50 protein-coding genes and 1 pseudogene (1 of these 51 only partly in view) are annotated in these 57,671 nt (G+C 46.1%); 15 read left to right on the top strand and 36 right to left on the bottom strand.

What is annotated here, in order from left to right:
- Nucleotides 1–21: 21 nt before the first annotated feature.
- On the bottom strand, nucleotides 22–993 hold the full coding sequence (locus WCV65_RS02500) for an aldo/keto reductase (protein ID WP_338782124.1): 972 nt from the start codon (nucleotides 991–993) through the stop codon (nucleotides 22–24).
- 95 nt (nucleotides 994–1,088) lie between these two features.
- Between WCV65_RS02500 and WCV65_RS02495 the strand changes: the two genes are divergently transcribed.
- Nucleotides 1,089–1,559 (top strand): MarR family transcriptional regulator, encoded by a 471-nt coding sequence (locus WCV65_RS02495; protein ID WP_338779781.1) that lies wholly within the window; start codon nucleotides 1,089–1,091, stop codon nucleotides 1,557–1,559.
- Between the two features lie 232 nt (nucleotides 1,560–1,791).
- On the opposite strand, the gene WCV65_RS02490 is transcribed toward WCV65_RS02495, so the two are convergent.
- The 4 genes and pseudogenes from WCV65_RS02490 to rlmD form a co-directional block, all read right to left on the bottom strand.
- A complete protein-coding gene (locus WCV65_RS02490) occupies nucleotides 1,792–4,692 on the bottom strand; it encodes a DUF3427 domain-containing protein (RefSeq protein WP_338779780.1) in 2,901 nt (966 codons plus the stop codon).
- Nucleotides 4,693–4,800: 108 nt separating this feature from the next.
- A complete protein-coding gene (locus WCV65_RS02485) occupies nucleotides 4,801–5,202 on the bottom strand; it encodes a (deoxy)nucleoside triphosphate pyrophosphohydrolase (RefSeq protein WP_338779779.1) in 402 nt (133 codons plus the stop codon).
- 192 nt (nucleotides 5,203–5,394) lie between these two features.
- Nucleotides 5,395–6,068, bottom strand: a pseudogene (locus WCV65_RS02480) (Type 1 glutamine amidotransferase-like domain-containing protein).
- A 173-nt stretch (nucleotides 6,069–6,241) separates the two neighbouring features.
- The gene (gene rlmD / locus WCV65_RS02475; RefSeq protein ID WP_338779778.1) at nucleotides 6,242–7,633 is read right to left on the bottom strand and encodes a 23S rRNA (uracil(1939)-C(5))-methyltransferase RlmD; all 1,392 of its coding nucleotides are present in this window, start codon (nucleotides 7,631–7,633) and stop codon (nucleotides 6,242–6,244) included.
- A gap of 206 nt (nucleotides 7,634–7,839) precedes the next feature.
- On the opposite strand from rlmD, the gene WCV65_RS02470 reads away from it, so the two are divergent.
- On the top strand, nucleotides 7,840–9,240 hold the full coding sequence (locus WCV65_RS02470; RefSeq protein WP_338779776.1) for an amino acid permease: 1,401 nt from the start codon (nucleotides 7,840–7,842) through the stop codon (nucleotides 9,238–9,240).
- Between the two features lie 137 nt (nucleotides 9,241–9,377).
- On the top strand, nucleotides 9,378–9,836 hold the full coding sequence (locus WCV65_RS02465; RefSeq protein ID WP_338779773.1) for a hypothetical protein: 459 nt from the start codon (nucleotides 9,378–9,380) through the stop codon (nucleotides 9,834–9,836).
- Nucleotides 9,837–9,866: 30 nt separating this feature from the next.
- Here WCV65_RS02465 and WCV65_RS02460 read toward each other — a convergent pair whose 3' ends face one another.
- From WCV65_RS02460 to WCV65_RS02450, 3 genes are all read right to left on the bottom strand, one after another.
- On the bottom strand, nucleotides 9,867–10,850 hold the full coding sequence (locus WCV65_RS02460; RefSeq protein ID WP_082883854.1) for a diacylglycerol kinase: 984 nt from the start codon (nucleotides 10,848–10,850) through the stop codon (nucleotides 9,867–9,869).
- A gap of 324 nt (nucleotides 10,851–11,174) precedes the next feature.
- Nucleotides 11,175–11,402: a hypothetical protein gene (locus WCV65_RS02455; RefSeq protein WP_338779770.1), complete on the bottom strand. Its 228-nt coding sequence runs from the start codon at nucleotides 11,400–11,402 to the stop codon at nucleotides 11,175–11,177.
- Between the two features lie 380 nt (nucleotides 11,403–11,782).
- Nucleotides 11,783–12,118, bottom strand: coding sequence for a DUF3221 domain-containing protein (locus tag WCV65_RS02450; protein WP_338779768.1), 336 nt, complete (start codon nucleotides 12,116–12,118; stop codon nucleotides 11,783–11,785).
- 144 nt (nucleotides 12,119–12,262) lie between these two features.
- On the opposite strand from WCV65_RS02450, the gene WCV65_RS02445 reads away from it, so the two are divergent.
- On the top strand, nucleotides 12,263–12,394 hold the full coding sequence (locus tag WCV65_RS02445; protein WP_338779766.1) for a hypothetical protein: 132 nt from the start codon (nucleotides 12,263–12,265) through the stop codon (nucleotides 12,392–12,394).
- Between the two features lie 893 nt (nucleotides 12,395–13,287).
- On the opposite strand, the gene WCV65_RS02440 is transcribed toward WCV65_RS02445, so the two are convergent.
- Nucleotides 13,288–13,494 carry a hypothetical protein gene (locus tag WCV65_RS02440; RefSeq protein ID WP_338779764.1) on the bottom strand — a complete coding sequence of 69 codons (207 nt, stop codon included), beginning with the start codon at nucleotides 13,492–13,494 and terminating at the stop codon, nucleotides 13,288–13,290.
- 231 nt (nucleotides 13,495–13,725) lie between these two features.
- A complete protein-coding gene (locus WCV65_RS02435; protein WP_338779762.1) occupies nucleotides 13,726–14,916 on the bottom strand; it encodes a YhgE/Pip family protein in 1,191 nt (396 codons plus the stop codon).
- Between the two features lie 169 nt (nucleotides 14,917–15,085).
- Here WCV65_RS02435 and WCV65_RS02430 point away from each other — a divergent pair, with 169 nt between their 5' ends.
- The gene (locus tag WCV65_RS02430) at nucleotides 15,086–15,703 is read left to right on the top strand and encodes a TetR/AcrR family transcriptional regulator (RefSeq protein WP_338779760.1); all 618 of its coding nucleotides are present in this window, start codon (nucleotides 15,086–15,088) and stop codon (nucleotides 15,701–15,703) included.
- Nucleotides 15,704–15,715: 12 nt separating this feature from the next.
- Here WCV65_RS02430 and WCV65_RS02425 read toward each other — a convergent pair whose 3' ends face one another.
- The 4 genes from WCV65_RS02425 to WCV65_RS02410 form a co-directional block, all read right to left on the bottom strand.
- Complete coding sequence (locus WCV65_RS02425; RefSeq protein WP_338779758.1) at nucleotides 15,716–16,183, bottom strand: DUF2306 domain-containing protein; 468 nt, start codon at nucleotides 16,181–16,183, stop codon at nucleotides 15,716–15,718.
- 131 nt (nucleotides 16,184–16,314) lie between these two features.
- The gene (locus tag WCV65_RS02420) at nucleotides 16,315–17,043 is read right to left on the bottom strand and encodes a gamma-glutamyl-gamma-aminobutyrate hydrolase family protein (RefSeq protein WP_338779756.1); all 729 of its coding nucleotides are present in this window, start codon (nucleotides 17,041–17,043) and stop codon (nucleotides 16,315–16,317) included.
- 60 nt (nucleotides 17,044–17,103) lie between these two features.
- Nucleotides 17,104–18,003: an SDR family oxidoreductase gene (locus tag WCV65_RS02415; RefSeq protein ID WP_338779754.1), complete on the bottom strand. Its 900-nt coding sequence runs from the start codon at nucleotides 18,001–18,003 to the stop codon at nucleotides 17,104–17,106.
- Nucleotides 18,004–18,098: 95 nt separating this feature from the next.
- Entirely contained in the window at nucleotides 18,099–19,007 is a 909-nt protein-coding gene (locus WCV65_RS02410) for a magnesium transporter CorA family protein (protein ID WP_338779752.1), read from the bottom strand.
- Between the two features lie 117 nt (nucleotides 19,008–19,124).
- Between WCV65_RS02410 and WCV65_RS02405 the strand changes: the two genes are divergently transcribed.
- The 3 genes from WCV65_RS02405 (at nucleotide 19,125) to WCV65_RS02395 (ending at nucleotide 21,464) form a co-directional block, all read left to right on the top strand.
- The gene (locus WCV65_RS02405; protein WP_035407653.1) at nucleotides 19,125–19,370 is read left to right on the top strand and encodes a hypothetical protein; all 246 of its coding nucleotides are present in this window, start codon (nucleotides 19,125–19,127) and stop codon (nucleotides 19,368–19,370) included.
- An 83-nt stretch (nucleotides 19,371–19,453) separates the two neighbouring features.
- The gene (locus WCV65_RS02400; RefSeq protein ID WP_338779748.1) at nucleotides 19,454–20,083 is read left to right on the top strand and encodes a LysE family transporter; all 630 of its coding nucleotides are present in this window, start codon (nucleotides 19,454–19,456) and stop codon (nucleotides 20,081–20,083) included.
- 46 nt (nucleotides 20,084–20,129) lie between these two features.
- Nucleotides 20,130–21,464, top strand: a complete 1,335-nt coding sequence (locus WCV65_RS02395) for an amino acid permease (RefSeq protein ID WP_338779746.1) — start codon at nucleotides 20,130–20,132, stop codon at nucleotides 21,462–21,464.
- Here WCV65_RS02395 and WCV65_RS02390 read toward each other — a convergent pair.
- Complete coding sequence (locus WCV65_RS02390; RefSeq protein WP_338779744.1) at nucleotides 21,461–21,838, bottom strand: hypothetical protein; 378 nt, start codon at nucleotides 21,836–21,838, stop codon at nucleotides 21,461–21,463. The genes WCV65_RS02395 and WCV65_RS02390 overlap by 4 nt on opposite strands.
- Nucleotides 21,839–22,018: 180 nt before the next feature.
- Here WCV65_RS02390 and WCV65_RS02385 point away from each other — a divergent pair, with 180 nt between their 5' ends.
- Nucleotides 22,019–23,746, top strand: coding sequence for an ABC transporter ATP-binding protein (locus tag WCV65_RS02385; RefSeq protein ID WP_338779742.1), 1,728 nt, complete (start codon nucleotides 22,019–22,021; stop codon nucleotides 23,744–23,746).
- Between the two features lie 87 nt (nucleotides 23,747–23,833).
- Here WCV65_RS02385 and WCV65_RS02380 read toward each other — a convergent pair whose 3' ends face one another.
- Together WCV65_RS02380 and WCV65_RS02375 are read right to left on the bottom strand one after the other, a co-directional pair.
- Complete coding sequence (locus tag WCV65_RS02380; RefSeq protein ID WP_338779740.1) at nucleotides 23,834–24,937, bottom strand: DUF4179 domain-containing protein; 1,104 nt, start codon at nucleotides 24,935–24,937, stop codon at nucleotides 23,834–23,836.
- On the bottom strand, nucleotides 24,934–25,500 hold the full coding sequence (locus WCV65_RS02375) for a sigma-70 family RNA polymerase sigma factor (protein WP_338779738.1): 567 nt from the start codon (nucleotides 25,498–25,500) through the stop codon (nucleotides 24,934–24,936). Before WCV65_RS02375 ends, WCV65_RS02380 begins: the two co-directional genes overlap by 4 nt.
- Nucleotides 25,501–25,800: 300 nt before the next feature.
- On the opposite strand from WCV65_RS02375, the gene WCV65_RS02370 reads away from it, so the two are divergent.
- Entirely contained in the window at nucleotides 25,801–26,310 is a 510-nt protein-coding gene (locus WCV65_RS02370; protein WP_338779736.1) for a YcxB family protein, read from the top strand.
- A 34-nt stretch (nucleotides 26,311–26,344) separates the two neighbouring features.
- Here the strand turns inward: WCV65_RS02370 and WCV65_RS02365 are convergent, their stop codons facing one another.
- The 5 genes from WCV65_RS02365 to WCV65_RS02345 all read right to left on the bottom strand — a co-directional run bounded on the left by WCV65_RS02365 (nucleotide 26,345) and on the right by WCV65_RS02345 (nucleotide 35,182).
- Nucleotides 26,345–26,731 (bottom strand): hypothetical protein, encoded by a 387-nt coding sequence (locus tag WCV65_RS02365; protein WP_338779735.1) that lies wholly within the window; start codon nucleotides 26,729–26,731, stop codon nucleotides 26,345–26,347.
- Nucleotides 26,732–26,882: 151 nt separating this feature from the next.
- Nucleotides 26,883–28,313: an Asp-tRNA(Asn)/Glu-tRNA(Gln) amidotransferase subunit GatB gene (gene gatB / locus WCV65_RS02360; RefSeq protein ID WP_035407677.1), complete on the bottom strand. Its 1,431-nt coding sequence runs from the start codon at nucleotides 28,311–28,313 to the stop codon at nucleotides 26,883–26,885.
- Nucleotides 28,314–28,327: 14 nt separating this feature from the next.
- Nucleotides 28,328–29,785, bottom strand: a complete 1,458-nt coding sequence (gatA, locus tag WCV65_RS02355) for an Asp-tRNA(Asn)/Glu-tRNA(Gln) amidotransferase subunit GatA (RefSeq protein ID WP_035407680.1) — start codon at nucleotides 29,783–29,785, stop codon at nucleotides 28,328–28,330.
- Nucleotides 29,786–29,800: 15 nt separating this feature from the next.
- Nucleotides 29,801–30,091, bottom strand: coding sequence for an Asp-tRNA(Asn)/Glu-tRNA(Gln) amidotransferase subunit GatC (gene gatC / locus WCV65_RS02350; protein WP_035407683.1), 291 nt, complete (start codon nucleotides 30,089–30,091; stop codon nucleotides 29,801–29,803).
- Between the two features lie 612 nt (nucleotides 30,092–30,703).
- Entirely contained in the window at nucleotides 30,704–35,182 is a 4,479-nt protein-coding gene (locus WCV65_RS02345; RefSeq protein ID WP_338779730.1) for a phosphodiester glycosidase family protein, read from the bottom strand.
- A gap of 724 nt (nucleotides 35,183–35,906) precedes the next feature.
- On the opposite strand from WCV65_RS02345, the gene putP reads away from it, so the two are divergent.
- Nucleotides 35,907–37,388, top strand: a complete 1,482-nt coding sequence (gene putP / locus WCV65_RS02340) for a sodium/proline symporter PutP (protein ID WP_338779728.1) — start codon at nucleotides 35,907–35,909, stop codon at nucleotides 37,386–37,388.
- A 107-nt stretch (nucleotides 37,389–37,495) separates the two neighbouring features.
- On the opposite strand, the gene pruA is transcribed toward putP, so the two are convergent.
- The 7 genes from pruA to WCV65_RS02305 all read right to left on the bottom strand — a co-directional run bounded on the left by pruA (nucleotide 37,496) and on the right by WCV65_RS02305 (nucleotide 48,215).
- Nucleotides 37,496–39,043, bottom strand: coding sequence for an L-glutamate gamma-semialdehyde dehydrogenase (gene pruA / locus WCV65_RS02335; protein ID WP_338779726.1), 1,548 nt, complete (start codon nucleotides 39,041–39,043; stop codon nucleotides 37,496–37,498).
- Between the two features lie 682 nt (nucleotides 39,044–39,725).
- A complete protein-coding gene (locus WCV65_RS02330) occupies nucleotides 39,726–40,898 on the bottom strand; it encodes a CamS family sex pheromone protein (protein ID WP_338779724.1) in 1,173 nt (390 codons plus the stop codon).
- A 19-nt stretch (nucleotides 40,899–40,917) separates the two neighbouring features.
- Nucleotides 40,918–42,927 (bottom strand): NAD-dependent DNA ligase LigA, encoded by a 2,010-nt coding sequence (gene ligA / locus WCV65_RS02325; protein ID WP_338779722.1) that lies wholly within the window; start codon nucleotides 42,925–42,927, stop codon nucleotides 40,918–40,920.
- Nucleotides 42,928–42,961: 34 nt separating this feature from the next.
- Nucleotides 42,962–45,181: a DNA helicase PcrA gene (pcrA, locus tag WCV65_RS02320; protein ID WP_338779720.1), complete on the bottom strand. Its 2,220-nt coding sequence runs from the start codon at nucleotides 45,179–45,181 to the stop codon at nucleotides 42,962–42,964.
- A gap of 67 nt (nucleotides 45,182–45,248) precedes the next feature.
- Nucleotides 45,249–45,935: a heptaprenylglyceryl phosphate synthase gene (locus tag WCV65_RS02315; RefSeq protein ID WP_338779718.1), complete on the bottom strand. Its 687-nt coding sequence runs from the start codon at nucleotides 45,933–45,935 to the stop codon at nucleotides 45,249–45,251.
- Between the two features lie 123 nt (nucleotides 45,936–46,058).
- Nucleotides 46,059–46,364, bottom strand: coding sequence for a YerC/YecD family TrpR-related protein (locus WCV65_RS02310; RefSeq protein WP_035407713.1), 306 nt, complete (start codon nucleotides 46,362–46,364; stop codon nucleotides 46,059–46,061).
- Between the two features lie 108 nt (nucleotides 46,365–46,472).
- A complete protein-coding gene (locus WCV65_RS02305) occupies nucleotides 46,473–48,215 on the bottom strand; it encodes an adenine deaminase C-terminal domain-containing protein (protein ID WP_338779715.1) in 1,743 nt (580 codons plus the stop codon).
- A gap of 155 nt (nucleotides 48,216–48,370) precedes the next feature.
- Between WCV65_RS02305 and WCV65_RS02300 the strand changes: the two genes are divergently transcribed.
- The 4 genes from WCV65_RS02300 to WCV65_RS02285 all read left to right on the top strand — a co-directional run bounded on the left by WCV65_RS02300 (nucleotide 48,371) and on the right by WCV65_RS02285 (nucleotide 50,717).
- Entirely contained in the window at nucleotides 48,371–48,622 is a 252-nt protein-coding gene (locus WCV65_RS02300; protein ID WP_338779714.1) for a DUF2892 domain-containing protein, read from the top strand.
- Nucleotides 48,623–48,914: 292 nt separating this feature from the next.
- Complete coding sequence (locus WCV65_RS02295) at nucleotides 48,915–49,025, top strand: EYxxD motif small membrane protein (RefSeq protein WP_331712027.1); 111 nt, start codon at nucleotides 48,915–48,917, stop codon at nucleotides 49,023–49,025.
- A 101-nt stretch (nucleotides 49,026–49,126) separates the two neighbouring features.
- Nucleotides 49,127–49,930 (top strand): methyl-accepting chemotaxis protein, encoded by an 804-nt coding sequence (locus WCV65_RS02290; RefSeq protein ID WP_338779712.1) that lies wholly within the window; start codon nucleotides 49,127–49,129, stop codon nucleotides 49,928–49,930.
- 367 nt (nucleotides 49,931–50,297) lie between these two features.
- Nucleotides 50,298–50,717 (top strand): hypothetical protein, encoded by a 420-nt coding sequence (locus WCV65_RS02285; RefSeq protein WP_338779710.1) that lies wholly within the window; start codon nucleotides 50,298–50,300, stop codon nucleotides 50,715–50,717.
- Between the two features lie 38 nt (nucleotides 50,718–50,755).
- On the opposite strand, the gene WCV65_RS02280 is transcribed toward WCV65_RS02285, so the two are convergent.
- The 7 genes from WCV65_RS02280 to purL all read right to left on the bottom strand — a co-directional run.
- Nucleotides 50,756–51,259, bottom strand: a complete 504-nt coding sequence (locus WCV65_RS02280; protein ID WP_035407728.1) for a YfiT family bacillithiol transferase — start codon at nucleotides 51,257–51,259, stop codon at nucleotides 50,756–50,758.
- Between the two features lie 232 nt (nucleotides 51,260–51,491).
- The gene (gene purD, locus WCV65_RS02275) at nucleotides 51,492–52,763 is read right to left on the bottom strand and encodes a phosphoribosylamine--glycine ligase (RefSeq protein WP_338779708.1); all 1,272 of its coding nucleotides are present in this window, start codon (nucleotides 52,761–52,763) and stop codon (nucleotides 51,492–51,494) included.
- Nucleotides 52,764–52,781: 18 nt separating this feature from the next.
- Nucleotides 52,782–54,320, bottom strand: coding sequence for a bifunctional phosphoribosylaminoimidazolecarboxamide formyltransferase/IMP cyclohydrolase (gene purH, locus WCV65_RS02270; protein ID WP_338779706.1), 1,539 nt, complete (start codon nucleotides 54,318–54,320; stop codon nucleotides 52,782–52,784).
- The gene (gene purN, locus WCV65_RS02265) at nucleotides 54,317–54,904 is read right to left on the bottom strand and encodes a phosphoribosylglycinamide formyltransferase (RefSeq protein WP_338779704.1); all 588 of its coding nucleotides are present in this window, start codon (nucleotides 54,902–54,904) and stop codon (nucleotides 54,317–54,319) included. The genes purH and purN overlap by 4 nt, the downstream gene beginning before the upstream one ends.
- Nucleotides 54,904–55,941, bottom strand: a complete 1,038-nt coding sequence (gene purM, locus WCV65_RS02260; RefSeq protein WP_035407740.1) for a phosphoribosylformylglycinamidine cyclo-ligase — start codon at nucleotides 55,939–55,941, stop codon at nucleotides 54,904–54,906. Before purM ends, purN begins: the two co-directional genes overlap by 1 nt.
- A gap of 12 nt (nucleotides 55,942–55,953) precedes the next feature.
- The gene (gene purF, locus WCV65_RS02255; protein ID WP_035407744.1) at nucleotides 55,954–57,384 is read right to left on the bottom strand and encodes an amidophosphoribosyltransferase; all 1,431 of its coding nucleotides are present in this window, start codon (nucleotides 57,382–57,384) and stop codon (nucleotides 55,954–55,956) included.
- A protein-coding gene (gene purL / locus WCV65_RS02250) for a phosphoribosylformylglycinamidine synthase subunit PurL (RefSeq protein ID WP_338779701.1) crosses the window boundary here: on the bottom strand, nucleotides 57,360–57,671 show its end. Its footprint extends 1,917 nt past the window's final position; the window shows 312 of its 2,229 coding nt (coding positions 1,918–2,229); its start codon lies off the right edge, out of view; it ends in the stop codon at nucleotides 57,360–57,362. Before purL ends, purF begins: the two co-directional genes overlap by 25 nt.

The following is a 57,671-nucleotide window of genomic DNA, read 5'->3' as shown; positions in this document are numbered from 1 at the left end:
TCAAATTATACATCTGTATAATCACACTAGCCCATGCGGTACATACAACTCTTCCAAACTCTCTATCTCTTCCTCTGTCAATCGGATCGACAATGCCGAAACCGCATCTTCAAGATGGTTCACCTTCGTCGCTCCGATGATCGGAGATGTGACTTCCTCCTTCTGCAGAATCCAGGCAAGTGCAATTTGTGCACGCGGAACGCCACGTCCAGCTGCCACTTCCTCTACTCTCTCCGCTACTTTCCGGTCAGCTTCCTCTGTTCTTGAAAACAGCGCCTTTGCAATCTGGTCATTTTCAGATCGGCGGGTCTGCTCACTCCATTCCCGTGTTAAACGGCCGGCAGCCAGCGGCAGGTATGGGGTGACGCCCACTCCCTCCTCCTTGCAAAGCGGCAGCATTTCCCTTTCTTCCTCCCGGTAAAGCAGGTTGAGCCTGTTTTCCATGGAGATGAACCGGGTCCAGCCATGGAGCTCAGCCGTGTACTGAGCTTTCAGGAACTGCCAGGCAAGCATAGAGGAAGCTCCAATGTAACGCACTTTTCCTGCCTTGACTACATCGTGAAGAGCCTCCATCGTTTCTTCAATCGGGGTATGCGGATCCCAGCGATGAATCTGGTACAAATCGATGTAGTCCGTCCCAAGCCTCTGCAGACTGTTATCAATCTCAGTCATGATCGTTTTACGGGAAAGCCCCATTCCATTCGGTCCTTTCCGCATTGGAACAAATACCTTCGTGGCAACGACCACCTCATCCCGCCGGGCAAAATCTTTTAAAGCGCGCCCTACGATTTCTTCACTCGATCCATCGGAATACATATTCGCCGTGCTGAAAAAATTGATGCCCATATCCAGTGCTTTTTTAATAATGGGCCTGCTCTCCTCTTCATTTAGCGACCATGGAGTATTGCCGCGTTCCGGCTCACCGAAGCTCATACATCCAAGACACAGCCGCGAAACATCCAACCCAGATCTCCCAAGCTTTACATAGTTCATCTCATCATCCACCCCTTCGTCATCAGGTTGATACGTCAACCTAAACCCATTGTAGTACCTTGAGGTTGATACGTCAACCGTGATATGATAGCTGCATGAAGAAAAAACTAATCAGTCAAGAAGAAATGAAGATATGGCATATGTGGAAAGGCTCCTATCAGAGCATCTTCGGCCGCGTCGTCAAAGACCTGACAGACCAAACCGGACTATCTGAGGGAGATTTCGGAATCCTCGATCGGCTCGATCAATTTGGAAACGGCGAGCTCCGCCAGCAGGAACTCGCTGACTCCATGAATTGGGACAAAAGCAGACTATCCCACCACCTGACACGAATGGAAAAGCGCGGACTTGTTCAAAGGAAACCATCAGACTCAGATCGAGGAGTTCAAGTTATTATTACGGAAGCTGGAAAAACCGCTTTGAATGAAGCCCGGCCGGTTGTTTCGGAGGCTATAAGGGAGCATTTTTTAAGTTTATTGACGGAGGAGGATGTGGAGTCGATTGGGAGGATTGGGGAGAGGGTGAAAAGAGGGACTATTAGCTTCTCTGATAACCCCTCTTCTTAGTTTAATAAATTGGAAAAGGGAAAATGCAGGTTTTCCCTTTTAATTTGGTAAGTTCCATTTAGATAATAGGATGCTCCTGGAACGGTATACACTTGGATTTTTCTCCAATGGGGTTATCTATTTTCTCAAAACATTAACTCCTGGTTTCTCCCGTAATTTGAAATTTATATATAAGAAATACCTGTAGATGAATACTCCAATCTACAGGTACTAATTTTTTATTTTATGCTTATTAATTTATTTCCTCTTCCCCATTCACAAGATACTGATAAATCTTATAATCAACCGGCTGCTCCATCACCATATGAATGTGAACAACCGGGAGATCTTTTCCATCTACAACCCTCTTGCTTTGCTTAATGTTCTCTTGGTCTGGGTGAGCCTTTCCTAAATAATAATAATCACTGCCTTCCCCATCTTCCTTTTTCACAAAAATATGGAGATCAATGTTGTTTTCATCAGCATGGATAATTTCCTTTACTTCCTTTGAGTCTATCTTTCTGTTCTTTCTAGTTTCCCAATTCAATAGTTCTTGACTAAGGAACTCATCCTTATAATTAATACTCTCTTCTATATTCACCTTTTTATGATAGGTAATAAATATTGGACAAGTTTGGTGCTTTGTTTTATATCCATTTACAACAGCGCTTTCATCTTTAAACCAATTTAGAAGCTTACAAACATCCTTACGTGAATACTTCTGATTAATTGTTAGCAGCTGATTGCATTGAAAGGCTTTTGCTTTAACCTTGGCACTCTTAATAATATCCTCGACCATTCTACTAAAATAAGAATTGGTTAACAGTTCCTTCACTGACTGACTAAAAGCAAAATCTTCTCCATCTAGTACAACAATTGCTTGATCCCCATATTTTTTACGACTAACCTGTGTAAAAAAGGAGAGATCAAATACTCGCCGAACTGAGGTAAGCGTCTCAGGACTCAAACGACAATTGAGATCATTCAATTTATGTGTAAACTGCTGAACACTTACTTTTTCTTGCTTCATTAAAAGATCTAGTAATACAATTTCATGCAGTCTTTGTCCATTTAATACCTCTAATGAAAGCATGGTGAGGACCTTGCTTTCATATTCTGAAATAACCGGAACATCCTCTTTTATTTTCTTTAAAAACTGATAGTAATTGAAATGCTCCTCCACAATCACGACTGGGTCAATGGAGTTATGCTGGATAAAGTCATAAAGCTCGGGAACTCTTCCGATGCGATTTTTCAGCTCCGTATAAGCCTCTTTTAACAATTTCAATGATGTTAATTTACTGTTCGTGATCGCCTTAAAAATTTGCTTCTTAGCAATTTCTTCAAAATTAATCGTAGACACGCCTTTAATATAGCTTGTATCCTTCACATGGCGGCGGATGTTGTCCTTGTTTTGTGACTTGTCCCCTGATAAGGCGACAGGGATCAAGTAGTTGTTTTTGTAGTTGCCGATAAAATCAATAATGGTTACGTATTCTTTGGAGGCATGTTTACGAAGACCTCTTCCTAGCTGCTGAATAAAAATGATACTGGACTGTGTTTGCCTAAGCATCACCACTTGATTGATGCAAGGAATATCAATGCCCTCATTGAAAATATCAACCGTTAAAATGTAATCGAGTTTTCCATTTTCAAGCTGGTTTACCGCTAGTGTTCTCTCATCCTGAGAGTTTTCGCCCGTCAAGGAAATGGTACGTAACCCTCTTTGGTTTAATTCAAATGAAAGCTTCGTTGCCTCATCTTTTCTACTACAGAAGATTAATCCTTTAACTCTATCACCAGAGTGTCCATAGTAGTAGAGCTTCTCTACAATGTGATCTACCCTCTCCGTATCAACCAATTTGGAAAAGGAAACCTCTTCATCTAGCAACTCTCCGTCGTAGACCATGTCGGTGACACCAAAATAATGAAATGGACAAAGCATATCTTCTTCTAATGCTTCCTGCAAGCGGATTTCGTAGGCTATATTGTAGTCAAACAGCTGATAAATATTAAAATCATCTGTCCGTTCTGGTGTAGCTGTCATTCCCATTAAAAACTTCGGTTGGAAATAATTCATGACTCGACGGTAAGAGGATGCACCAGCTTTATGTACTTCATCAATTAAAATATAATCAAATTCTTCTGGGTCAAATTGATTTAGATTTGCCTCTTTTGAAATCGTTTGAATCGTTGCAAAAAGATATTTCGCTTGTGTTTGCTTGTTATTTCCTGAGTAAATGCCAAAGTCAGATTCGATTCCACCTAGAATCTTTAGAAAATCAGTTTTGGCCTTCGAAAGAATTTGTTCACGGTGTACGATGAAAAGCATCCTTTTCGGAGCATAGCGACGAACATCAAACGCTGATAGGTACGTTTTTCCTGTTCCAGTGGCAGAGATAATAATGCCTTTATCTTTTCCAGCCTCTCTCACAGCAGCAATTTGTAGTAAGGCTGCCTCCTGCATCTTATTGGGGACAATTTTCAGAGCTTCCTCTATAGCATTCGTTTCGTAAGGAGCCGGCATTTCAATTAATTGATTGATTTCATTCGGTCTTGCTATGGGGGTGTATGACTTTTCGTATGCTTCTATCCAATCAGAAGTAAGAAGATGGGCATTTTCCCACACCTCTTCAAACTGATTCTTAAAATGATGTACAATCTCCCCATTTTCATGAGAAGTAAGCTTCACGTTCCACTCATAATTTACCTTTAAGGCATGTGCTGTTAGATTTGAGCTGCCTACGATAAGAGAATAATGTGTATGGTGTTTAAAAATATATCCTTTCGAATGGAAACCTTTTATATTAGTTGTTCGTACTTCTACATTTTCTAGCTTCATCAGCTCTTTGAATACCTTAGGCTGGTTAAAGTTTAAAAAGGTAGACGTTAAAATCCGTCCGCGAATTCCTTTGTGCTTCAAATCTAGCAAATGGGATTTCAACGTGGCTAAACCACTCTCTGTAATAAACGCAACGGAGAAAATAAAGTCGATGCTTTTCTCCAATTCCTCCAGGACAGCGTTTAAAACATTTTCATTTTTATGGGTGTTATTCACCAATAACTCAGGTCGAAAATTACCAGCGCGAGTATGCTTCTGATCAATGAACCCTTTATATAAAGAAGCCGTTAAGTTCTCAACTAAATTTGACATAGTATCCCCTTATTTACCAAGTATTCTTTCATTTTATGATACTATAATAGATCCTGCTAATAAATGGGAAACATAAAAAGCTACCCACAATTTGCGAGTAGCTCTTTATTAGTTAAGAATAAATTCTCTTGAGATTTTTTCAATAGCAGGCACATCTGCAGGAGCCCAATCTAAAGTGTCCAACTCCTCAGGTACTAGCCACTTCATTGCTGCATGCTCAGTTAAAACCGGCGTACCTTCCTTCAGCTGGCAATAAAAAGTGGTGAGGTGGACAATTCCGAAATCATATTCATAAACCGTTGTCTCGATCTTTCCCCCTATTTCCACCTTGCAAAGCATTTCTTCTTCAATCTCCCGGCGCAGCGCTTCTTGAGGCGTTTCCCCCTCTTCAATCTTTCCGCCCGGGAATTCCCATTTTTGAGAAAGCGCCTTGCCATCTCCCCGCTGGGCACAGAGAATTTTGCCGTTTTCAACGATTACTGCGCCTACTACATGAATGTTCTTTTTCATAGCAGCCTCCTAAAACCATCTTATATTCTGGTTTCATTATAACTTACCTAGGAGTGAGTTGAAATGCACATGGTAATGGTGAGATAAGACACATTGACGAATCTGTTGACTTAAAGTAGGCTCTTCAAATTTGACTGTATCAGTTTAAGGATTGAACTACCTAAAATGCGTTTCTCACCACTAGAATTTCGCCTAAGATGGAGTTTGAAACAGTTTCCAATGTCCCTCAGAGACAACTTCAATCGCTCCGTCATTTACTTTGATGGCGGTTTGATCGTCAATCGCATAAGCCGGCCCCTCCATCTCGTCTGCCCATCTCTCTGCAGCGGACATCGTATTATGCGGCAGTATCTCGTGATTTAAATGTGGAAAGATGGAAAAATCGACAAAACCTAGTGTTTTATCTCCGCCGTCCGGTGGAATCCAGCCAACAAAGAATTCCCCGATGTTAGGTGACATCACCATGCTTCCTGCGCTCATTCCCACATAGACTGAACGCAGCGAGGGCAAGAGGTCTGCCAATCCGGATTGCCGCATCCAGTAACTCAGGTAGAGCGCGTCGCCTCCCCCACCAGCAGGACGTCCGTCTCCCTTACCAGCGGCACCCAGCGGTCTTCATCGATGCTTGGCAGCGCTGTGAGCTCCAGTATGCCGACGGATTTCCAGCCCAGGTTGACCATAGGATTTGCTTCTTTCCCGGTGATGAACTGCCAAGTTTTGATGCCGGGGCCAACCCAGGGGTGTCCGTACATCGCGGTGGGGATGCACAGAGCGCTGCAGTCGGCGAGTGGCTTGCCCAGCATGCCAACCAGCGCGTCGTGTATGCTTTTATTCATGATGCCTGCAGATGTGAGCAGAAGTTTCATAACTTAACTCCTCCTTGTCGTTACAATACTCTAATTGACTATTTTATTCTGCAAGAGCTACCGTTTTCCTCTATTCACATATACAAATACGCAAAAGCAAAAATCCCCCAAACTATAAGTCTGAGGGAACACGAAACACACTTTACCACTATTAACTTAAACCCTTGAAAGTCTTAGATACTAGCCTGCTTTCTTTCTATCCTGACAACCGCCTCACAATGCATCGTATGAGGAAACATATCCACGGGCTGAACCTCAACCGTTTGATATCCTCCCTGCTCCAACACATGCAAGTCTCTCGCCAAAGTCCCCGGGTTACAGCTCACATACACAACCCGCTTTGGCTTCATTTCCAAGATGGTCTTGAGCAGCGCTTCATCGCAGCCTTTGCGTGGCGGATCTACGACGATGGTGTCTGCTTTAATCCCCTGCTTGTACCAGTTCGGGATGACGACTTCGGCTTCTCCGACTCCAAACTCTGCGTTGGTCAGTCCGTTGAGCTCGGCGTTGCGTTTGGCGTCTTCGATGGCTTCGGGTACGATTTCGACTCCGTATACTTTTTTCGCTTTCTGGGCGAGGAACAGCGAGATCGTTCCGATGCCGCAGTAGGCGTCGATAACAGTCTCTTCTCCGGTCAGCTGCGCATATTCCAGTGCTTTGTCATACAGGACCTTTGTTTGCTCAGGGTTGACCTGGTAGAACGATCTTGCCGAGATGGCGAATCGGATGTCGCCGATGCTGTCGTAGATGTATTCTTCGCCCCAGAGGACGTTTGTTTCGTCGCCGAAGATGACGTTGGTGCGTTTGCTGTTGATGTTTTGGACAATGGATTTTACTTGTCCGAATCGGCTTGTGATTTCTTCGATGATTTCATTTTTGTGCGGGAAGTCGTTCGTTCTGGTGACGAAGACGACCATCATTTCACCGGTCATCTGGCCGTAGCGGACCATGATGTGGCGGAGCCAGCCTTTGTGTTTTTCTTCATTATAGGCACGGATGCCGTGACGGCTGCAGATTTCCTTGACGGCCTGGACGACGTCGTCGTTTTCGGCCTGCTGGATCAGGCATTTCTGCATATCAATGATCTCATGGGAGCGCTGCTGATAAAAGCCTGCGACTAAGCCGCCTTCCCGTTCGCCGACTGGTACCTGGGCTTTGTTGCGGTAGTTCCATGGGTTGTCCATGCCGAGTGTCGGGTGGACGGTGACTTCATCCAGGTTGAGCTTGCCGATCCGGCTGAGAACGTTTTCGACCTGCTTGCGCTTGAAATCGAGCTGGCCCTCATAGCTCAGGTGCTGAAGCTGGCAGCCTCCGCATTCCTTGTAGATCGGGCATGGAGCTTCTCTTCGCTCCGAGCTTTGTTCCTTTATTTCCATCAGACGCCCAAAGGCAAAGCCCTTTTTCACCTTGATGATTTTAATGCTGGCGCGTTCGCCTGGCAGGGCGTTTTGCACGAAAATCGGGAAGCCCTCGACCTTGGCGACTCCCGCTCCTTCATGTGTCAGGTCCTCGAACGTAACGTCATACAATTCATTTTTCATAACAGGTACATCTATATTTGGCATTCTTATCGTCCTTTTCAAATATGCTGCTTTCATTTTACCATATACGCTATGCAAACATTCACGGCTTCGCACCTTCTAAATTTTGTCTGTTTTCTCCTCCGAATTATCTGAATTGTACTAATACACTTTTATCAGAGATTCATGCAAATCGGGTGTATAATCATTCTATCAAGTGAATAAATACTCACACAAGGCAGGTTACTATCATGACTACGATCAAATCGAAAAAGCTGGGCTTGATGGGGTTGTCCCTTATCAGCATTAATGCGATTCTTGGATTGAAGAACATTCCGTTTGCCTCTACGATCGGGCCATCGGCGATTGTCTTCTGGATCGCGGCAGCTTTCCTATATTTCATCCCTATCAGTTTAATCGTGGCCGAGCTTTCGACCACCTATCCGGACCAGGGCGGAATCAGCGCCTGGGTGAAGCGGGCGTTTGGCGAAAAGGCGAGCTTCCTCGCCGGCTGGTTTTTCTGGGTGGCGAATTTTACGTACTACCCATCGCTGCTCATTGGAATTACCGTTAATCTGGCGTATGCCATCAATCAGCAGCAGATTATGGACAGCACATGGACGACGAACATCATCTCCATTGTGATTTTCTGGCTTATTACTCTCTTAACGCTAAAAGGAACACGGATGAGTGAAAAGCTCGCATCATTTGGTGCGCCGCTTGGCGTTGTCGTTCCCGCTCTTCTCATTTTTGGATTCGGAATTGCGAGCCTTGTGAGCGGACAGCCTTCCGCCACTCCGTTTTCGGCTGAATCGGTGATGCCGAATTCTGTTTCCTTTAATACAATCATGTTTTTATCAACGCTGATGTTTGCTTTTTCCGGGATGGAAATGCTCGGAACGATTGCGGAAGACGTAAAGAATCCGCAAAAAACGTTCCCGAAAGCGATTTTCATCACATCCGCTATTATTGCTGTTATTTACATCATGGCAACAGTGGCCTTCCAATTTGTTATTCAAATTACACCGGATCAGACGGCGAATGCGCTGTACCTGTTCGCGGATAAAGTGACGGCTCAGTTTAATCTGCCGTTTAGCTTATCCCAGCTGTTGGGTATCTGCTTCGTCATTGCGGTTGTTGGATCGCTGTCCTTCCTGATCCTGAATCCAAGCGTCATGATGTACGAAAGCGGCAAAAAGGTTCTGCCGAAGGCGCTGCTGAAAATCAACAAAGACAAAATGCCGGTGAACCTGATTCTCTGGCAGGCAGCAGGCGTTACGGTTATCCTTTTATTCTCTGCTTTTATCCCGACGATTTCAGCTGCCTTGAACATGCTGATTCTGATGGCGACGCTTGCCTTCTTTATCCCGTATCTGTTCCTTATCTCCGCTTACGTGAAGCTGCGGATGACAGATAAGACGACGGTCCGGCCTTTTAAAATTAAGCACAATGCGGCAGCATACATCGTAGCTGGGGTAGGATTGCTTTCTGTTGTCGGTACGATTGTGCTGACCCTGATTCCATCATCTGATACGACGATTTCCGAATATGCGCCGATGGTGATTGGGCCTGTGCTGTTTATCATCCTTGGATTGGTCTTTTATAAAGTTGGAATTAAAGAGAAGAAGACTGAATACAAGAAAGCAAGCTAACCTGGAGTGCCTATTTGGCACTCTTTTTTTTGCCGTATGTAAATCACCCCCTTTGAAAACATACATATGTTAACCAAATGATACCAGCATGTAACATAAAGTTTGTATAATAAACCAATCAGCAAGGGAGGGATAGAATGATTCAAATAGATGCACTTGGAGCAGAAAACCTGACAGAGGGAGATCGTTTCCTTACGTATTTAAACGGCGACACAAGGTTTGTTTTTACATACGAGGCAAAATCGGTGCAATTTTTGACTGAGGTCTCAAAGACGGTGATTTATGATGTGGCGATGAAGCTGATCCGTAAATTTGAATCATTTAAGGTCACGCCGTTCGGAGTCGAGTCTGAGAATGTTATCGCTTTTCAGTTCAGCCCTGACAGGAGCAGAGTCGATATCAAAAAAATGCCCTCAGAGTCACTTAATACGATTGAGGAGACGTCGTTTCCGGCACCGGTTTTCTTCAAAGAGTTTTCGCTCGCCTATGAACATTTCCTTAAGCCGTTAGCCAAAGCACAAAAGGAAGAGGATGAGATTCCGAGAGAAGTGGTTCAAATGAGGGAAATTCTTGATTTGCTGAAAGAACAGGCGTAAAAAAAAGCAGACCCCGATCGGTCTGCTTTTTCACTGCTCTTCTTTTTGCTTTTCTTCCGAACTCACAGGCTGAGATACTTCCTCTTCCTGCTCTTCAGCGGAAGGCTCAGACATTTCATGCGCCTTTTCCTTAGACATGATGATGTCGAGGTGGCGATAAAGGTTTTCAAATTCTGCCGGCAAAAGCCCACCGTATTCTCCATCCAGGTTGAGCTGCATTTTATCCTTCGTCGTAACCTTCACGCGGCTCGCCTTCGTATAAATGACGTGCTCATCATTCATGTGCTCCCCGCGGAGCGCCAATGAAGCAACCCGGATGAATTCGGCGAGGTTCGCCTTTTTCAGGATGAGGAGGTCGAACAATCCATCGTTGAGCTTGGAATCTGGTGCCAGTTTTTCAAATCCGCCCACAGAATTAGTAAGAGACACTAAGAACAGCATGACTTCTCCTTGGAAAAGCTTGCCGTCATATTCAATCTCCACCTCTGTCGGACGAATGGAAGGCAGCATTTCCATCCCCTTTAAGTAATAGGCCAGCTGTCCAAGCATGGTTTTCAGCTTGCTTGGCACTTCATAGGTCAGCTCGGTAAGCTTCCCGCCGCCAGCGATATTAATGAAATGGGTATCGTTTACACGTCCAATATCAATCGGAATGGCAACTCCATCCACCAGCATGTCGACCGCTGCCAGTACATCGTTAAGCGGAAGCGCAATTGCACGGGCAAAGTCATTTGTCGTACCGACCGGGATAATCCCGAGTTCCGGGCGCTTGTCAAAACGGGCAATTCCGTTTACCACTTCATTGACTGTGCCATCCCCGCCGGCTGCAACGACAAGATCAAAGCCGCGTTCTGCAGCAAGCTTCGCCGCCTGAACCGCATCTCCTTCACATGTTGTAGCATGACAGGATGTTTCATAACCTGCATTTTCAAACTTCGCTAACACTTCCGGCAAATGTCGCTTGAACGCTTCCCTTCCGGAGGTTGGATTATAAATAATTCTCGCTCTTTTCATTCCCCATCATCCTATACGTTATTTCTTCGTACCATTGTTATGCTTCATTCAGTCTACCACTTTTGATGCAGACCTTCAATCAGCCCGCCCTTATAAAGTCCCCTAAATACTGGTTTTCGAAACCACTCCTGGTAAAAATCCAAAAGGAATCTTTCTTATCCATTTCTAAGCAAAAGTTCAACGTAATTCTTTAGAATTCGCTGCGGCCTTTCTTTTACTATTTCTGTTAGAATTGGCTGGCCTGCGCTTATCCTTGCGCAGACAGTTCGCGTCTTCTGCTTCAATCAACAATGCTGCCCATCCATATTAATAGAGACTCCCCTATTAAGATACGTATGTATACTTAACGATTGTTGTAATCCCGTATTCTGTCAAAAAATTTCTATGACTCAGCTCTTCAGCCCATTTTATTGGATTTAGCTGATACGCTCCATATTTATCTTGATATGTAAAACTGCCTGCGTTAATTTCAATCGGTTCAGGCTTATCCATTAATCTTCTCTCATAATACTCAAAATTGTGCTGATTGGGAAAATGCAATAGCTCCAGCACGTCTCCTTCTTCCATATATCCGTGAAGTACACCGAGCGGCCGAAAGCGATCTTGCCGGAAGCCGCTTTGAGCAGGGGGCGAAGCGGGCGTATCAGATGAAGATGCAAAATTAATAACACACCACCGGCGGATGATGACCTGAGCTATAAGACAATCATTCCAACTAAATAAAGAGGCTTCGGCCTCTTTATTTTTGATTCTCACTAGTAGGAGTATTTGTTTTTCATAAAGGATTGTAAACTCAGGGCACTATGCCAAACTGAAAGACTACCGCTAATCGTTTTTTTTTTTCAATTTCTCACTCTCACATGCTTTTTTGCGAGTTGATTGGCAATCTACGAATGTATTGTTTCTCGTTGCGATCAGGCAAGCCCCACACTCTACTCTAAAACTTGTATCTTTTCTGCTTTTGTTTTAATGGGATTTGAAGTTTTTAATCCCCCAGCGGGGAGCCAAACTTTTACCTTCTGTCCCTTTTTTAAACTCTTAGAATTATATGTGAGCAAATAGTACACATAGTTGTTATGAACATTTTCATTAGACGCTTTCGCTTCCATAAATTCTTCAAATTCTTCATAAGTAACACCTTTTACTACTTCTACTTGATTCCCCTCCGTGTCTGATATATACCCTGTAAACGTTGAATTAGATGAGCTGCAAGCCGAAAGCGTTAGGATTATACACATATAAAATATTAAATTCGAGAAATATTTCAATGCTGCCACCCCTTTCAAAATTTCACGACTATTATAATCTATTTGAATAAATTATATAAAATTATTAATAAATGGACAAATTGATATTTTTTGGTAATTGTAATAATATTGAAATGTTATTAAATTTTGGAAGGGGTTTCATTAGTGAAAAAACTATTTTTTATCTTTATGAGTGTTTTACTGCTGTTTGGATTGGATTTTACTTTTGCTAGTTCTACTTTGGCAGAAACGACCTACGATCAGGAGGAATTAGCGGTTCGTTTATTGGTAACATAGATAGAAGGGCTGATACAGCCGGAGTTGATGCGGCAGGAATTAAAATTAACGGCACGGATAAAACTCACTATGTATATGGTACAGGGCCTAATAGTTATGAGATAACAGGGTGGCAGAAAACCACGTCAACCTCTATAGGGCTAAACACGTATGAAGACAATAATGGGGATGACGCATGCTTCGCTGGCGCAACTACCAACAGGCAATTATGTGGGACTATAAGGGATACTAACGCTACGGTACGTTATAATGACGGGACCACATACTACGGTATGCGTGTAACAAGTATGCGTTGTCAACCTGGTGATAGCGGGGCTGGCGTATATCAACACGGTAAAGCTATGGGAATACTTCAAGGAAATTCGGGGTCTGGATATATGGTTTATACCTATATGGGAAATGCCGTGAGAGCACTGGGGTTAGACGGGATTTTAGTGAAATAGATAATCATTATTTAGAAAAGCCTTGATTGGTCTCGTACCTTTTAAGGTTTTTTTGTTGACCTCATAATTGCATATGTTAAGCCACCGTTTCAGCGATTCAACTTTACAAAACCTTTGATCGGATAAGATCGCTGCGGTACCACAGTCAAGCCATCGTTCCTAGAGAACACAAGATCTTTTTTTTGTTGAATTGTTCCAGCCATATGCTGGTTTGTTTAACAAATCCTGTTACAAAAGAGGCTTCGGCCTCTTTTTTCTATGGTATAATTAAGCTATGTAATTTGTTTTTAAAACGCTGTGTATAGAGCAGAATGAGAGGGGTTTTGACAAATATGATAGGAACATTTAATGAGACAACGACCGACTCGCGATACCGGGACATCGCCGAGTATGCGACGATGGTCATGCTCACGCACGTTATGCCGGATTTAAAGAAGCAGGGCATCACCGTTACCCCGTCTCACCTGAGATTTCATAAATGTATGGCAAGGTAAAGATCCCTTTCATCCAGTCACCCCATCCATCCTCATCCACTTCACTCACCCATAATTCCATAAAATCCTCCATCCGTTCAAAAACAGTGCGATGATTATACTCCTGGATTTCATCCGGTATGATAAATGGTTTGGATGACGCTAGGAATGTAATATCAGACATATCGCACCCTCCTTTTCAATTATTCTATTGATTAATCATTATATTGAATTTGAAGAATACAAGCTATCAAGCTAAAAGAAAAGACAGCCGGCCGGTGAAGGCTGCTGTCTGGGTCTTGAGGCTGAACAGAAGATCTATTGAGGATAAATTCTAGTTTTTGCACCGTTTTACCGGCTCAGTCTTTTTATCGGCCCTATCATTCGTTCTTTTACCCTTTTGCCTATTTTTTTCTTAATTTTCTGCTGCCGCTTGCCCTTTTGATACCGGCTGTTTCTTCAGTCCCTTTACCATTGAACCTGCCATAACAGCAAATGCTCCAAGACCAATCATTCCAAGGATCCAGCGCTGCTCTTCAAATCCATTGCCGCCGAAGAAGAACAGACTGCGGAAGCCTTCCACGCTGTGAGTGAATGGAATCCAGGATAGAAGCCATGTTCTGGTTGCTTCCGGCAGGAATTCGGGTGCCAGGCTTAAAACCGGGCTTGAGAAGAAGAATAATAGGATGAGGATTGGCATCGCACCAAATCCAATCCAGTTAAGAAGGGCTCCCTGCATAAGGAAGAACATGAATGCCGTGAAAACCATGAATCCGTATGCAGCCGCGAAGTCCGGCACATCAAGCCCTAGAATTCCCGTTGCAATCGAAAGAATGATGAGCGAGTTCATCGCTGTAAAGATGAGACCTGCGATCAGCTGGCCTGTGATGAAACCTGGTGTAATCCGGTTTTCCGACGCCTTTTTCATCGTCAGGAAAATGATTATAGAGCTGATGATCGTTGTCAGCCAAAGGATTTGAGTCATCATCGCCGGAGAGTTCCCTCCGCCGTTATTCTCCCCTACCTTATTCACCGTTTCCGATTTGAGCTGGATTGGATTCGCAAGCAAACTCGCCTGTTCAGGAGAAATCATTTTTCCCTGTGCTTTAATCGGGGCAATCATTTGCTCGCGAATTTGTCCGTTAACCCCTGCAAACACTTTATCCATAATGGATCCAACGCTGTTCGCTGCGTTCAGGTTTTTCCCCTGATTGAGAATCAGTTTAGCCTCTGCCTGAACTGGCTTCGGGGACTGAATAGACGCGGCTTTTTGAGAAAGATCAGCTGGAAGAATGAGTGCCGCATAATAGGTCCGGTCGTTCAGTCCGTCTTTCGCCGTCTTTTCATCCTTTACAACCGTCCATTTAAACGGCAAATCTTTATTGCTTGTCAGTTTGTCCTCGAGCTGTTTCCCTATTTCAAGTTTTTGACCGGTTGGAAGCTGGACGCCTTCATCCTCGACAACAATAGCGACAGGCAAGTCTTTTGGAGCCGGGTTCACTACCGACCCAAGGAAGGCAAAAGTAAAAATAAGGGCTGCTGCTGCAAGACCTGCAAGTCCTCCCCAAAACATCCGCTGGGTAAAAAACCTTTTGAGTGTGTTCATTGGTCTACCTCCTGATTATAATCGACAGTTTGTCTTTTATCTTACATACTGTACATAAAACATGGTATTCTAGATAGGAGATCCTTACAATCATCAAAAACCTACACTTTGCCGGATAAACAACATATTTGGATGAATTGTTCATTAAAAATTTCTTGGAGGATGTTAAATGTCGAGCAAAACCGATTTACGGGTCATCCGCACACGGAAAATGATCAAGGATGCCTTTATCCAACTCGTGACGGAAAAAGGCTTCGATGCGATGACGATCCATGATATTACCGAAAAAGCTATGATAAACCGGGGCACGTTCTATCTGCATTATCAGGATAAATTTGATTTGATGGAGAAGCTGACAGAAGACATACTTGGGGATGTAATCGGCAACATCAATCCCTCCTTGCATTTGATCGACGGTAAGCTGCATACCGGCAACTTAAAGGTTTCGATAGCCTCTGTTTTTGAAGCCATCTCCAGCCATACTGACTTTTTCCAGGCGATGCTTGGAGGAAAAGGAAGCCAGGATTTCTCTCATAAAATGCTGGGGATTATTAAAGGGCGCTTCGATTCCGAATATTCAAAGGCTGGGCTAAAGGAAGAAAACATGCTTTTGCCAAGAGAGCTCATCCTGACCTTTATTTCATCTGCCTGCCACGGAATGATGATCTGGTGGCTGCAAAACGGAATGGTCTATTCACCGGCATATATGGCAAACAGCATCGTCACAATCATGACCAATGGACCGGCCCGCAGCTTTGGGGTGGAGATTATACAGGAAGACAAGTGAATGGAAAAAGCATCAGGTGGCTGATGCTTTTTTGCTGCGGTATTTAACATTCGTGAGGGCAATAAGAGGACTGCCGATAATCGTCGGCAAAAACCAGATCCAGAGAATCGGAATGCCTTGAAAAAAAGCGATTTTCGGTGCATTTACAACAAGAACCGCTGTAATGACGGCTATGTAAGAGCCAAGCATCCCGCTGATATGATACCTTAGCCAGTTTTTCCACTTCTTTTTTACGGCCAGGTACCCGATGATGGCAAAAGAGTAGGAAAAGAAGCCGATGTAAAACAGGTACGCACTCTCTTCCCAATGCATGATCGCCATGGTTATGGAGCTAAGAAAAATAACCACAAACGAACCGTGATACACCTCACCAAACCAGCTGTGCTTTCCCCTTCTTTTTTGTGACAGCATGGCTCCGAGCCCGGTTACTAAACAGATAAATCCAGCTGCGATATGAATGATTAAGATTCCAGAAAACATGCCGACACCCCCTATTTTCTATTATCATATCATCTTTTTATTGGTAAAATATTCATTATTATCAAAAGAAAAGGCAGGAGATTGATTAAAAAAAGCGGGACTCACTATGACGTGAGTCCCGCTTCTTATTTTTACACCTTTTCTTTCGTTGAACATTCTTCCACAAATGAATCAAACAGTCTTTGCATGCTTTCGTATTTCACGGCCATTTCCTCCGGGTGCCACTGAACGGCAAGGAGGGACCAGTCTGAATCCGTGCCTTCTACCGCCTCAATGACGCCGTCCGGTGCTTTGGCCGTAACTTTTAGGTTATCGGCTACCTTGTCGAGTGCCTGGTGATGCATACTGTTGATGCTGATCTTCGTTTCACCTAAAATTCTGTGCAGCCGGCTTCCCTCTTCTACGTTACATTCATGGGTGGCGTTGATTCGGGAGCCTTCCTGATGATGCTTGATTCCACCCTCAAGCTGACTGTGAATATCCTGGGTCAGTGTACCGCCAAGCGCCACATTTAATGAAGCAATCCCACGGCAGATGGCGAAAATCGGTGTGCGCTGCTTTTCCGCTTCCTTCACAAGCGCGATTTCCGTTTCATCCCGTTCCAAAATGACTTTGCCGAGCTCCGGATGCGGATTTGCCCCATAGGATTGAGGATCGACATCCTCTCCTCCGCTTAAAAGCAATCCATCAATCGTGTCAATCCAAGCCTTTGCCGCTTCATCGTTCCCGAGCGGCAGAATAACCGGAATGCCGCCCGCTCTAAGGACGGCTTCCGGATATTTGGCGTGTACGAAGGAATGATCAATTCCGTTCACTTCTTTTTGTGATCCTGTTATCCCTATAATCGGTTTGCGTGCCATAATCCCGTCTCCTTTTTTGTCTGCTTCTCTTTTCATACCCTAAATGGAATTTGGCTACACTTACGCTGTGACCATTTGCCCCCCATTTACATGGAGGGTCTCCCCTGTGACGTAGCGCGAGTCATCCGAGGCGAGATAAACGTATGCCGCGGCAAGCTCGAATGGCTGGGCAGCCCTTTTTGAAGCTGACTGCAGACCAAATTTACTCACCCGGTCTGGGTCAAAGCTAGAGACCGTGAGCGGTGTCCAGACAGGGCCTGGGGCCACGCTGTTCACCCGGATGCCTTTAGGTATGAGGTTTAATGAAAGAGAACGGGTAAATGAAACAATGGCACCCTTTGTGGCAGAGTAGTCGACAAGTTCCTTTTGTCCTTTATAGGCGGTGACAGAAGCTGTGTTTATAATGGATGCTCCCTGTTTCAGATGGGGGACGGCTTCCTTCGTCATATAAAAATACGCATAGATGTTGGTTTTGAACGTTTTATCAAATTGCTCGGCGGTAATTTTCAGGAAATCCACCTGTGGATATTGAACCGCGAGATTATTAACAACGACATCAATCTTTCCAAAGGTCTCAAGGGTTTCGGATACAACCTTTTCATTTTGCTTCTCTTCCGTTAAGTCCCCAGGAATTAGGAGGCAGCGTCTTCCAAAGGACTCGATTCTCCGCTTTGTCTCCTCCGCATCCTTGTGTTCATTGTAATAAGGAATAACTAAGTCCGCTCCTTCTTTTGCAAAAGCATAGCCCACTGCTCTTCCGATTCCGCTGTCTCCCCCGCTGATGATGGCCGTTTTCCCCTCCAGTTTTCCGCTTCCTTTATAATCCGGATTCTCGGAAATCGGCCTCGGGTTCATCAAGTATTCAAAGCCCGGCTGCTGGTCCTGAGCTTGAGGCGGGAAGGTCAGCGGCTTTTCTTCACACTCTATTTTCTTGCTGTAATAGGGGTAATATGGGTACATGCTGAATCCCCTCTCTATCAAACGTCTTTTGCAGTTTATTCCTTGCGGAGCCCGTTTCATTCCGCAAAAAAAGCCTGACCCGCTGTGAGCCAGACTCAATCCTTTCTTCGCTTCAATAAATCCTTCATATAGCCTTTTGAGTTCATATACCAATAGATGAGAACGGTCGTAGAAACGATGAGCAGGATTGCGAGCGGATAGCCGAGCTCCCATTTCAGCTCCGGCATTTTTTCGAAATTCATCCCCCACAGCGCACTCCATGCGGTTAATGGTGTAAACAGAATGGTAATGATGGTAAGGGATTTCATAATTTCATTTCCATTATTTGTGGAAATGACCTCCTCGAGGCGGATAATCGTGTCAATCTCCTCCTGGTATTCCTTCAGAAGGGACATCCCCCGCTCCAGCTGCTTATCAATTCGTTTAAATTCCACCCATGAATCGGTTTCTCCTAAAAATGCTTCTTCAATTCCTTTTTTCACTTCCACAACCTTCAAAATCAGACTTTTCCATGTCAGCAGAGAATGCCGTAGATCATAGATTTTGTTCAGGATGCTCGATTTATTATTACGCTGCACTTCCTGCAGGACCTTTTCCATCTTCTGCTCAAACTCATCAATGCCGTCCAGATAATGCTTCGCCAATCCGTGCAATAGCACGAAAAAACCTTCAGGAGCCTGCTCAGATTCCTGAAGCTTCTGTTGCAAGTCGTGTTCATTCACCTGTTTCAGCGACCGGGTATCCAATCCAATCGTCACTAATTGGTCTTTATTTATGTAATAGCTGAAAACCTTTTGGACATCCTCTCCCTCATCACTGTAGACGAGAGAGCCGTAAACAGCTTCCCCATCCAGTTTCAGCGCCTGTACGTGCATTTGATTTTCGTGGCCATACTGGATCAGGCTCTTCCATTGATCCTTATAGTCAAGTGTTTCTAAAAGCCGGTCATCAAATGATTCCAGAGAAAGCCATTTCCAGTTTTCATACTCCCTGCTGTCCTGCATGACCTTCCCCCCTAATATGCTGTTTCGTATTATATATCCTAAAAAATTCAATGTAAACAGCTTAGAATAGTTGTTTTCACACCTGTAAAAGCTAAGAGAAAAAAAGGGGGATTTACAATGATTGATGACGCATTGCACGCCCTTCATCACGCGGAAAAAGCAGTCGTTGATGCACAGGGAAACCCAGGCTCAGGGGAATTCCAGCGGGCGTTCCAAAAACTTCAGCTCGCAAAGGAGCAAATTAAAAAGCATCAGAATGATGAGCTTGATCCAGAAGAGCGGCATCACCTGGACCTGGCAGCCGAACAGGCCATCCATCTGCATGAAACATTGGAATCATTAGAAGATCAAGGTCCGCTATAGCCGTTACGGTTATAGCTTTTCTTTTTTGGGATATTTGGACAGCCCCGGAATACATATAGAGAAAACAACGAAGGAGAGGACGAATGAATACATTTATCAGTCATATCCTGCTCGGAATTTCTCTTGCCGCCCCCATTGGCCCGATCAATGCGGCGCAAATTGAGAGAGGCTTCAATCGAGGCTTCTGGCATTCCTGGCTTATCGGCCTTGGATCGATTACGGCTGATATTCTTTATATGCTTGCGGTATTCATGGGGCTTGTTAATTTCATCGAAATCCCCATTGTTAAAGCGTTTCTCTGGCTGTTCGGTTTCTTCGTTCTGACCTATACCGGGATTGAGAGTCTGCTTCAGGCAAGCAAAAGTGTGGAGCTGAGGAAGGAGCTTTCCAATTCGCTCACCAAGTCCTATCTGATCGGCTTTATGATGTCCCTGACAAACCCCCTTACCATTATGTTTTGGGTCGGCATTTACGGATCGGTTTTGGCGAAAACCGCAGCGCTGTATGAACACACACAGCTTCTTTTATACAGCGGCTCGATTTTACTGGGACTGCTCATATGGGATGTCTGCATGGCCGGCGCCTCAAGCTTTGCACGCGGATTTCTGAATAACCGGACACTGCAGGTCATCTCCTGTCTATCCGGCCTGTCTCTTGTTGGGTTCGGATTATTTTTTGGCTACGAAGCATTCCGGCTGTTTTTCAGCACATAAAATCAGCTCCCCCGGAAAAAATAAAGGCTAGACTGGGGGACTGAACGTGACAGAGCAAAACAAAAAGGAAGAACAATTAAAATGGTGGCAGCTGTCGCTGATCGGAATCGGCTGCACAATCGGGACCGGCTACTTTCTGGGTTCGAGCATCGGAATAAAAGTAACGGGAGCGTCAATCATTTTCTCGTTCCTGCTCGCAGCGCTTGGTACATATATCGTTTACAGGCTGCTTGCCAAAATGACGGCAAAGGACCCTCAAAAGGGTTCGTTTTGCTATTACTCCGGAAAGGCGTTTGGCCGCTGGGCGGGGTTTAGCTGCGGGTGGAATTACTGGATGTCGAATATCCTGATTATGGGCAGCCAGCTCACGGCGCTTGCGATTCTTTCGAAATTCTGGTTTCCTCATGTGCCGCTCTGGCTGTTTGCGTCGGGATACGCAGTGCTCTCCATTCTTGTCGTCCTGGCTGGAACGAAGGGCTTTGACCGGCTGGAAAACATGATGGCCATTGCCAAGGTGGCAGCGATTGTCATGTTTATCATCCTTGCCATTGCTGCCATTGCCGGCTTGATCCCCGGTGACGCACAGAAGCCGTCGCTCCCGCTCGCTCAGGATCAGCTTTTCCGCGATGGATGGAAAGGCTTTGGCTCCTCCCTCATCTATGCGTTTTACGCCTTCGGAGGAATTGAAGTTATCGGGCTGATGGCCATGCAATTGGAGAAAAAAGAAGATGCACCGAAAGCAGGCTCCGTCATGCTGATTTTGCTGACCGCTATTTATATCGCCTCGCTGGTCCTTGCTGTCAGCATGACGTCCATCGGCTCTTTTAACGAAAAAGAGAGCCCATTTGTCACGGCTCTCAGCGGCTACGATCTTTCTTTTTTCCCGCACGTCTTCAATGCAGCCATTATTATTGCGGGCTTTTCCACCCTCACTGCCGCCCTGTTCGGTGTCACCACCCTGCTCGTTACCCTCGGGGAGGGCGGGGATGCCCCGAAATTTTTTGCCAAAACAACGAAGGGCAAACGGAAGCTCGCCCTTCCTTCACTCGGCCTTGCCACAGCCGGCATGCTGCTCTCCATCATTGCAGCCCTGATTTTACCAGGTAAAATCTACGAATACATCACAACGGCAGCCGGGATCATGCTGCTGTACAACTGGAGCTTCATAATCCTCTCATCGCTGAAAATCTTGAAGCTTGCCGTGGCAGAAAAAGTGATCGCCGTGGCCGGTATTCTCATGCTCGCTGCCGCAATCGCCGGAACGCTGCTGGAGAAAACAGGACGCTCCGGATTTTTCCTAAGCCTGCTTTTCGCAGCCATCATCGGTGTGATGTGCCTTGTGATGAAAAAAAAGTGGAAGCAAAATGAATCCGGATGTTAAGAGGAGATGCTGCTCCTCTTTTTTAGGATGGTTTCCACCGCTAAAAACAAAAGTGCAGCAAAAACTCCGAAAGCAGCAAGCTGCCAAGTAATTACAGAAAACTTAAAGAAAGCAACAAGCATGACGGCTCCCGCAATAGAGTATAAAATCACCTTCAGCACTCCTCCCCATAGCCCCCTATTCCCTGCTGCGAAGTCAAGCAAGTACGAAACCGGAATTCCGCCTGCTGCATACAAAGCCAGCCCATAAACAAAATATACAGCCATCCAGTTCCCCGCATGCTGGGAGGTCACGTTATTAATAATTTGCAGAACCAATGCAGCAAGAAAAGCTGAAATAGCAGCTGTTATACCTTTCCTTAAAAAGGTTTTCACCAAAAAACCCCCTTTAAATTAACAGAAAATACTGTATACTAACTTTAACATTAATTGGAGGAGGAAACAGAATGAAAAACGCAATGACTGGTATGCAACATGCACACAGGGGGGCCGGAATGCACTGACCCCCTGGCCTGTGCAGCCATGTGAAATCTGCACAACAAAGGGGTAAATTAATTGAATCATTTATGGAAGAAATTCCTTTCCTATTATAGGCCTTATTGGCGTTTATTTACCGTTGTAATGGTCTGCTCCATTCTCGGATCTGCGATTTCCCTCGCCTATCCACTGTTCACCAGGTATATCACAAAGGATGTCCTGGAAGGGGTGGATGAGAATTCTCTGAATCAGATTCTGCTGACGGGAGCGGCGATGCTTGTCCTCGCTGTATTTCAAATGGGCTTCAACTATGTGATGGACTATCACGGGCACCGGATGGGAGCGTTGATGGAGAGCGATTTGCGCAGCGAGCTGTTCAGCCATTTCCAAACCCTGTCCTTTCCTTTCTATGACCGGCAGAAAACCGGGCAGCTAATGTCACGGATGACAAACGATCTCTTCTGGCTATCCGAATTGTATCACCACGGACCAGAGGACTTACTGAAATACTCTGTGAGGTTTATCGGAACCTTCGTCATACTGCTGACAATCAACGTTCCATTGACCCTGGCCATCTTTGCCTTCCTGCCATTCATGGCTGCATTTGCGATTTATTTTAACAAGAAAGTGAATGCTGCTTTAAAACGAAACAAAGTCCGAATCAGTGAAATTAACGCGCAGGTTGAGGATAATTTTGCCGGCATCCGGGTCGTCCAATCGTATACCAATGAAGCGCTTGAAAAAGAAAAATTTGAATATGAAAACAACCGCTTCCTCGATAGCAGAAAAGCCGGCTACAAATACGAAGCCTATTTTTCCAATGGCTTTGAATTGTTTATTCAGCTGATCAGCATCACCGTCATTGTGGCGGGAGGAGCAGCGATTGTTCATTCCTCGATGGATCTTGCGGACCTAATTACGTTCTTAATGTACGTCGGATTCCTGATTGAGCCGATCCAGAGGGTAATCAATGTGGCAGTTCTCTATCAGGAAGGGATGACCGGCTTCGAACGGTTTGTGGAGATGATGGAGATTGAGCCGGATATTAAGGATTCTCCTGATGCCATTGAACTTAAGCATGCCAACGGGAAGATAGCATTTCGGAATGTCTGCTTCCGCTACGGGAACAATCAGCCGAATGTGGTCGATCATCTTTCGCTTAAGATCGAAGCCGGAGAATATGCCGCACTCGTCGGTCCGTCTGGCGCCGGAAAAACAACGATCTGTTCGCTCATTCCCCGCTTCTACGACATTCAGCATGGGGAAATTACAATTGACGGGATCAACATTCAGGATATTACATTGTCATCACTGCGGAAAAATATCGGCGTCGTCCAGCAGGATGTGTATCTGTTTGCCGGGACCATGCTCGAAAACATTCGTTACGGGAAACGTGATGCGACAGATGAAGAAATCATTGAAGCGGCAAAAAACGCCCACGCCCACGACTTCATCATGAAGCTGCCGAACGGATATGACACCGACATCGGCCAGCGCGGCGTAAGGCTTTCCGGAGGCCAGAAGCAGCGGCTCAGCATCGCCCGCGTCTTCCTGAAAAATCCGCCGATTGTCATATTTGACGAAGCGACAAGCGCCTTGGATAACGAAAGCGAAAAGGTGGTCAAGGACTCACTCGAGCGGCTTGCCCAAAACCGCACCACCCTCGTCATCGCCCATAGACTGTCGACCATCCGGAATGCAGAACGGATTATCGTTCTGAAAGAAAACGGCATCGCCGAAGAGGGTACGCACCAGGAGCTGATGAATAGGAATGGCGCTTACGCCAGGCTGCAGGGGGTGCAGTAAATTTTTCAAACAGAAAAGAGACAGGAACGTTACCCTGCCTCTTTAAGTATAAGAGCGGACAGCTATAGTCCGCTCTTTTTCTATTTATCAGTCTCTTAAAGGTATGACCATAGCATCTAGCACGATATCTTCCTTGACCTCCCCTGTCTTTTGTTTAATTGGCACTTCTCTTTTTTCTCCATCTGCTGTAATGACAGCTTCCCCATGATTTTCAGGAGTTTGCTTTCTTACCTGTACATGCGGGGTTACAATCAGCTCCGTTGCATTAGGATCGAGCTTTTCAAAGGTGCTGCTTAAGCTTAAGTTGTAGGCATCCTTTCCGGATCCTCCATTCCCTTCCCCGGAATAGCTGTTTCCTAAGTTGTCCTTCACATCCAGTTCGACAAACACATCATTCCATTGATTCCGAACCTTTCGATCGGCCGTTTGATTATAAAAGAGACTGAAGGACATAGGGGTTTGGGAGATTTTCGTCATGCTGACCTGAACGCCGTCTTTTTTGGTACTAAGATTGAGAACCTCTTCCTTTTGGTCCGCCGCTTTTAACGAAAAGGCAAAATTCCAATCCCCTTTTATCTCGGTATGACTATCAGGAAGGGAAAGCGAGTTTATCTTCCATTCCATGTTTACGTGATCCGCACCCTCTTGATTAAGATTAGTAGACCTGAATAGACCAACATAATGATTTTCATCGATCCTTGTAACTTGCCAACTGCCTGCCATGCCTGGCGAACCCAGTATTTCAGGAGAGCCTTCAGTCAGAAAATTTTCTGCCAGTTTCTTATCACTCTCAATCGCATATGTCATCGATACGGTTTTCCCGTCAAAGACCGCATCTTGAATGGTCACTTTAATTCCGTTGCTTTCTTCTGTCATATTCAGATCGGTTGAAAATTCCTTGTAGTGATCATACATCCCTGTTTTTCCGGTATCCAAAAACTTAAAAAGGTCTCCTACAACCGGAATGCTGCTTGCATAGGCAGGAAACGTCATTCCAACCATTCCAGCGGACAGACAAGCGAATATGGCAGCCGCTGCTGCACCCTTCTTCCAGCTGCTCCTATTCTTTTGCTTGATTGATTTTTTCAAGGTTCGTTTGACTTTTTCTTTCTCAACCTCACTGACTTCCATCGGTTCAAATTCAGACTCATCGAAATCCACATCATTTAATAATTCATAAATATCCTTCATAAACCGTTCTCTCCCAATTTCAGATTTGCCGCTTTGCTATGGAGTTTCCTTTTCCCCCGGTATATCCGGTTATCGATTGCCGTTTTGGTTAAACCCAGCTTCTTAGAAATATCCTCAGTTTTACATCCCATAAAAAACTTCATCATGAAAATTTCCCGATCCACCGATTCCAGAGTATTCATCAACTGAATGATCTCCGCTCTTTCCTCAGAATCCATCCATTCCTCTTCTGCAGAACGGCCTGTTCGCACATCCACATATTCAGCTGAGTATTCTGGGTTTTTGCTCGCTTTCCGGTAGTAGTCAATCGCTTTAAACTTAGCCACTGAACAAATCCATTTCCTGAAATCTGTATGGTCACCTTGAAACTTCTTCGAGTGATCCCAAACGGAAAGAAAAACATCATTGATACACTCCTCCATTAACCCGCTGTTCCTGACCGGAGTCAGAACCTTCACCACAACCCCTTTTATGAGGGGCAAATACTGATCAACAATATACTCCAATGCATGTTCATCTTTGCGCTGCAGGCGCTTTATAAAATTTGACTCGTTACACTTCATTTGATGAATCCCCTTATTTTTTTGTAAAAGCTTTTACACTTTATACAACGTTTAAGAGCAATGAATCTCTCGCTTTTTTTTAAAAATTTTCCAATCTATTTATATCATAACCGTTTCAATAAAATGAAATGGGGGTGGAAGACTTGAATTCGATTGAAAAGCAGAATTAAACAGGGCAGAACCGGAATTTCGATTATATGGTGATTTGGCAGCTGGGATGGTTCGGGCGAAACTAGGGGAAGATCAAGTAGCATTAGCAAGAAATCCCCCTTATAATCAGTAGAGAATGGGGGAATACAATTGGAACATCAATATGAATTAACCTTTGAAGATTATGCGGCATTTAACCTTCATTTTGTAAAAGAATCAAAGACCGCCATGCAATCATTTTGGATTCAGCGAATAATAGGACCCGTCATTTTTTTAAGTTTCCCCTTTGTTTTTTCTTGGGGAAAGGATGACTTTCTTGCGATGATCACTGTTTTTCTAATTCTCGCAGCTGCCTGGTTCTTTCTCTACCCTAAATACTTTTTTAAGTCTTTTAAAGGGAGAATTAAAAAGTTCATGCATGAGGGAAGCAATGGGAAAATACTTGGGGAACATACACTCATACTGGATGACAGCGGATTGACAGACATCAGCGAGTCCGGCAAGCACAGCACCAGCTGGGAGAACACAGAAAAAGCAGTAGAATTAAAGGAACACTATTTGATCTACATCAGTTCCATGCAGGCCTGCATCATCCCGAAAAGATCGTTTAAGAGTGAAATCCAGCTGGAAGAGTTTACACGGTATTTTGAAAGGCTATAACAAAAACGACCCGATTATACGACCGGGTCGTTTTTTAATGGCGAAGAAGAAGAAGCCGTTCACATAGATAGAAGGCTGTTGCTGTAACTCCTCCAAGCAAACTAAGAAAAAGAGAGGATTGTAAGGTTTGATAGTCCGTGAAGAGATGGGTGAGCTGAAGAATCAGTGCCCCAGCCATGAAGTAGACAAGGAATTTTAGATTTTTGCGATTCGTGATGACGTCTGCGAGGTACGAAACCGGGATGCCGATGATGCCAAAGATGATCAAGGCATAAACGGAGAAAGTGATAAGCATCGCAATTAACGTACCAGGGTTTTCAGCCACTCGTCCACCTTTTAGGATGAATGCGAGCACAAATAACAAGGCCCCGCATACCGAGCAAATAGCGGCCGTTCTCAATTTTTGCTGGAATCGGATCATTGGATACACCTCCACTATTTACCATATGTTTTTAATGTGGTTTTTTCAATAGAAAAGTTGATAGGAGCAGCTGAATATTGGTTTATTATTGATTTCTGGAGGATGTAACACTAAAAAAGCTCCCAGAGCAAACGCCCTGGAAGCTTTTATCTTAACGTTTATTAATTTCTTCCATGAGAAGCTTGTTGACCATTGGCGGGTTCGCCTGGCCTTTGGATGCTTTCATGATTTGGCCGACAAGGAATCCGATTGCGCGGTCCTTCCCGTTTTTGAAGTCTTCAATCGATTGCGGATTGGCATCGAGCGCATCATTTACAAATGTGCGAAGCGCGCCTTCGTCAGAGATTTGGACAAGTCCTTTATCTTTCACGATTTTCTCAGCATCGCCGCCGTTTTCGATCAGTTCTTTGAAGACTTTTTTCGCGATTTTAGAAGAAATGGTTCCTGCTTCGATCAGCTTGATCATGCCTGCCAGCCCTTCAGGAGTTAGAGCCGTGTCTTCAAGCTCTTTGTTCTCCGAGTTCAGGTATGCAGAAACTTCTCCCATCAGCCAGTTGGATGCCTGTTTCGCATCGGCACCGGTTTTGACGGTTGCTTCAAAGAAGTCGGACATTTCTTTAGTAAGAGTCAGAACCATTGCATCGTATGCAGGAAGACCAAGCTCCGCTACGTAGCGCGCTTTGCGCTCATCCGGAAGCTCAGGAATTTCAGCACGGATGCGTTCTTTCCACTCTTCATCAATGTAAAGAGACACAAGATCCGGTTCCGGGAAGTAACGGTAGTCGTCGGATCCTTCTTTTACACGCATTAAGAGGGTTTTGCCTGTGGATTCATCAAAGCGTCGTGTTTCCTGCTCGATGATTCCGCCGGATAATAGTACCTCTGCCTGGCGTTTTTCCTCGTGCTCCAATCCTTTGCGGACGAAGTTGAAGGAGTTCAGGTTTTTCAGCTCGGCTTTCGTACCGAACTGCTCCTGGCCGACTGGACGAAGGGAAATGTTCGCGTCACAGCGAAGAGAACCCTCTTCCATTTTACAGTCAGAAACACCTGTATATTGAATAATGGATTTTAATTTTTCAAGATACGCATACGCTTCTTCCGGCGTACGGATATCCGGCTCGGAAACGATCTCCACAAGCGGTGTACCCTGACGGTTGAAGTCAACAAGGGAGAAGCCGTCACCCGTATGGTTCAGCTTGCCCGCGTCCTCTTCAAGGTGAAGACGGGTAATTCCGATTTTCTTCTTTTGGCCGCCTACTTCAATTTCAATCCAGCCGTTTTCGCCGATCGGCTTATCAAATTGAGAGATTTGATACGCTTTCGGGTTATCCGGATAAAAATAGTTTTTGCGGTCAAACTTCGTATCCGTTGCGATTTCACAGTTCAGCGCCATCGCAGCCTTCATCGCGAAGTTTACAGCTTCCTTATTCAGTACCGGAAGGACACCAGGGTATCCAAGGTCGATAACGGAAGTGTTTGTATTCGGATCCGCTCCGAAATGGTTCGGAGAAGCGGAAAAGATTTTTGAATTCGTTTTAAGCTCAACGTGGACTTCAAGTCCAATCACCGTTTCAAAGTTCATTCGTTTCTCACCCCTTACAGTTCAGGTTTTGCTTTATGATGGTCCGTCGCCTGCTCAAATACATGGGCAACACGGTAGATGGTGCTTTCGTCAAAGTGCTTGCCGATGATTTGAAGTCCGAGCGGAAGACCGTTTGAAAATCCGCAAGGGACGGAAATTCCAGGGACACCTGCAAGGTTAACCGGAATCGTTAAAATATCATTCGCATACATCGTAAGCGGATCGTCTGTTTTTTCGCCGATTTTGAAAGCAGGAGTCGGAGTCGTCGGTCCAACAATGACATCGTACTTTTCAAAAACATCTTCAAAATCTTTTTTAATGAGCGTACGCACTTTTTGCGCCTTTTTATAGTACGCATCATAGTAACCGGAGCTCAGCGCGAACGTTCCAAGCATAATCCGGCGCTTAACCTCGTTCCCGAAGCCTTCTGCACGGGTCTGCTTGTAAAGATCGATCAGGTTTTCCGCATTGTCTGTACGGTATCCGTAACGGATTCCGTCAAAGCGCGAAAGGTTGGATGACGCTTCAGAGGATGCTAACAGGTAGTAGGTTGCAAGCGCATATTTAGAATGCGGAAGCGATACTTCTTCCCACGTCGCTCCTTGAGCTTCCAGAACTTTAAGAGCTTCAAGCACGGAGTTTTTCGCTTCTTCACTGACACCTTCACCAAGGTATTCTTTTGGAACCGCTATTTTCAGGCCTTTAATATCGCCTGTTAAGGAAGAAACATAGTCTGGAACATCCACATTTGCAGAGGTTGTATCCATTTGGTCTCCGCCCGCGATTGCTTGAAGAAGATACGCATTGTCTTCAACGGTACGGGTAATCGGGCCGATTTGGTCCAAAGATGACGCAAATGCCACAAGTCCGTAACGGGAAACACGGCCATATGTAGGCTTTAATCCAACAACCCCGCAATAAGCTGCCGGCTGACGGATCGAACCGCCTGTGTCAGACCCAAGTGAGAACGGAACCTCGCCTGCTGCAACAGATGCAGCCGAACCGCCGCTTGATCCGCCTGGTACGGTTTCAAGATTCCACGGATTTCTTGTCGGCTTGAATCCGGAGTTCTCTGTAGAAGAACCCATCGCGAATTCATCCATGTTCAATTTTCCGATCGTAACGGATTCTGCCTGCTGAAGCTTTTGCACAACCGTTGCATCGTAGATCGGCATGAAATTCTCTAAGATTTTACTGGAGCAAGTTGTACGAAGGTCCTTTGTTACGATGTTGTCTTTTACGCCGATCGGCATTCCAAAAAGGAGACCGAACTCATCGCGTGTACCGACTGCCTCGTCCAATTGTTTTGCATAAGAACGCGCGCGCTCTTCATCAAGCGTCATGAACGCCTGTACTTTATCTTCTACTTCGTTAATCCGTTTATAGGACTCATCAACAAGGTCCGTAACGGAAATGTCTTTTTTATGTAAACGCTGCTTTAACTCGGAAATCTTATGGTCAAATAATGACACCTAGGTTTCCCTCCCTTATTCAAGAATGGTCGGAACGCGGATGTATCCGTCTTTCTGGTCCGGAGCGTTTTTCACAACGTCCTCAACCGGAAGACCTTTAGCCGGCTTGTCCTCTCTCATTACGTTTTTCATATCCAATACATGAGTCGTCGGCTCAACGTTGTCCGTATCGAGCTCATTCAGCTGCTCTGCAAATGAAATAATGGCATCAAGCTGCTTCGAAAACATCTGAGCTTCCTCTTCTGTAATCGCAAGACGGGCAAGGTGCGCAACGTGCTTAACCTGATCAGTCGAAATGCGTGACATCAACTGTTCACCTCCAATAAAATCGTGCATAAACAATACTCTGATGATAACAAAATTTAGTGCTATAAAGCAAGGCATTGCGGGATTGGGGGGCGGCAATTCACAGACTTGGCGGTTGGGCGGTGGTTGGGACGGTGGTTTGGGCTGCGCCTGACCCGCGGTTCGCTAAAGGATGAAAGCTCCGGCACCGATGCTGTAAACCATTGGTACGCAAGGGCTGAGTGACTTCGGTCTCTGTCCCCCGCTTCGGTGAAGGATGTGGGGACTGGCACGGTGCCAGTCCCGCTGTTTATTGCCGAACTAAAGCTCTGGCACCGGCTCTGTAAACCCTCGATACATAAGCCTTCACATGCTTTCGTCTCCGTCCCCCGCTGCGGTGATGCATGTGGGGTCAGGCGCCGCAGCGGGTGTGTTGGGGCGCCAGTCAATAAAGTTTGCACTGACCCCCGCTTCTCTACCGCACTAAACCTCCGTCCCCATCCTTCACCACCTCTTGTCCTCCAGCACTTACTTGGCTTCTTCCTCTGACCCCCGATGCGGTGCTGTGCTGGGGGTCAGTGCAAAAACCGCAAAAAACCAGGAGCAGCACCCTGCCCCCGGTTTCAAACCCTGTCACTTCGTAATCGTATGATCGTCAATTACCCGGCCATCACGTGCTTTAGCCGTAATCTTTATTCCATCTTCCCCTACCGTTACGCTGGAGTACACTTGTGTTTTCTCTTCAAAATACACATCCATGTAATCCTGCGGGACGGCGTCGTAGAATTTACCGGCGGTTGAGCCGGCAATCAGGTAAGTGGTGCCGCCTTTTTCCACTTGCTTGCCGTCTTTCAGTTTGTGCGTTCGAACGTAAGCGTGGTCGTGGCCTGAGATGGCGAGGTCAATGCCTGCCTTGTCGAATGCGTTCGGGAATACACTTTTGACTGCTTCTGCTCCGCCTTGAGGATTGGAGTAGTATGGCGAGCGGTGATAGGTGACGATTTTCCATTTCTTTTTCGATTTAGCCATGTCTTTGATGAGCCAGTCTGCCTGTTTTTGGAGACCTGCGGTGTCCGTTTCGGTGTTCAGGACGGCGAAGTGTGCGTCGCCGTAGTCATAGGAGTAAACGGTTCCTTCAAAGCCGTCCGGGCCGTTGTCCGGCATGTTGAACAGGCTCTTGAATGTGTTGACGCCAGTGCCGATGTTTTCATGGTTTCCGACGGTTGGCATGATGGCGGTGGAAGGCGCGAGTTCTTTGTCTTTCATAGATTCAAAGAATGCATTCCAGTGCGAGTATAGGTTTCCATCATCAATCATATCGCCGACGTGCATCATGAATGCGGCATCCGGATGGTCCGCTTTTGCTTTTTTAAACAGTTCCGTGTAGATGCCGAAGCCCGATTCCGTTTGGTTCGGCGGTGCCTGGGTATCTCCCATCAGCAGGAAGGTGAATGGGTCTTTCCGCGATTCGTTTGCTTTGATTTCTGCAGGTTCGCTCCATCCTTCAGGCGTTCCATCTCCAGCGCGGTACATGTACGTTTGTCCCGGTACCAGTCCGATGACTTCAGCAGTATGGGCCTGAAGCTCGCCTTCGTCCATGGCAAGCGGTGTGCTTTTGCCATTTTTGGCTGTAAATCGTTTGCCGTTGAAGCCATCTTTCTTGTAATCTTCTAATTTGGCAATCTGAACGACAGAGTCTGTGACCTGCGGAGCTGTTGTCCAGCTGATATTGCGGCTTGATGGTTTGCCAGTGAAAGTAACGTTCAGTCTTTCCGGTTTGTTCGTTCCAAGATGCTTCAGCACATTTACTTCCTGTGTGAAGCTGTATTTATTTTCTTTTGCTGCCTGGATTGTTACTTTCCCGGGCATGACAGATAGCAGGTTCGTTTTAATGGTACCGTCTGAACCGGTTTTGCCAAATGTCCAGTCACTTAGCTCGGCATCGGCTGCTTTGAGCCAGCCCTGCACATCTCCCAGGCGGACTTGAAGCCAGCCCCCCTCTGTTTTCGTCACAGCCAGCACAATGTTCTTTGATACCGGTGCCACCATTTCCGAGGCGTCATTCGCTTCTTTTCGGATTTGAGTCATTTTCGCTTTTACTTTCGCAATCTTGTAATCCGGTGCTGTTACCTTTACTTCTGCTCCCTGAACAGGTTTTCCATTTTCATCCTTGACTGTTACTTTGGACGGAAATCCAGTAGATGCCCGGTCAGTGCTGACATTAAAATGGGCTTTCAGATTTTTTTCGATGTCCGGTAGATACAGATCGGTTTCTCCAAGTGATCCCGAAACGAAGTCAACCGCTGCTTTTCCTTTTGCCGAAGCAGGGATAGAAAGCGGCAGGATCCCAATTTCTTTATCGCCTTTCAACTTGTTCAATCCTTTTAATTCAAGCTCGATCGTACCGTCTTCTGTCATCTCGTTTTTTACAATCATATCGGAGGTAATGGATTCAGATAGATTTACAGAGCTGCCTTCTGTTTTTAAATTGGCTTTTAACTTCAGCTTCAGCGTATCCAGCTGCTCCGCTTTGCTTGCCTGAAGCTTGATAGGGAAAGCTCCGCCGATGTAGGCAGATTCAGGGGCAGTCGCTTTGAAGCCAGGCTGGCCGGCTTCGGTTTCAAACGTCCAGGACTTCGTTGTTTCGTTTCCGAAGTTGTCCTGAACGGTAAGTTTGGCCATATGGTATCCGTCCAGCATCGGGCTTCCCGGCTGGTAGGAAACTTTGCCGGATTCAGGATCCAATTGAGCTTTCACTTCTTTTCCGTCTACATTCAACGTAATGCGAGCCGGGTTGATCCCGGTGTCTTCATCCTTTGCGATGGCTGATATAACCGGCTTTGCATCGGTTACCTTTGCTTGATCAGAAGGCTGGATAGATTCGATCGACGGGTTTATTAAATCATCGTTTGTTTCGCCATATACAGCCCGGATGTTATCAACATAGATCGAGCCTGCATTTTTGTTGGCATCGCTCGTCTCCATGAGTCGGACGGGCAGGTCCATTTTTAAAGGAAGGGCCTTTCCTGCAGGTACTTTTGCTTCGACGTATTTCCAGCCGGTCCAGTCCATTTTTGTTGTAAAATCAAGTGCGAACGCGCTGTTGTTCCCGTCTCTCATCTGACTTCTAAGCCAGTGATTTTTTCCGTCGCCATATACCCACATTCCAATGGATTCCGGGTAATCTTCAATCGTGATTGGCTGCTTCGGATGGGCGTATGCACCAGAAGTTCCCGTTGTTCCTGAAAAATCGTAGTTGAGCTGAAGGGAGTGCTCTCCGAATCTGGCAGGCTCCGGATAGGTTGTCTGCTTGATGGAAATGGAGTTGAAGCGGGCTCCGCTATAGGTCCAATTCGCAAAATCCTTCTCAAAGTCTGCTAGAATGATTGGCAGCTTTCCTACTTGGATATCCATCGTATCGGTTATCCCTCCGTATTGAACGGTAATTTTTCCGGATGCCGTTTGGCTTGATGCCTTGAATATTCCATTTTTATCAACGGTTCCGATTTGTCCTTCTATCTTCCATTCAAAAAGGGATGGATCGGCGTCAACCGTTTTCCCGTCAAGCATAGCTTTTGGGGCGAGGTTGATTTCATCTCCTTTTTTCACGGTTAAGGAATCCTGCGGAAGCTGGATGCTGCTTAATTTATCCGTTACGGTAATGGCCGATGATCCTTTTGCCCCGTCTTTATTCGCAAGGACCATGCCTTTTCCGGCTTTGCTTCCTGCTGTGAACAGTCCTTTTTCATCCACTGTTCCGAGGGCGGAATCAGAGATGGACCAGTCCGCCTCCCCGCTTATTGGTTGAGGGAAGAAATTTGCATCCATTCCTTTTGCATCAAGATCCTCAGTACTTCCCTTCAGCATGAGCAGGTGGTCGGGCTGCATCGCAAGCTGGCTCACGCTTCCCGGCTGAGCAGATGTTGTAATAAGAAATGAGTTAGCGACAGCGCGCTCAAAGCCATCGGAGGGACGATTGACGAGGCCCAGACCATCTTCACCCGGCTGTCTTGCTGCAAAGGTGGAGGATCCGCCGCCATCGAGATTCAATGCTTCTACAGCGCCCATTTCAAACATCATGTCACGAAGCTCGAAAACAGTGATTCCCTCTGAATATCCCGGTGAGCGGCCGTCAATGACAACAAAGAAAATCGTTCCGTCCGCCTTTTTCCCGACAGCGGTCCGGGGAGCCACTGCTTTTGTAAAGTCATCTGAAACCAAATTGACCTTCTGGCCGTTTTGAACGAGCTTATGATTGCCGCTCAAGCCTTCTTCTGCTTCCAGCCATTGAGATGAAATCTGTGTTTCAATTTCAATTTCCTGACCCGGCTTTAGGTTTTTTACCTTTTCAGCACTGGTTCCGTGGCCTGACAGAACAAGCTTTCCTTCTTCAATCAACTGATTGCCCTTTCCCTCAATAACCGATTCGACCTTTGCTTTCATTTTTCCCGGTTTATGTACATCCCCGGACTCAATCGTCAAAACTGCTTCCGTTCCGGCTGTGTTCGTCCCGGTTGACTTCAATGGATCTGAATATAAGACGAGCAGGTTATTTGATCTCGTTCCGTTTAAATTATCAATATGCTGAATGTTTCCGTCGGAATGGAGCTTAAATTGAACCCCTGGAATACCGAAGAGCGGCGTTCCATCCTTCTTCATCCCGAATGATTCCTTGTATCCTGATTTAAGGATGCGGCCATCGTGGATAACAGTTCCATTTGGAATTCCGCTCGACATGTTATAGAAATCTCCGTTAAATGCCCCGATTACAACCTGTCCGGGCTTTGAGACGGCTGCAGCCTGCTGGCGGACCGGCTGCATGCCAAGGTCTTTTCCATTTGGGAGACCCGCGTCGATCTCCAGATTTTGTGAATCCAAGTCCACGTTCATAACAAACGCTTCCTGCCTTCCGCGGCTGCTTCCAATTGTGACCGATTCCTGTTCAATTCCCGGTGCAATCTTTTTCTCCCACTGATCAATGACTTGTCCCAATGAATAGCCCGTCTCTTCCGCAGATGCGTTTTGAACTGGCAGCATCACTCCTGCGGCAGCCGTTTGAGCAGCTAATACAGATGCAAAAAGTACGGTTAATAACCTGCGTGGCTTTCTCATCTTCATCTCCCCGTTTCACCTTATTTTCAGTCGCTTCCCTCCAAACCGTATCACTTTGAATTGTAGTTTTATGAGAATTATTTTAAAGTTTTTGTAAATGGATGAAAATTAAGGATATCGCCCTAAATAACATTTGAAGAGTTTGTCGAAAAAGCAGGTCCTTTCAGTCTTGCGTTTTCCTAAAATAGGCCAAATTTTATTTTCAGAATAGTTTTACTTCAATTCATTCGAGTAATCGCTTACATAACCATGAAACTTATACATCCCGCTACCGCTTCCAATTTCCGACACGTTTAGACTGCTTGAATATTGGGGATTTATTTGATAGGTTAAGAAACCGTAAGCTGCGAACGGTGCTCGCCGCCATTTCACACCAGTTAAGATTCAGCGTAATCCCTTTCTTGATCAATCCTTCCTGTAAAAAGAGACCCTGATTTGTCATATATTGTTGTTTTTCTTCTCTGCCTGGATTCTCCAGATGACAAAGCTGCGCTAATTTTCCAGAAGGTAAGCCGGAATTGCCGGCGGTAAGGGCTGTATTCTTTTTCGGGGTGAGCAGGATCACTTTCCTTGCTCAAATGAAATGACGACAAAACATGGATGTCCGCTGTCCTCATAGCGGAGACGTACAGCTTTTAAGCGTGTGCGGAGGGATGGTTCATCCCGTGTGAAAGGTTTTGAGCGGTTTGTTAGTAGCAAAAAAAATGAGAATAGGAGAGATATTGTGGAAATTGGAGTTTATATATCATTAGCTCTCTACTTCATTATGATGCTCGGAATCGGGTTTTATGCGTTTAAGCAATCTACCGGTGACGTAGAAGGCTATATGCTTGGAGGACGCGGACTCGGTCCTGCTGTTACCGCACTTTCTGCAGGTGCTTCCGACATGAGCGGATGGATGCTCATGGGACTGCCTGGGGAAATGTATTCTACAGGGCTTGCTGCCATGTGGATTGCCATCGGATTAACGCTGGGAGCTTATGCAAACTACTTAATACTTGCTCCAAGACTTAGAACTTATACCATTGTAGCGAATAACTCAATTACAATTCCGGATTACTTCGAAAATCGTTTTCACGACAAATCCAAAATGCTTCGCCTTTTTTCTGGGATTGTTATCGTGATATTCTTTACGCTTTATTGTTCTGCAGGAATGGTCTCTGGAGGAACGCTGTTTGAATCCTCCTTTGGGTTAAGCTATATGACCGGACTTCTGATTACAGCAGGTGTCGTAATCGCCTATACTCTATTTGGCGGATTCCTTGCAGTCAGTTTGACGGATTTTGTACAAGGAATCATCATGTTTCTAGCCCTGATCTTAGTACCTGTTGTTGCCCTGATTGATTTAGGCGGTTTAGGTACTACGGTCGATCAAGTTAAGGCAATTGATCCTAAGCTGTTTGATGTATTCCGCGGTACGACTGTTCTGGGAATCATCGGATTTCTTGCATGGGGATTAGGCTATTTCGGTCAACCTCATATTATCGTCCGCTTTATGGCAATCAACTCCATTAAAGAATTAAAGCCGGCCCGCCGCATCGGGATGAGCTGGATGATTGTTTCTATTGTGGGTGCCTTGATGACTGGACTTGTCGGTATTGCTTATGTAAAAGCCAATCAAATTGACTTAGGGAACCCGGAAACAATCTTTATCAAATTTGCAGATGTTCTTTTCCATCCGCTTATTACAGGATTCTTGCTATCTGCAATTCTCGCGGCGATTATGAGTACGATCTCCTCCCAGCTGCTTGTTACATCAAGTGCTCTGACAGAGGATTTCTATAAAACCTTCTTTAAGCGCAATGCTTCAGATAAAGAGCTGGTTATGGTCGGAAGACTGGCTGTGCTCGTTGTAGCGATCATTTCAATCCTGCTTTCTCTTAAGCCAAGCGGAACAATCCTTGATTTGGTTGGAAATGCTTGGGCTGGATTCGGTTCCGCATTCGGACCTGCAATCCTGCTTAGTCTTTACTGGAAACGCATGACGAAATGGGGCGCACTTGCCGGCATGATTACGGGTGCAGTCACTGTACTGATTTGGCTGACCATTCCTGGTCTGACGGATTTCTTATACGAAATGATTCCAGGATTCTTCCTCAGTCTGCTTGCTGTTATTGTGGTAAGCAAAATGACGGCAGAGCCTTCTAAAGAAGTGGTAGATGGCTTCAAAGAGATGGAAACCGTTTTGGCCAAAGAAACCAAATAAACGTTTGTTTAAAATAGGGAAAAGCCATTCACCTTAAGGGTTGAATGGCTTTTTTCGCGTGTAAAAAAGCCCGCTGAGCGAACTCAGCGGGCTTTTCTCTTATTCTATTAAAGCGTTTCAGAAGTCGTTTTCGCTTGCATATGAAGAACTAAATAGTCAGGTCCGCCTGCTTTTGAGTCGGTTCCGGACATATTGAATCCTCCGAATGGCTGATAACCTACAATGGCACCTGTACATCCGCGGTTGAAGTAAAGGTTTCCGACGTGGAAATCTTCTCTCGCCTGCTCGATGTGATCACGGTTGTTTGTAATAACAGCACCAGTCAGACCATACTCTGTGTTGTTGGCAATTTCAATCGCTTCATTGAAATCCTTCGCTTTGGCAATGGCAACAAATGGTCCAAAGATTTCTTCCTGCATAACACGGGCTTTTGGATCAACGTCTGCCACAACAGTCGGCTGGATAAAGTAGCCTTTTGAGCTGTCCCCTTCTCCACCTGCCAGAAGACGTCCTTCGCTGCGTCCAATTTCAACATATTCCATAATTTTATCAAAAGCAGCCTGGTCGATAACCGGACCCATGAAAATAGAACCGTCAGTCGTATCGCCAACCGTTAACTCTTTTGTCAGCTCAATCACACGATCTACAACTTGATCGTATACATCTTCTACGATCACCGCACGGGAACAAGCGGAGCACTTTTGACCGGAGAATCCGAAAGCAGATTTTACAATCGATTGTGCAGCAAGCTCAAGATCTGCCTCTTTATCTACTACAATCGTATCCTTACCGCCCATTTCAGCGATTACACGCTTCAGCCAAATTTGGCCTTCGCTCAATTTGGATGCGCGCTCATAAATGCGCAAGCCTACATCGCGGGAACCTGTGAAGGAAATGAAACGAGTGCGCGGGTGGTCAACCAAATAGTCTCCAACCTCTGCACCGCTTCCAGGAATATAGTTGACAACGCCCTTCGGAAGGCCTGCTTCTTCTAAAACTTCTATGAATTTCGCTGCCACAACCGGCGTCGTGGAAGCTGGTTTTAATAGAACTGTGTTTCCTGCTACAAGTGCAGCAACTGTCGTTCCAGCCATGATCGCAAATGCGAAGTTCCAAGGAGAAATGACCAAACCTACTCCAAGCGGAATATAGCTGTAGCGGTTGTATTCGCCTTGACGGCTCTCAACCGGCTGTCCGTCTTTCAGCTTCAGCATTTGACGCGCATAGTACTCCATGAAATCAATGGCTTCTGCCGTATCTGCATCTGCTTCATTCCATGGTTTACCAGCTTCTTTAAGAAGCAAGGCAGAGAACTCATGCTTGCGGCGGCGTACAATGGCTGCAGCACGGAAAAGAATATCTGCGCGAACCTCTGGCTTCGTCTTGCGCCATGTATTGAACGTCTCATCAGCAACCTGCATCGCTTTTTCCGCAATCTCGCGAGTTGCTTTAGAAACGCGTCCGATTACCTCTTCTTTATTTGCCGGATTAATAGAAACAATTTTATCTTCAGTGGAAATTCTCTCTCCACCTACAATCAAATCGTAATCTTTCCCAAGATAGGATTCTACTGTTGCCAATCCTTTCTCAAAATCCTGCTTATTAGAATCTACCGAAAAATCCGTAAACGGCTCATGCTTGTAAGGTACTACCATTAAAATACGCCTCCTTTTAAAATAAAACGGTTACAAATCTATCTTAACTGATTATTCCCAACCATTCAAACATAGAAATGATTGTTACAAATTTTATTTTACTAAGAAAAGCGGAGGGCGCTTGCCCAGCGCTGAGAGACGGTGGAGCTTCTGACCGAGAGGCGCTCCTAGTAAAGATGTTCTGCTAAAGGCGCGACGTCCTGTCGCAACGCAGAACTGACCCGCATCCTGCGGGCCCTCGACCGAAGAAGCGAAGCGGCCGAAGGGCTAGCCGCCGGAGCTAGACACAGACCAAGTTCGAGAGGGAGCTCACCAAGCGCTGTGAGACGGCGAAGCGGCCGAACGAACAGAAATGTAAACGCGGCGCCTGACCCGCTATCCTTTAAAGCATCGGGGGACAAAGACTAATGTCTGCAATCCCTTCTATAAAAAGGTGTTAATCGCACAGGTGCCAGAGCTTTAATCTGGCAGAGAACAGCGGGACTGGCACGGTGCCGGAGCTTTCATGCTTTAGCAGAGTGCGGGTCAGGCGCGCACAGGTCCACTGGTCCACCGGCGTACTCAATTGCGCACAGGTCTCCACCCAGCGCTCAGCTGCACCAGTCACACGAATATTCGCCACAACCGCCCCCCCACCGCACAGAAAAAGACTGCCCGCATCATTCAGACAGTCTCAAAAACATTATTTAAATATATGCGTAACAGGTTTCTTATCCCCTGCTTTGCGGGTGATAAGAGCTTCCTGTCCGCCGGTGGAGGTGATGTTGATTTCCAGGTCAATATAGTCCTGCGGGAAGTACTGGTTGATTTTTTCGATGACGAATTGGGTGAGGCCGATAACCTCTGCCTTTCCGTAAAACTGCATGGGAATTTCGATTTTCAGTTCCTTCAGTTCATCGTCTTTATAATGGGCTTTTCCGATTACGCCCGTGTAGTTAGGGAAATAATCGCCGATTTCTTCTTTGAAGCGTTCAAATGTATCCGCGTCTTCCGGTTTTTCTGATTTGGCTTCCGGTGATGGGAAGAATTGATAGCTTTCGTTGATATCCTTCCAGCCTTCCAGGTTGCTGCTTCCCGGTTTTGCTTCGCTTTTCGCGATAAATTCTCCTGGCACGATTGAGGATTTCGGCTGCTGGACATACAGCGCTACTGTTATCGGGACATCTGCCAGTTCTTTGTTTTGGCGTGTTTGCTTTACAATTTGAGCGGCAATTTTTTCGCCTTCCTTGCGGATGGTGGAGCTGTCCAGTTTGGATTCTTTTGCAATATCATCCTGCTTATAATAATGAACGGAGTTTAAGGCAATCCCGATCATGACACCGCCAAGCTCGATCGTTTTGTCGTCTACCCTCTTGAAATAGTTTTGTTCAAGGACACTTGCCAGATATTTTGGAGTGTCTGTTGCTTCAAGGTCGGATATGACCGGATTGAGCCCGGCGTTGCTGAATTCCTGTTTGCTGTCTTTAGCTTCTTTTTCTTTTGTTTCGAGTGCTTTTCCTTCGTACTTATACCTTAGCCAGCCGCGTACCTGATCTTCTTTCAGATATTGGCCTTCTTGATAATAATAGTTGTTTTTCGATGGAAATGGCTCTTGAGCGAGGTCCATTAAGCCTGTTTCGAACTGGTCAAGGTCAAGTCTTGTGTTCAGGTTTTCAGCCGTAAGGCCTCTTGCTGCTCCCGTTTTGAAGGGGAGGACAACGCTGTAGTCAGCGTCAGAGATGGTGCTTTTCGGAATAATCGCCTTCTGCTTTTCGTTGTTTGTTTCCTGAACGACTTCATTGTCATCTCCGAAGCTTGGTGCGCATGCACTTAATAGCATGCTGCAGGCCGCCAGGATGACGATCCATTTTTTCAAAGAATGCCCACTCCCTGCTTTATTTCTTTAATTCCTCTATCATTCTTGCTTCATCCCATATTTCAATGCTTAGCTCTTGTGCTTTTGACAGCTTGCTCCCTGCTGCTTCCCCGGCTATCAGGAGATCTGTGCTTTTGCTGACACTGCCTGTTACTTTTCCGCCCAATGCTTCAATCTCGGCCTTTGCTTCATTTCGGCCCATTTCCTCAAGCTTGCCGGTCAGCACAATGGTTTTGCCGGCAAAGTAGGAGTCGATTTCTTCAGGTGCGACAAGCTTCGGCCCTTTATAATTCATATTTACTCCATGGCTTTTCAGTTCTTCGATGAGCTGGGCCACTTCCGGTTTTTCAAAATACGTAACGACGGCATCGGCCATTTTGTCCCCAATTTCGTTAATAGCGAGCAGTTCTTCACGGCCTGCTTCCATAAGGCGGTCCATCGTTTCAAAATTCTGAGCCAGTGTTTTTGCAGCTTTTGAGCCTACATGGCGGATTCCGAGTCCGAACAGAAGTTTTTCAAGAGAATTCTCTTTTGATTTTAAAATGGCATTCAATAGATTCTCCGTTGATTTCTCACCCATCCGGTCAAGAGCAAGCAGCTGATCATTTGAGAGCTCATACAGGTCTGCCACATCGGTTATTAACCCTTCCTGAAAAAGCTGGGCAATCACGCGCTCGCCAAGACCGTCAATGTTCATGGCGTTTCTTGAAACGAAGTGAATCAAACCTTCGCGAAGCTGGGCAGGGCACATCGGATTAATACATCTTAATGCCACTTCCCCTTCGATGCGGACGAGTTCACTGCCGCATTCCGGACATTCGGTTGGCATCGCGAATTCTTTTTCGTCACCGGTTCGGTGGTCAGCGAGAACATTTACGACCTCTGGAATAATATCTCCCGCTTTTTTCACGATGACGTAATCACCTAAACGGATATCCTTTTCACGGATCAGGTCTTCATTGTGCAAGGAAGCGCGCTGAACAGTCGTCCCCGCTACCCGGACAGGTTCAAGAATGGCTGTAGGTGTAATGACTCCGGTTCTTCCCACGTTCAGTTCAATATCAAGCAGCTTTGTCATCACTTCTTCTGCCGGGAATTTATAGGCAATGGCCCAGCGCGGGCTTTTCGCTGTAAATCCAAGCTGCTGCTGCTGACTCAGCGCATCTACCTTGATAACGACTCCGTCAATTTCGTATGGAAGTGTATTGCGCTGCTCCTGAATGGTGTGCAAAATTTTAATGACTTCATCAATGGTTTCGCAGTTCTTTCTTTCAAGGTTCGTTTTGAAACCAAGCTCATCCAGAAGATCAAGACCTTCACTTTGTCTTTCAACTCCTGTTTCACCAAGGTCTCCAATACCATAGACGAAAATATCGAGATTACGTTTCGCGGCAATTTTCGGGTCGAGCTGGCGGAGAGAGCCGGCAGCCGCATTCCGCGGGTTTGCAAACGGCTCTTCCTCCAGCTCAATTTTTTTCTCGTTTAGCTTTTCAAACGATTTTTTCGGCATAAATGCTTCGCCTCTTACCTCAATGGATAAGGATTTTCTCAGGCGGAGCGGGATTGAGCGGATCGTACGGAGATTTTCGGTAATATCCTCCCCGATGGAGCCATCCCCTCTTGTCGCTCCTTGGACGAACACTCCGTTTTCATAACGGAGCGATACAGCGAGGCCATCGATCTTTAACTCTACGACATATTGAACCTCGTCTCCTGCATTTTGGCGGACACGGCGGTCAAAATCCCGCAAATCCTGATCATTGAATGCATTGCCGAGGCTGAGCATCGGCGTCTTATGCTCGACCTTGCTGAAGCCTTCCAAAATCGCTCCGCCAACACGCTGGGAAGGGGAATCAGGCGTTTTCAGCTCTGGAAACTGTTCTTCAAGACTGATCAGCTCATGGAGGCGCTGATCATACTCGGCATCTGGTACACTTGGTTTGTCCAGAACGTGGTATTCATAATTGTAGCGGTTTAAAAGCTCATGCAGCTCCTGAACTCTCTTCTGGGATGATTGAAAATCGGTCATAATCCCAACCCTTTCCTAAAGCTATCCGTGATCATTACATTTTTTTTATGGGAGCAAATGCTGCAAGAAGCCTCTTAATGCCTACCGGACTTGGGAAGGCGATATCGAGTTCCTTGCTGTCACCCTCGCCCTTCACACTGACAACGGTTCCGACACCCCATTTTTTATGCTCGGCTTTATCGCCAACACCCCAGTCAAATCCTTCTCCGCCGGTTGAAGCTTTTACCGGACGTTGGACCTGGGCCATGCGCTGGCGGTCCCGCTTCGTATTGCCGAACGGGGTGGTCATCGTTTTTTTACTCTCATTTAGGTTTTCCAATAATTCCTCAGGTATTTCAGCAATGAACCGGGATTCGGGATTCATATTGGTCCGGCCAAAAAGCGTCCTCATCTGGGCATTGGTTAAATACAGCTCTTCTTCAGCCCTTGTAATCCCTACATATGCAAGTCTGCGCTCTTCTTCCATCTCTCCTTCTTCCATGAGAGAACGGCTGTGAGGGAATACTCCCTCCTCCATTCCCATTAGGAAAACGACAGGGAATTCCAGTCCTTTTGCCGAGTGGAGCGTCATAAGAACGACCGCATCCTGTTTTTCCTGTTCTTCTTCACTAAGCGAGTCGATATCGGCAATGAGCGCGAGATCCGTCAGGAAGGAAACGAGGGTTTTATCTTCGTTGTTTTTTTCAAAGTTTTGCGTAACCGACAGGAACTCGTCGATATTCTCAAGGCGGCTTTGTGCTTCGATGCTCTTCTCCAATTTCAGCATTTCTCTGTAGCCGGATCTCTCAAGAATTTCTTCCGTTAATTCTGTGACGGATAAATAATCCTGCATACCGGTGAGGTTGCGGATTAAATCACGAAATTCAATCAGTGCGTTCGTCGCCTTTGCCGGCAATCCAATGAAGTCTACCTCGTGAATGGCCTGGTACATGGAAAGATCATTCTCTGCCGCATAGCCTGCCACACGGTCGATTGAAGTCGCTCCAATTCCCCGCTTCGGCACATTAACGATTCTGGCAAAGCTGATGTCATCATCCGGATTCGCAATCATCCGTAGGTAGGCGAGCAAATCCTTGATCTCTTTCCTGTCATAGAACTTGATTCCCCCGACGATTTGATACTGAATGCTCGACTTGATCAGGATTTCCTCCATTACCCGTGATTGGGCATTGGTGCGGTAAAGGATCGCACAATCTGAAAACTTCCTTTTCCCCTGATCGTACAGCTCCTTAATTTTCCCTGCTACGAATTGGCCTTCTGCTGATTCAGAGTCTGCGCGATAGTAGCTCAGCTTCGCTCCTTCAGCATTTTCCGTCCAAAGATTTTTCGGCTTGCGGTTGGAGTTATTCTGAATGACCTGATTCGCTGCATTCAAAATTCTTTGTGTTGAGCGGTAGTTTTGCTCAAGCATGATCACTTCTGCATTCGGATAATCCTTTTCAAAGGAGAGAATGTTGGAAATATCCGCTCCGCGCCATGCGTAAATGGACTGATCCGAATCCCCTACCACACACAGGTTACGGAAACGGGAGGCCATCATTTTGACAAGCAGATACTGTGCTCTGTTTGTATCCTGATACTCATCCACGTGAATATATTGAAACTTGCGCTGATAGAATTCAAGGACCTCAGGAACTCTTTCGAATAAGCGGATGGTCGTCATGATCAAGTCATCAAAGTCCAGCGACTGGTTTTTCAGCAGCTTTCTCTGATAATCGGTGTAAATATCGCTGACGATTTGCTCGAACATACCGCCAGTTGAGGACTTGGCGTATTCTTCCGCATCAATCAATTCATTTTTTGCCGAACTGATCGAGCCTAAAATGGCACGGGGATCATATTTCTTCGGATCAAGGTTCCGTTCCTTAAGGATGGACTTTACGACGGACAGCTGATCGGCTGAATCGAGGATGGAAAAATTCCGGTTCACTCCGATCCGATCGATGTCCCTTCGTAAAATACGGACACACATGGAGTGGAACGTTGAAATCCAAATATCATCGGCTCCTGGTCCAAGAAGGCGTCCAATCCGCTCTTTCATCTCTCTTGCTGCTTTATTTGTGAAGGTCAAAGCAAGAATGTTCCAGGGAGCCACTCGTTTTTCTGCCATTAAATAAGCAATCCGATGAGTAAGCACTCTGGTTTTTCCGCTTCCCGCTCCAGCCATAATTAAAAGAGGCCCATCAGTAGCTTTTACGGCCTTCCCCTGCTCTTCATTTAATCCGTTTAATAACTGCTGTGCTATAAAATCCACTATTTCCACCGCCTAACCAAACGTTTGTTCTTACTTTTATTTTAATTCTATCCACTTGTTTTTGCAATCAGCTTTTCACTGCACCAACGGTTTTTAGAGCTGCCTTTAAATCATCGTAAATGACATTCCCGACAATGACCGTATCCGCGAATTCAGCCATTTCCGCTGCTTTCTCAGGAGTCGTGATGCCTCCTCCGTAAAACAGCTTCGTGCTGTTCAAAACGGATTTCACTTCTTCCACAATATAAGGATCTCCATATGTACCGCTGTATTCCAAATAGAATATCGGCAGATGGAACATATTTTCCGCCATCCGGGCGTAGGCTTTTACATCCTCAAGCTCAATGGTAGTATCGGCATCCGTCAGTTTAGCGGCCTTGCAGTCTTCATTTAAGATGCAGTAGCCTTCCACAAGCGTTTCATCCCAGTCCATCAATTCCCCGAATTCTTTTAGCGCATTTTTATGAAGCCCGACAATCCACTTTGGATCGCGGCTGTTGAAAACCGTCGGGATAAAATAAAGATCAAATCCGGGAACAATGGCTTCCAGGTTCGAAACCTCCAAAACACATGGTACCAGGTACCGTCTAACACGGGCCATTAAATTTAAAATATCCTCTTCGTTTATATGATCGCTTCCGCCAATAATAATCGCATCTGTCCCCGATTCACAAACCTGCTCCAGGTCTTCATCCGTAATCAGCTTGTCCGGGTCTAGCTTAAACGCGTGGCGCCATTCTTTTACATCGTACATCATGTACGCCTCCCTTTTAACCATTTCATTATTATATCAAATTAAGGTGGGTTGAACACTATTAGCCGGGCATTGATTGATGGAAAAGAAGCACAAAAAAAGACACCTCAGCGGGCGTCTCTCTTATGATTCATTTGGCTGTTTATGAATGCGCTCAAGCGCCATTGTATAAGCATCGTTTCCATAATTCAGGCAGCGCTTTACTCTGGAAATGGTTGCTGTGCTTGCACCCGTTTGCGTCTCAATTTTATGATACGTAAACCCTTCGCGAAGCATTCTTGCCACTTCAAGGCGCTGTGCCAAAGATTGAATTTCATTCACCGTGCACAAATCGTCAAAAAACCGATAGCATTCATCCAAGTCTTTTAGGGAGAGCACTGATTCAAACAGTTGATCAAGCTCTTTGCCGCGCAATTTATCAATTTGCATGCAGTCATTCTCCTTTTTATATGTTAATCTATGGCATTCAGTCTAAAATTCAAAGGAAATGGAAGAAAATAATATCTTAGTTATAATTATTCGTTATCCTTTCCTATTTTAACGCATTATCGACGGAAAGAGTATCGTTTTTTTCTTCACGTCGAAAATTCCCCTTGGTGTAATCCGGACAAATGGGAGATGGGTGGAGGAAAGGAAAAACAGCGTGTAAATCGGATCCTCGAATGCGTATCCTCTCTCCTTAAGAAAGGAATGGAACTCCCGGTATTTATCCATCAGCTCAGGCAGCTCTGCTTTGGAAGCCGTCCCGTTCAGTTCAAGCTGAAGTTCATAACAGATGCTGCCATCCTCACAGATGACAATGCCGCCGCCGATTTCAACCATCTGTTTATAAGCGGCAATCATATCTTCCTTATTTTTGCCGATCAGCAAAATGTCGCCAGTAGCCGAGAAGGAGCTTGCCAGGCCTTTTACTCCGCCAAATCCTTTCAGTACGGTGTTAATTCTCCAATTTCCATTCCGGTCAATCAAAGCCAGAAATGATTCATCATGGTCAGTGGATAATTCATCTGTGGCCAAATCCCGGCTGACGGAATAGGGCTGCATGATGACGCCATTCACCATGTGCAAACCGAGCGGCATGGAAAACTGAAGGTCATCCATCGTCAGCCCCCACGTCATGCTGAGAGGAGAAAATCCGCAGTCCTTCCAAGGCAGCTCCTCCAAATCCTCTTGAAGATTTTGACGATTCTTTTTCAGCCATTTCCCTTTTGCCAAAACATGAACCGGATTCGGCTTCAAAGGATCCTCTAAGAAGTTCAATGTTGCAAAACGGCCTGCTGCAGCCGAGCCAAGCAAATGATCAATTCCATAGTAGCGTGCAATATTAAAGCTTGCCATATGATACGCATCAATTGGATCGACTCCTTCGTTCAGAGCCATCTCTATTAAAGGATTCGTCACCCCGTCTTTATAAAAAGCCGGGGTTGCCCCGTCTGTCGTTAAAAATAAATGCTCATAGGAGGCGATCGGCAGTTCCTTGATTTCCTTCAGCAGTTTGGGAAGATCCGGTCTGATTGAAGAGTGTCTGAGTGCAACCGTGTAGCCTGCAAGCAGCCGCGAGTACACCTCTTTGCCAGTCATAGCTTCATGATCGGCATCTATTCCAAAGAGCTTCATCTTAGTAAGTGTTTTTTCAGATGCTCCAGGGAAATGCCCTTCCACACGCTTGCGTTTCTTTTTAGCCTCCTGAATCCGGTCAAGCATGAGGTCATCTCCGGAAAGCAGGCTTGGCCATCCCGTCAGCTCGCCTCCCTGCAAGACGCAATCATGGTCGAGCCATGCGGAAATCCTGTCAGGAGAAAGGATGAAATCTTCCTTATCAACTTCAGATTGAAGATCGAACCGAGCCCACCAAAAATGATGAAAGAGCTCCTCTGAACAGTGTCTCAACAAAGTAAGCGCTTTCTTTTGATCGTTTTGAAACAGCAGGTTTAAATTGTCGCTAATCAGCGTTGTTGTTCCATATTGAGCTGCATATCGGGCCAATGTCTGGGGATTATATAACTGAAAAGGATGGGCATGAGGCTCAATATATCCCGGTACAAGATACAGCCCTTCACAATCCATGATTTCGGTCTGGTCTGAATGTTTCGGCAGCTCTTCGCCTATATAAACAATGCGATCTCCATATATCCAAACGTTTCCATGGATCCATTGCTTCAAGTATGAGTTTAAAATGACCGCATTCTTCAAGAGGATTGTCGGCGCCATTTCCTGGTCAAGTACTTGGATTTGTTCGCGAATCTGGTCATTTTTCCAAACGGCACGGTGTTCCGGCATCGAAGAATCCTCCTTCTGGAATCATTAGGCAAACGCTTTCACGAAAGTGCAGTTTGCGTCCTTAATTTTCCTTTTCATGTTATCACAATTAATACGTTAATGCATAAAAGAACAAAATAATTTGAAAACTTTTCATAATTTAAGGAGGTCTTCCCATGATTAAACCTAATATCGGCATTGTGAATGCCCTGATTCGCATTACTGCCGGATTAACAATAGTTGCTGTTGCTTCTGCCAAATATTCAAAAAAACCATGGAGAGAGTCACTCATTCTTCTGATCATTCTTGGAGCTATGAAAGTTGGAGAAGGAATTCTGCGCTTCTGCCCGCTGACGCTTATGTATGATCAGGCGAAAGAAACGAATCAGGATGATGAGCACAGCGGTGAAACCTATAATCCTTCTTGAGATCTTAACATTTGCTAGCGGGTCAGTCCCGTTTTACTTTAAAGCAAATGGGGACGGAGACCAGACGTCGGGAAGCCATTAGTTGCAATGTGTTCCAGCGCTGGTGCCGGAGCTTTACTTCTTTATTAGAGAGCGGGACTGACCCGGTGCCAGTCCCGCTCTGCTTTAACGCAAAAGGGGGCAAGGACTTAGCGCCGCAAGCCCTTGAGCGGCAAAGCCTCTCGGTAACCGGTGCCCAAGCTTTATTCTTTTATCACACCAGGGGACAGACCCCTTAAAATGAGGTGATGGATTGGGATTTCTTGAATACATGAGGGACATGATTTTTGTTTACGCTTCGCTGATCGGCGGGATTGTGGCGCTGGCGTTTGTTTTTGTAAGAAGGAAAAGACGGGTTAGATAAGATGGACGTCCTGTTTGCAGGACGTTCTTTATTTTACTAAAAAAATTCTCTTTGTGGTCCGATATACCTAATATATACCGTGGGATTTGGAGGACAATCGAATGACAATTACTCAAGTCTTAAGTACAGATGCCGTTTTAAAAGCGCTGGAAACACATTTGGCTATGATTGAATTCAATTTGAACAAAGAAGTCATATGGGTAAACGGGAATTTTGCTTCAGCGATGGGCTACCGGCCCGAAGAAATGACCGGGATGAAGCACCAGGAGTTTTGCACAGAAGCATTTCAGAATAGCGAGGAATACCAGGCCCTGTGGTCAAATTTGAAAAAAGGGCTGAAGTTTCAGGAGAAAATATTGCGTGTGAGCAAAAACGGAAGTCTGCTTTGGTTTGAGGCAACCTATATTCCCGTTGCAGATGAAACCGGAGAAGTAACAGCCGTTTTAAAAATTGCTACCAATATAACGGATCATGAAAGCAGAACGCATACCATTATATCCGACCTGAAAAGCATGCCTGAAGAATTAGCGGATCTGGTCGTTGCCAATACAAAGGAAAGCATTCAGGCAGTTCAGGCCCTGCAAAACCAAACCGATTTGATTAGCCAGACCTCCAAAACCATCAGTCATATTTCATCACAGACCAATATGGTCGCCTTAAATGCGGCAATTGAAGCAGCACGGGTTGGCGAGCAAGGAAAAGGCTTTAAAGTGGTCGCAGATGAAATCCGCAGATTATCAACGAACGTTGACGAAGCAATTGATAAAGTTAACTCCAACGTGGAGAACATCACAAAAGAAGCGCAAAAAGTCAGCAGCATCACAAACAGCCTCCAAACCATCATCAAAGAGACTCAAATAAAATTTTCCGCTACGATTACTGAATTTGAAGAAACGGCCAAATAAAAATCCTTTTTTCCAAACTGCTTTTTGAGGGGCAACGCTGACGGTTTTATAGCAGCCTTGTCCCTTATTCGTTTCCGATTATTTCTCAGTTTTGTATTTGGGTACTCTGCCAGAAACAAATAAAAAGCATGATCATAGCCTCTATTTTTTAGCAGCATATTGAAAATTCCACATCTTTTCTCTCTCTTTATCATCTCTCATACCCTTCAAATTACAGAAAAACCCTTTTAAATCTATTAATTATGACAGGTAAATAACATCCTTTACAGATCATAGCCCCTTCCTCCCAACCCTTGAAATATACTGATCTTTTTCTGATTTCCCTCCGTATGCTTGGTGATTCTAAATTTTAAGGAGGAGATTTTGAATGTTTAAAACCATCGCAACATCAGGATTAGCCCTTTCACTCGCTTTGGGAGCAGCAGGCGGAGCCGCATCTGCACAAGAGAAATCAACAGACTTGGATTTAGAAACGGTGCTGGATGCAAAGTATGAGTCCAAACAGTCCTTTTCTTACAATGAATTCAGCAAATGGGCTGAAGAAAATGACTGGCAAGCCGGTGATCTGGAAAAATGGGCCGATGAAAAAGGCATAAGCGAAGATGAATTGCAGGACTGGGCGGAAAGCATGGGCTGGAGCTATGAGCAAAGCCAGGAGCTTGATTTAAATGTTGGGGCCAGCTTATCGTTAAGCAGTATTTTAAATGACGAGGATGAAGGCAGCAGTGATAACGAAGACGAAGATGATGATGGTCTGCTTGGCGGTTTGCTAGGCAACATCCTATAAAAAATGAGGACAAGCCTCCGCATGTGCGGAGGCTTGTTTTATATGGTGCTCTTAATATGTGCAAGGTGATGCCTTCCATGCCAGGCATACAGACCAATGTTTCTCCCGAGTGATACCTCACCGGAGTCTGGATGTACGAAAACCCGTTTTCGATCAGAATGAGTCAGGCTTCGCAGCACGTCCACCAGCCGGATATGAAGGGCTTCAATCAGCTGAAGCGAAGGCTCAACAGGCAAACTTGAGTCCGAAAGCCTGGCCCATGCGCCTTCATTGTATGGTTTGATGAGCGGCCGTTCTTCTGTCATGGCAAGCTTAAATCGGATAAACGCATTCATATGGCTGTCAGCCAGATGGTGGACGACTTGGCGTACAGTCCATCCGCCGGGACGGTATGGGGTATCCAGCTGCTGTTCCGTAAGGTGGCCTGCCGCTTGACGCAGCTGCTGAGGCAGTTCTTCAATTTGAGTGATCCATTTCTCCACCTGTTCGTTTGAAATGTTCCCTTCATGCTGGAAGGTTCCTATCGGGTACTTTTCGTCCATGGCTCATTCCTCCTTCCTTATATTTTATTGGATATGGGTTCTTTTTAGTATGGCTTGTTTTGTAAGGGGAGGGCGTTATCGAATTCTCCCGAATAATCGATATTCTCCTATTTTCGCCGATAAAAATAAAAAATCGTCGATATCCTATAAAAATCGTCGATATATTGATATTTTCGCCGATATATCCTTTTTTTCGCCGATATCGGAGCAGCATATACTAAAAACCCCCTTTTCAGTAGGGGGTTTTTGCTGTAATTGCTTTATTTCCAATGTCCGTCCGGTAAAAAACGCCGTTCCCGTCCAGATATCGAATCGATTTATAGGCTTTTTCCTGTGCTTCCTGTATGGTCCTGCCGTTTGCAGAAACTGCGAGAATCCGGCCGCCGTCGGAAACGAAGGTGTCTCCAGAGCGTTTTGTACCTGCATGAAATACCGCAGCTTCACCCCCGGCTTCAGCCAGTCCGTTCAGCATCGTTCCTTTTTCGTACGCTTCAGGATATCCTTCTGAAGCAAGCACCACGGCAACGGCGGCTTCATCTGTCCACTCAATTTCAAAGTCCCGGCCTTCCATCACTGCTTCGATCACGTCGACCAGGTCGCTCTTCATTCTCGGAAGAACGGCTTGTGTTTCCGGATCACCGAAGCGCGCGTTGAATTCGATGACTTTCGGACCGTCTGCCGTCAGCATGAGTCCTGCGTATAAGATTCCGGTAAAAGGTGTCCCCTCTTGTACAAGGCCCTTCGCAGCCGGCACAAGCACGGACCGGATCGCTTCAGCCACCGCCTCTTCCGGTATTTGCGGTACAGGAGAGTAGGCGCCCATTCCTCCTGTGTTCGGTCCGCGGTCGCCGTCAAATGCACGTTTGTGATCCTGCGCGATGACCATTGGATACACTTTTTCTCCATTCACGAAGGCCATGAGGGAAAATTCTTCTCCCTCTAGAAAATCTTCTATGACAACGGATTTACTCGCCTCACCAAACTTTTCATCGAGGAGGAAATCCTTCAGGCACTGAAGTGCGTCCTCCATTGTCATGGCAACCGTGACCCCTTTTCCGGCTGCCAGTCCGTCCGCTTTGATCACAATCGGAACCCCGTTTGTCTCCACATACGCCCGTGCTTCTTCATAGGAGGTAAAAGCCGCATATCCCGCAGTCGGAATGCGGTATTTCTCCATCAGCTCTTTCGCAAACTGCTTGCTGCCTTCCACCATCGCGGCCTGGCTTGACGGTCCAAAAATCCGCAGCCCCTCTTTTTCAAAGGCTTCTGTGATTCCCTCGAGTAAAGGGACTTCAGGACCAACCACCGTTAATCCGACTTCATTCTCTTTTGCAAAAGCAATAAGGCCGGCAAAATCAAGCTCGTCCACTGGAACTCTTTCCGCACAATCGGTCATTCCGTCATTTCCCGGTGCCGCAAATACTTTTTCCGCCCTGCCGGATTGAGCGAGCTTCCATGCGATGGTATGCTCGCGGCCTCCGCGTCCGATTACGAGTACGTTCAAAAGGATCGCTCTCCCTTCTTAATGCTTGAAATGGCGAATGCCTGTGAATACCATTGTGATGCCATGCTCATCTGCAGCGCGAATGGAATCTTCGTCTTTGATGGAGCCTCCCGGCTGAATGATGGCCGTGACGCCGGCTTTTGCTGCGGCTTCCACTGTATCTCCCATTGGGAAAAATGCGTCGGATCCCATTGCGCTTCCTTCTGCTTTTGCTCCGGCTTGTTCAATCGCAATTTTTGCAGAGCCGACTCGGTTCATCTGTCCTGCCCCGATTCCAATTGTCCTTTCATCCTTCGCCAAAACAATCGCGTTGGATTTTACATGCTTGACCACTTGCCAGGCAAGTTTCAAATCCTTCCACTCCTGTTCCGTCGGCTCACGCTTTGTTGGAATGGAAACTTCCGCATCATCAATTGTCAGCGTATCCTCGTCCTGGACCAGCAGACCGCCTGCAACGGACACAAGCTGCTTGGCTGCTGCTCCTTTTTCCTCCTGTTCAATCGTCAAGAGTCGGAGGTTCTTTTTGGACGTCAAGATTTCCAATGCCTCCTTTGAAAAGGAAGGGGCAATAATAATTTCAAGGAAAATTTCATGCAGTTTCTCTGCTGTTGCGGCATTCACTTCTCTGTTCAACGCGATGATTCCGCCGAAAATAGAGGTGGGATCTGCTTCAAAAGCACGCTGATAGGCTTGTTCAATGCTATCGGCTGTTCCGACTCCGCATGGATTCATATGCTTAACGGCCACAGCTGCCGGCGCTGCGAATTCACGTACAATCTGAAGGGCAGCGTCTGCATCTTTAATATTGTTATAGGAAAGCTCTTTGCCGTGAAGCTGCTTCGCTTCCGCAATGGATGCCTTCCGTTTAAGAGGCGTTTGATAGAATACAGCCTTCTGATGCGGGTTTTCTCCGTAGCGCAAATCCTGTTTCTTTTCATATGTAACGGTCATCGTTTCAGGATTTTCTTCTCCTGTAATGGATGTCATGTATTCTGCAATCAGAGCATCATAGGCAGCTGTGTGTCTGAATACTTTCGCAGCAAGCCTGCGTCTGAATTCAAGATTTGTGTCTCCGTCTTTTTCAATTTGATCCAGAACGGAATTATAATCAGCAGGATCAACAATCACCGTAACATCCCCGTGATTTTTAGCCGATGCACGAAGCATGCCGGGGCCGCCGATATCGATATTTTCAACTGCTTCATCGAATGTGAAATCCGGTTTGGAAATCGTTTCTTTGAACGGATATAGATTCACGACAACTAAGTCGATTGGTTGAATGCCGTTCTCTTTCAGCTGATTCATATGACTCTCGTTGTCTCTTACGGCAAGAAGTCCGCCGTGAATGGCCGGATGAAGAGTTTTGACGCGGCCATCCATGATTTCAGGGAAGCCTGTTACCTCGGAGATACCGATTGTCTTTACTCCCGCTTCCTGAAGCATTTTTTTCGTACCGCCGGTCGAGATCACTTCAATCCCAAGTTCACCAAGGCGCTTCGCGAACGGAACAAGATTTTCTTTATTGGATACGCTGATTAGTGCTCGTTTAATCGTCATGATTGCTTCACCTCTGTCTTGATTTTCAGTACATGCTGAAGGACGGCGGGGAAAAAAGCGTGCTCCGCCTTGTGAATATTTATTTTTAGCTGTTCAAGAGATTCTGGAATAGCGACTCTCATCTGGTCGATGATCGGACCTGTGTCCATTCCTTCATCCACATAATGAATCGTAATGCCGGTTTCCGTATCTCCTGATTGGAAGGCGCGTTCGATTGCATCCTTCCCTGGAAATTTCGGAAGCAGCGAGGGATGGAGATTCATAATCTTGGTTGGAAAAGCATCAAGGAGAACAGGCCCGATCAGACGCATATAGCCTGCCAGGATGAGCCACTCGGTCCCGTTCTTCTCAAGGTTTGCAAGAATTTCAGCTTCATAGGCAGCTTTGTTTTCAAATGATTTTGGTGATAGCTCCAGGACCGGAACACCTGCTAATCTTGCTTTTTCCGTTACAGGGGCACCAGGCTTATCGCAGACGAGAAGGACAATTTCCGCATCGAGCTCCCCGTTCTTCGTTTTTTCTGAAATGGCTTGAAAATTACTGCCGCTTCCTGATGCGAAAACGGCGATTTTTGATTTTTTCATCATAGTGCAGCACCGCCGAATTCGACCCCGGAACCTTCTTTCACCCGTCCGATAATAAAGGCTTTTTCGCCATGCTCCTCAAGAATTCCAATCGCATCATGAATTCGTTCCGGACTGACGGCAAGGACAAAGCCGATGCCCATATTGAAAATGTTGAACATTTCTTCCCGGTTTAGGCTTCCTTTTTCTTCAAGAAGGTCAAAAATCTTCGGAATCGGCCATGAACCATAGTCAATTTCTGCGCCCAGTCCCTCCGGCAGCATCCTCGGAATGTTTTCAACAAAACCGCCGCCGGTAATATGCGCCATCCCATCCACTTTTACATTCTTCAGCACTTTTATAACAGGTTTTACATAAATTCTTGTTGGTGTTAAAAGCTCCTCGCCGAGCGGGTTTTGCAATGGCTCAACTGTTTGGTTCAGCTGGAGTCCGCTGTCTTCGAGGAGAATTTTCCGGACAAGTGAAAAGCCGTTGCTGTGAAGACCGCTTGAGGTGAGTCCAATCAGCACATGACCCGGTTTAATCCCTGCCCCGGTCACAAGCTCATCCTTTTCTGCTCCGCCAACGCTGAAGCCGGCAACATCGTATTCACCCTCATTGTAAAGGCCGGGCATCTCAGCCGTTTCGCCGCCAATCAGCGCACATCCTGCTTCCTCGCAGCCGTCGGCAATCCCTTTAACGATTTGCTCAATTTTTTCAGGATCTGCTTTTCCAAGGGCTAAATAATCCAGGAAAAAAAGCGGTTCCGCACCTTGAGCCAAGATATCGTTCACGCACATCGCCACTGCGTCGATCCCAATTGTATCATGACGATCCGCCATAAAAGCGAGCTTAAGCTTCGTTCCGACGCCGTCTGTACCCGATACAAGAACCGGCTTCCGGTAATTCAGAGCAGACAGGTCGAAGACACCGCCAAAGCCTCCGAGCAGACCGATGGCACCCTCGCGTTTCGTACGCTCAACGTGTTTTTTCATTCTGGAAACCGCTTCATAGCCGGCTTCGATGTTCACTCCCGCTTCCTGATAGGCTTTTGACATGTCCGTTCCTCCTTATCGTGCACCTGTTTTTACTTCTTTTTCATGAGGGAGCAGCGTGTCGGCATAAATTTCCGTCGGATAGCGGCCGGTAAAGCACGCCATGCACTGTCCTCTTGTTTCTCCTTCATAAGGGCGGCCAATTCCATCAAGCAAGCCTTCCGGACTGATGAACGCGATGGAATCGGCACCGATTAATTCCCGAATCTCTTCTGCGTTATGAGAAGACGCAATCAGTTCCTCATGCGTAGAAGTATCAATTCCGTAAAAGCACGGATGCGCAATCGGCGGTGAGCTGATGCGGACGTGAACCTCGGTCGCGCCTGCTTCCTTCAGCATTTGCACGATCCGTCTGCTCGTCGTTCCGCGGACGATCGAATCATCGACCATCACGACCCGCTTGCCCTCTACAACACCGCGGACGGCAGAAAGCTTCATTTTTACCCCTTGCTCTCTTAAAGACTGGGACGGCTGGATAAATGTCCGGCCGACATACCGGTTTTTAATTAGACCAAGCTCATACGGAATACCGGATGCTTCCGCATAGCCGATTGCTGCTGAAATAGAGGAATCAGGCACCCCTGTCACAACGTCTGCTTCCACTGCCGCTTCCTGGGCCAAACGCTTGCCGAGGTTTTTCCGGGCGGTATGCACGTTGATTCCGTCAATGTTGCTGTCGGGTCTGGAAAAATAAATGTATTCCATGCTGCAGATTGATCGGTTGCTGTTCATGGAGAACCGTTCGGACTGCAGGCCGTCGTCGTTAATGATAATCAGTTCGCCCGGCTGCACCTCGCGCAGGTAATCTGCTCCGACAATATCAAAGGCACACGTTTCGGATGCGACCACATATGCATCGCCAAGCAGGCCGATTGACAGAGGGCGGAGGCTGTTCGGATCAAGCGCCACCATCATTTCCGTTTCGGTTAAAATAACAAACGCGTAAGCCCCTTTTATCATGGATAAGGCGTTTTTTACTTTATCCTTTAAAGAGAAGTGGCCGCTTCGTTTAATTAAATGGGCAAGCACTTCCGTATCGGACGTTGTCTGAAAAATACTTCCCTGGCTCTCAAGCTGGTGCTTTAAATGGTTTGCGTTTACCAGATTCCCGTTATGCGCAAGTGCCAGTCCGCCGTTTTGCGAACGGAACATAAGCGGCTGGACGTTTTCATAGCCGCCCCCTCCCGCTGTTGCATACCGGACGTGGCCGATCGCTGCTTTCCCGCTCATTTCTCCAAGCTGGCCTTTGTTGAAAACATCCGTAATCAAGCCAAGACCTTTCTCGCAGTCCATCGTCTTGCCGTCCGTCGTTACAATGCCCGCGCCCTCCTGGCCGCGGTGCTGAAGGCTGTGCAAGCCGTAGTACGTAATTTGGGCTGAATCAGGATGGCCCCAGATTCCAAAAACGCCGCATTCCTCGTTTAATCCTTTGATTTCAGCAAGCATGGGATGGCTCCTCTCCAGGCGTCTTCAAGCTTCTCGATGCTTAAATCCACCCACTGTTCCCCTTGGCTTCCACGAATGGTTAATTTTCTGCTGTCCGTTACCCGGCCGATTCTTACAGCATTTGTTAACTCTTCAAACCGCTCTTTATTTTCAGGGCGTACCGTCAGGATATATCGCGATTGAGTCTCACTGAACAGTGCCGTTACCGCATCACCGGTTAACTCGGCATCTGCTCCAAGTCCTTTTCCTGAAAACGCCGACTCAGCAAGCGCAACCGCAAGTCCGCC

Source organism: Metabacillus sp. FJAT-52054, assembly GCF_037201815.1.
GTDB lineage: Bacteria > Bacillota > Bacilli > Bacillales > Bacillaceae > Metabacillus_B > Metabacillus_B sediminis.
The sequence above is the reverse complement of the archived record's forward strand: the minus strand, read 5'-3'. Positions and strand labels throughout refer to the sequence as shown.

Excerpts from the sequence above, each read along its gene's own strand:
- WCV65_RS02400 (WP_338779748.1), top strand. The coding sequence starts at position 19,454 with ATGAATACATTTATCAGTCATATCCTGCTCGGAATTTCTCTTGCCGCC.
- WCV65_RS02380 (WP_338779740.1), bottom strand. The coding sequence starts at position 24,937 with ATGAAGGATATTTATGAATTATTAAATGATGTGGATTTCGATGAGTCT.
- WCV65_RS02310 (WP_035407713.1), bottom strand. The coding sequence starts at position 46,364 with ATGCAAATTGATAAATTGCGCGGCAAAGAGCTTGATCAACTGTTTGAA.
- WCV65_RS02485 (WP_338779779.1), bottom strand. The coding sequence starts at position 5,202 with ATGAAAAAGAACATTCATGTAGTAGGCGCAGTAATCGTTGAAAACGGC.
- WCV65_RS02465 (WP_338779773.1), top strand. The coding sequence starts at position 9,378 with ATGATTCAAATAGATGCACTTGGAGCAGAAAACCTGACAGAGGGAGAT.
- WCV65_RS02315 (WP_338779718.1), bottom strand. The coding sequence starts at position 45,935 with ATGTACGATGTAAAAGAATGGCGCCACGCGTTTAAGCTAGACCCGGAC.
- purF (WP_035407744.1), bottom strand. The coding sequence starts at position 57,384 with ATGCTTGCTGAAATCAAAGGATTAAACGAGGAATGCGGCGTTTTTGGA.
- WCV65_RS02345 (WP_338779730.1), bottom strand. The coding sequence starts at position 35,182 with ATGAGAAAGCCACGCAGGTTATTAACCGTACTTTTTGCATCTGTATTA.
- WCV65_RS02280 (WP_035407728.1), bottom strand. The coding sequence starts at position 51,259 with ATGGACGAAAAGTACCCGATAGGAACCTTCCAGCATGAAGGGAACATT.
- WCV65_RS02285 (WP_338779710.1), top strand. The coding sequence starts at position 50,298 with ATGTTTAAAACCATCGCAACATCAGGATTAGCCCTTTCACTCGCTTTG.
- WCV65_RS02410 (WP_338779752.1), bottom strand. The coding sequence starts at position 19,007 with ATGCAGGACAGCAGGGAGTATGAAAACTGGAAATGGCTTTCTCTGGAA.
- gatB (WP_035407677.1), bottom strand. The coding sequence starts at position 28,313 with ATGAACTTTGAAACGGTGATTGGACTTGAAGTCCACGTTGAGCTTAAA.
- purN (WP_338779704.1), bottom strand. The coding sequence starts at position 54,904 with ATGAAAAAATCAAAAATCGCCGTTTTCGCATCAGGAAGCGGCAGTAAT.
- WCV65_RS02500 (WP_338782124.1), bottom strand. The coding sequence starts at position 993 with ATGAACTATGTAAAGCTTGGGAGATCTGGGTTGGATGTTTCGCGGCTG.
- rlmD (WP_338779778.1), bottom strand. The coding sequence starts at position 7,633 with ATGCCAAATATAGATGTACCTGTTATGAAAAATGAATTGTATGACGTT.
- purH (WP_338779706.1), bottom strand. The coding sequence starts at position 54,320 with ATGACGATTAAACGAGCACTAATCAGCGTATCCAATAAAGAAAATCTT.
- WCV65_RS02430 (WP_338779760.1), top strand. The coding sequence starts at position 15,086 with ATGTCGAGCAAAACCGATTTACGGGTCATCCGCACACGGAAAATGATC.
- WCV65_RS02365 (WP_338779735.1), bottom strand. The coding sequence starts at position 26,731 with ATGATCCGATTCCAGCAAAAATTGAGAACGGCCGCTATTTGCTCGGTA.
- purM (WP_035407740.1), bottom strand. The coding sequence starts at position 55,941 with ATGTCAAAAGCCTATCAGGAAGCGGGAGTGAACATCGAAGCCGGCTAT.
- WCV65_RS02375 (WP_338779738.1), bottom strand. The coding sequence starts at position 25,500 with ATGAAGTGTAACGAGTCAAATTTTATAAAGCGCCTGCAGCGCAAAGAT.
- WCV65_RS02495 (WP_338779781.1), top strand. The coding sequence starts at position 1,089 with ATGAAGAAAAAACTAATCAGTCAAGAAGAAATGAAGATATGGCATATG.
- WCV65_RS02440 (WP_338779764.1), bottom strand. The coding sequence starts at position 13,494 with ATGTCTGATATTACATTCCTAGCGTCATCCAAACCATTTATCATACCG.
- WCV65_RS02420 (WP_338779756.1), bottom strand. The coding sequence starts at position 17,043 with ATGGCACGCAAACCGATTATAGGGATAACAGGATCACAAAAAGAAGTG.
- WCV65_RS02300 (WP_338779714.1), top strand. The coding sequence starts at position 48,371 with ATGATTAAACCTAATATCGGCATTGTGAATGCCCTGATTCGCATTACT.
- WCV65_RS02460 (WP_082883854.1), bottom strand. The coding sequence starts at position 10,850 with ATGAAAAGAGCGAGAATTATTTATAATCCAACCTCCGGAAGGGAAGCG.
- WCV65_RS02405 (WP_035407653.1), top strand. The coding sequence starts at position 19,125 with ATGATTGATGACGCATTGCACGCCCTTCATCACGCGGAAAAAGCAGTC.
- WCV65_RS02470 (WP_338779776.1), top strand. The coding sequence starts at position 7,840 with ATGACTACGATCAAATCGAAAAAGCTGGGCTTGATGGGGTTGTCCCTT.
- WCV65_RS02490 (WP_338779780.1), bottom strand. The coding sequence starts at position 4,692 with ATGTCAAATTTAGTTGAGAACTTAACGGCTTCTTTATATAAAGGGTTC.
- WCV65_RS02290 (WP_338779712.1), top strand. The coding sequence starts at position 49,127 with ATGACAATTACTCAAGTCTTAAGTACAGATGCCGTTTTAAAAGCGCTG.
- WCV65_RS02435 (WP_338779762.1), bottom strand. The coding sequence starts at position 14,916 with ATGAACACACTCAAAAGGTTTTTTACCCAGCGGATGTTTTGGGGAGGA.
- ligA (WP_338779722.1), bottom strand. The coding sequence starts at position 42,927 with ATGACCGATTTTCAATCATCCCAGAAGAGAGTTCAGGAGCTGCATGAG.
- WCV65_RS02305 (WP_338779715.1), bottom strand. The coding sequence starts at position 48,215 with ATGCCGGAACACCGTGCCGTTTGGAAAAATGACCAGATTCGCGAACAA.
- WCV65_RS02425 (WP_338779758.1), bottom strand. The coding sequence starts at position 16,183 with ATGTTTTCTGGAATCTTAATCATTCATATCGCAGCTGGATTTATCTGT.
- pruA (WP_338779726.1), bottom strand. The coding sequence starts at position 39,043 with ATGGTAGTACCTTACAAGCATGAGCCGTTTACGGATTTTTCGGTAGAT.
- WCV65_RS02415 (WP_338779754.1), bottom strand. The coding sequence starts at position 18,003 with ATGTACCCATATTACCCCTATTACAGCAAGAAAATAGAGTGTGAAGAA.
- gatC (WP_035407683.1), bottom strand. The coding sequence starts at position 30,091 with ATGTCACGCATTTCGACTGATCAGGTTAAGCACGTTGCGCACCTTGCC.